This is a genomic window from Hydrogenophaga defluvii, assembly GCF_042665235.1.
In the GTDB taxonomy this organism is placed as follows: Bacteria; Pseudomonadota; Gammaproteobacteria; order Burkholderiales; family Burkholderiaceae_C; genus Hydrogenophaga; species Hydrogenophaga defluvii_A.
Window position 1 is genome coordinate 95079 of record NZ_JBHTBZ010000024.1, and the last position, 55361, is coordinate 150439.

At 64.8% G+C, this 55361-nt stretch carries 52 protein-coding genes, 1 tRNA gene and 4 pseudogenes (1 of these 57 only partly in view); 28 read left to right on the plus strand and 29 right to left on the minus strand.

The window, feature by feature from the left end:
* Positions 1-47 precede the first annotated feature (47 nt).
* A complete protein-coding gene (gene fba / locus ACFQU0_RS10950) occupies positions 48-1085 on the plus strand; it encodes a class II fructose-bisphosphate aldolase (RefSeq protein WP_382200658.1) in 1038 nt (345 codons plus the stop codon).
* A gap of 86 nt (positions 1086-1171) precedes the next feature.
* Here the strand turns inward: fba and ACFQU0_RS10955 are convergent, their stop codons facing one another.
* Entirely contained in the window at positions 1172-1666 is a 495-nt protein-coding gene (locus ACFQU0_RS10955) for a disulfide bond formation protein B (RefSeq protein ID WP_382200781.1), read from the minus strand.
* Between the two features lie 256 nt (positions 1667-1922).
* On the opposite strand from ACFQU0_RS10955, the gene ACFQU0_RS10960 reads away from it, so the two are divergent.
* Entirely contained in the window at positions 1923-2198 is a 276-nt protein-coding gene (locus ACFQU0_RS10960; protein WP_382200660.1) for an oxidative damage protection protein, read from the plus strand.
* A 170-nt stretch (positions 2199-2368) separates the two neighbouring features.
* Complete coding sequence (mnmC1, locus tag ACFQU0_RS10965) at positions 2369-4081, plus strand: FAD-dependent 5-carboxymethylaminomethyl-2-thiouridine(34) oxidoreductase MnmC1 (RefSeq protein WP_382200662.1); 1713 nt, start codon at positions 2369-2371, stop codon at positions 4079-4081.
* A 425-nt stretch (positions 4082-4506) separates the two neighbouring features.
* On the opposite strand, the gene ACFQU0_RS10970 is transcribed toward mnmC1, so the two are convergent.
* Positions 4507-5325 carry a ParB N-terminal domain-containing protein gene (locus tag ACFQU0_RS10970; protein WP_382200664.1) on the minus strand — a complete coding sequence of 273 codons (819 nt, stop codon included), beginning with the start codon at positions 5323-5325 and terminating at the stop codon, positions 4507-4509.
* Positions 5326-5409: 84 nt separating this feature from the next.
* Between ACFQU0_RS10970 and ACFQU0_RS10975 the strand changes: the two genes are divergently transcribed.
* Positions 5410-5709: a hypothetical protein gene (locus ACFQU0_RS10975; RefSeq protein ID WP_382200666.1), complete on the plus strand. Its 300-nt coding sequence runs from the start codon at positions 5410-5412 to the stop codon at positions 5707-5709.
* A gap of 5 nt (positions 5710-5714) precedes the next feature.
* Here ACFQU0_RS10975 and ACFQU0_RS10980 read toward each other — a convergent pair whose 3' ends face one another.
* Positions 5715-6662, minus strand: coding sequence for a LysR family transcriptional regulator (locus ACFQU0_RS10980; RefSeq protein WP_382200667.1), 948 nt, complete (start codon positions 6660-6662; stop codon positions 5715-5717).
* Between the two features lie 72 nt (positions 6663-6734).
* On the opposite strand from ACFQU0_RS10980, the gene ACFQU0_RS10985 reads away from it, so the two are divergent.
* Both ACFQU0_RS10985 and ACFQU0_RS10990 read left to right on the plus strand, forming a co-directional pair.
* Entirely contained in the window at positions 6735-7142 is a 408-nt protein-coding gene (locus ACFQU0_RS10985; RefSeq protein ID WP_382200669.1) for a DoxX family protein, read from the plus strand.
* A gap of 107 nt (positions 7143-7249) precedes the next feature.
* Positions 7250-8125 carry a pirin family protein gene (locus tag ACFQU0_RS10990; protein ID WP_382200671.1) on the plus strand — a complete coding sequence of 292 codons (876 nt, stop codon included), beginning with the start codon at positions 7250-7252 and terminating at the stop codon, positions 8123-8125.
* A gap of 7 nt (positions 8126-8132) precedes the next feature.
* Here the strand turns inward: ACFQU0_RS10990 and ACFQU0_RS10995 are convergent, their stop codons facing one another.
* The 3 genes from ACFQU0_RS10995 to ACFQU0_RS11005 are packed head-to-tail and all read right to left on the minus strand — an operon-like array spanning position 8133 to position 12238.
* The gene (locus tag ACFQU0_RS10995; RefSeq protein WP_382200673.1) at positions 8133-9212 is read right to left on the minus strand and encodes an enolase C-terminal domain-like protein; all 1080 of its coding nucleotides are present in this window, start codon (positions 9210-9212) and stop codon (positions 8133-8135) included.
* Positions 9209-11839 (minus strand): HD domain-containing phosphohydrolase, encoded by a 2631-nt coding sequence (locus ACFQU0_RS11000; protein ID WP_382200675.1) that lies wholly within the window; start codon positions 11837-11839, stop codon positions 9209-9211. The genes ACFQU0_RS10995 and ACFQU0_RS11000 overlap by 4 nt, the downstream gene beginning before the upstream one ends.
* A gap of 3 nt (positions 11840-11842) precedes the next feature.
* Positions 11843-12238, minus strand: a complete 396-nt coding sequence (locus ACFQU0_RS11005) for a hypothetical protein (protein WP_382200676.1) — start codon at positions 12236-12238, stop codon at positions 11843-11845.
* A 122-nt stretch (positions 12239-12360) separates the two neighbouring features.
* On the opposite strand from ACFQU0_RS11005, the gene ACFQU0_RS11010 reads away from it, so the two are divergent.
* The 5 genes from ACFQU0_RS11010 (at position 12361) to ACFQU0_RS11030 (ending at position 16657) form a co-directional block, all read left to right on the plus strand.
* Positions 12361-12942: a LexA family protein gene (locus ACFQU0_RS11010; protein ID WP_382200678.1), complete on the plus strand. Its 582-nt coding sequence runs from the start codon at positions 12361-12363 to the stop codon at positions 12940-12942.
* Positions 12943-12976: 34 nt separating this feature from the next.
* Positions 12977-13111, plus strand: a complete 135-nt coding sequence (locus tag ACFQU0_RS11015) for a hypothetical protein (protein ID WP_382200680.1) — start codon at positions 12977-12979, stop codon at positions 13109-13111.
* A gap of 204 nt (positions 13112-13315) precedes the next feature.
* Entirely contained in the window at positions 13316-14104 is a 789-nt protein-coding gene (locus tag ACFQU0_RS11020) for an HpcH/HpaI aldolase family protein (protein ID WP_382200682.1), read from the plus strand.
* Between the two features lie 46 nt (positions 14105-14150).
* Positions 14151-15023 (plus strand): 2-hydroxy-3-oxopropionate reductase, encoded by an 873-nt coding sequence (locus tag ACFQU0_RS11025; protein WP_382200684.1) that lies wholly within the window; start codon positions 14151-14153, stop codon positions 15021-15023.
* 161 nt (positions 15024-15184) lie between these two features.
* Positions 15185-16657 (plus strand): aldehyde dehydrogenase (NADP(+)), encoded by a 1473-nt coding sequence (locus ACFQU0_RS11030; protein WP_382200686.1) that lies wholly within the window; start codon positions 15185-15187, stop codon positions 16655-16657.
* A gap of 39 nt (positions 16658-16696) precedes the next feature.
* Here ACFQU0_RS11030 and ACFQU0_RS11035 read toward each other — a convergent pair whose 3' ends face one another.
* On the minus strand, positions 16697-17209 hold the full coding sequence (locus tag ACFQU0_RS11035) for a cupin domain-containing protein (protein WP_382200688.1): 513 nt from the start codon (positions 17207-17209) through the stop codon (positions 16697-16699).
* 96 nt (positions 17210-17305) lie between these two features.
* On the opposite strand from ACFQU0_RS11035, the gene ACFQU0_RS11040 reads away from it, so the two are divergent.
* Positions 17306-17947, plus strand: coding sequence for a DUF2889 domain-containing protein (locus ACFQU0_RS11040; RefSeq protein WP_382200690.1), 642 nt, complete (start codon positions 17306-17308; stop codon positions 17945-17947).
* Here ACFQU0_RS11040 and ACFQU0_RS11045 read toward each other — a convergent pair.
* From ACFQU0_RS11045 to ACFQU0_RS11060, 4 genes and pseudogenes are all read right to left on the minus strand, one after another.
* Positions 17943-18161 (minus strand): annotated as a pseudogene (locus ACFQU0_RS11045) (Wadjet anti-phage system protein JetD domain-containing protein); the annotation flags it as partial. The gene ACFQU0_RS11040 and the pseudogene ACFQU0_RS11045 overlap by 5 nt on opposite strands.
* Before the next feature lie 98 nt (positions 18162-18259).
* Positions 18260-18493 carry a hypothetical protein gene (locus ACFQU0_RS11050; protein WP_382200692.1) on the minus strand — a complete coding sequence of 78 codons (234 nt, stop codon included), beginning with the start codon at positions 18491-18493 and terminating at the stop codon, positions 18260-18262.
* A gap of 158 nt (positions 18494-18651) precedes the next feature.
* Positions 18652-19113, minus strand: a complete 462-nt coding sequence (locus ACFQU0_RS11055; protein ID WP_382200694.1) for a helix-turn-helix domain-containing protein — start codon at positions 19111-19113, stop codon at positions 18652-18654.
* A gap of 264 nt (positions 19114-19377) precedes the next feature.
* Positions 19378-19453: transfer RNA gene (locus tag ACFQU0_RS11060), tRNA-Arg, on the minus strand.
* Positions 19454-19663: 210 nt separating this feature from the next.
* On the opposite strand from ACFQU0_RS11060, the gene ACFQU0_RS11065 reads away from it, so the two are divergent.
* Positions 19664-20509 (plus strand): c-type cytochrome, encoded by an 846-nt coding sequence (locus tag ACFQU0_RS11065; RefSeq protein ID WP_382200696.1) that lies wholly within the window; start codon positions 19664-19666, stop codon positions 20507-20509.
* A gap of 54 nt (positions 20510-20563) precedes the next feature.
* On the opposite strand, the gene ACFQU0_RS11070 is transcribed toward ACFQU0_RS11065, so the two are convergent.
* Genes ACFQU0_RS11070 through ACFQU0_RS11080 form a run of 3 tightly spaced genes read right to left on the minus strand, consistent with a single transcriptional unit; the run spans position 20564 to position 22617 of the window.
* Positions 20564-21115, minus strand: a complete 552-nt coding sequence (locus ACFQU0_RS11070) for a DUF2946 family protein (RefSeq protein ID WP_382200698.1) — start codon at positions 21113-21115, stop codon at positions 20564-20566.
* Positions 21108-22175, minus strand: coding sequence for a YheT family hydrolase (locus tag ACFQU0_RS11075; RefSeq protein WP_382200700.1), 1068 nt, complete (start codon positions 22173-22175; stop codon positions 21108-21110). Before ACFQU0_RS11075 ends, ACFQU0_RS11070 begins: the two co-directional genes overlap by 8 nt.
* 4 nt (positions 22176-22179) lie before the next feature.
* Positions 22180-22617 carry a YybH family protein gene (locus tag ACFQU0_RS11080; RefSeq protein ID WP_382200702.1) on the minus strand — a complete coding sequence of 146 codons (438 nt, stop codon included), beginning with the start codon at positions 22615-22617 and terminating at the stop codon, positions 22180-22182.
* A 74-nt stretch (positions 22618-22691) separates the two neighbouring features.
* On the opposite strand from ACFQU0_RS11080, the gene ACFQU0_RS11085 reads away from it, so the two are divergent.
* From ACFQU0_RS11085 to ACFQU0_RS11095, 3 genes are read left to right on the plus strand one after another with little or no spacing between them, the layout of a single operon-like run.
* Positions 22692-23300: a LemA family protein gene (locus tag ACFQU0_RS11085; protein WP_382200704.1), complete on the plus strand. Its 609-nt coding sequence runs from the start codon at positions 22692-22694 to the stop codon at positions 23298-23300.
* Positions 23297-24208, plus strand: coding sequence for a TPM domain-containing protein (locus ACFQU0_RS11090; protein WP_382200706.1), 912 nt, complete (start codon positions 23297-23299; stop codon positions 24206-24208). The genes ACFQU0_RS11085 and ACFQU0_RS11090 overlap by 4 nt, the downstream gene beginning before the upstream one ends.
* A gap of 22 nt (positions 24209-24230) precedes the next feature.
* Entirely contained in the window at positions 24231-24770 is a 540-nt protein-coding gene (locus ACFQU0_RS11095; RefSeq protein ID WP_382200708.1) for a TPM domain-containing protein, read from the plus strand.
* A 61-nt stretch (positions 24771-24831) separates the two neighbouring features.
* On the opposite strand, the gene ACFQU0_RS11100 is transcribed toward ACFQU0_RS11095, so the two are convergent.
* From ACFQU0_RS11100 to ACFQU0_RS11140, 9 genes are all read right to left on the minus strand, one after another.
* The gene (locus tag ACFQU0_RS11100; protein WP_382200710.1) at positions 24832-25248 is read right to left on the minus strand and encodes a F0F1 ATP synthase subunit epsilon; all 417 of its coding nucleotides are present in this window, start codon (positions 25246-25248) and stop codon (positions 24832-24834) included.
* A gap of 122 nt (positions 25249-25370) precedes the next feature.
* Entirely contained in the window at positions 25371-26777 is a 1407-nt protein-coding gene (atpD, locus tag ACFQU0_RS11105; protein WP_382200712.1) for a F0F1 ATP synthase subunit beta, read from the minus strand.
* Between the two features lie 16 nt (positions 26778-26793).
* Positions 26794-27663 (minus strand): F0F1 ATP synthase subunit gamma, encoded by an 870-nt coding sequence (gene atpG, locus ACFQU0_RS11110; protein WP_382200714.1) that lies wholly within the window; start codon positions 27661-27663, stop codon positions 26794-26796.
* A 30-nt stretch (positions 27664-27693) separates the two neighbouring features.
* Positions 27694-29256, minus strand: coding sequence for a F0F1 ATP synthase subunit alpha (gene atpA / locus ACFQU0_RS11115; protein WP_382200716.1), 1563 nt, complete (start codon positions 29254-29256; stop codon positions 27694-27696).
* A gap of 65 nt (positions 29257-29321) precedes the next feature.
* Positions 29322-29852 (minus strand): F0F1 ATP synthase subunit delta, encoded by a 531-nt coding sequence (locus ACFQU0_RS11120; RefSeq protein ID WP_382200718.1) that lies wholly within the window; start codon positions 29850-29852, stop codon positions 29322-29324.
* A 26-nt stretch (positions 29853-29878) separates the two neighbouring features.
* Complete coding sequence (locus ACFQU0_RS11125; protein WP_382200719.1) at positions 29879-30349, minus strand: F0F1 ATP synthase subunit B; 471 nt, start codon at positions 30347-30349, stop codon at positions 29879-29881.
* A 108-nt stretch (positions 30350-30457) separates the two neighbouring features.
* A complete protein-coding gene (gene atpE, locus ACFQU0_RS11130) occupies positions 30458-30706 on the minus strand; it encodes a F0F1 ATP synthase subunit C (RefSeq protein WP_066261906.1) in 249 nt (82 codons plus the stop codon).
* Between the two features lie 82 nt (positions 30707-30788).
* Entirely contained in the window at positions 30789-31661 is an 873-nt protein-coding gene (gene atpB, locus ACFQU0_RS11135; RefSeq protein ID WP_382200722.1) for a F0F1 ATP synthase subunit A, read from the minus strand.
* A gap of 5 nt (positions 31662-31666) precedes the next feature.
* Positions 31667-32218, minus strand: coding sequence for an ATP synthase subunit I (locus ACFQU0_RS11140; protein WP_382200724.1), 552 nt, complete (start codon positions 32216-32218; stop codon positions 31667-31669).
* Between the two features lie 144 nt (positions 32219-32362).
* On the opposite strand from ACFQU0_RS11140, the gene ACFQU0_RS11145 reads away from it, so the two are divergent.
* Genes ACFQU0_RS11145 through lipA form a run of 4 tightly spaced genes read left to right on the plus strand, consistent with a single transcriptional unit; the run spans position 32363 to position 35181 of the window.
* The gene (locus tag ACFQU0_RS11145; protein ID WP_382200726.1) at positions 32363-33253 is read left to right on the plus strand and encodes a D-amino acid aminotransferase; all 891 of its coding nucleotides are present in this window, start codon (positions 32363-32365) and stop codon (positions 33251-33253) included.
* A gap of 16 nt (positions 33254-33269) precedes the next feature.
* Positions 33270-33545, plus strand: coding sequence for a DUF493 family protein (locus ACFQU0_RS11150; RefSeq protein WP_382200728.1), 276 nt, complete (start codon positions 33270-33272; stop codon positions 33543-33545).
* 1 nt (position 33546) lies between these two features.
* Complete coding sequence (gene lipB, locus ACFQU0_RS11155; RefSeq protein ID WP_382200730.1) at positions 33547-34215, plus strand: lipoyl(octanoyl) transferase LipB; 669 nt, start codon at positions 33547-33549, stop codon at positions 34213-34215.
* 6 nt (positions 34216-34221) lie between these two features.
* Positions 34222-35181, plus strand: coding sequence for a lipoyl synthase (gene lipA / locus ACFQU0_RS11160; protein WP_382200732.1), 960 nt, complete (start codon positions 34222-34224; stop codon positions 35179-35181).
* 62 nt (positions 35182-35243) lie between these two features.
* Here the strand turns inward: lipA and ACFQU0_RS11165 are convergent.
* Positions 35244-35732: pseudogene (locus ACFQU0_RS11165) on the minus strand (OmpA family protein); the annotation flags it as partial.
* 78 nt (positions 35733-35810) lie between these two features.
* A pseudogene (locus tag ACFQU0_RS11170) lies at positions 35811-37085 on the minus strand (TolC family outer membrane protein); the annotation flags it as partial.
* A 226-nt stretch (positions 37086-37311) separates the two neighbouring features.
* On the opposite strand from ACFQU0_RS11170, the gene ACFQU0_RS11175 reads away from it, so the two are divergent.
* A complete protein-coding gene (locus ACFQU0_RS11175; protein WP_382200734.1) occupies positions 37312-38004 on the plus strand; it encodes a transglutaminase-like cysteine peptidase in 693 nt (230 codons plus the stop codon).
* A 55-nt stretch (positions 38005-38059) separates the two neighbouring features.
* The gene (locus ACFQU0_RS11180) at positions 38060-39973 is read left to right on the plus strand and encodes a bifunctional diguanylate cyclase/phosphodiesterase (RefSeq protein WP_382200735.1); all 1914 of its coding nucleotides are present in this window, start codon (positions 38060-38062) and stop codon (positions 39971-39973) included.
* Positions 39974-40057: 84 nt separating this feature from the next.
* Here ACFQU0_RS11180 and ACFQU0_RS11185 read toward each other — a convergent pair whose 3' ends face one another.
* Both ACFQU0_RS11185 and ACFQU0_RS11190 read right to left on the minus strand, forming a co-directional pair.
* Positions 40058-43036: an Ig-like domain-containing protein gene (locus tag ACFQU0_RS11185; protein WP_382200783.1), complete on the minus strand. Its 2979-nt coding sequence runs from the start codon at positions 43034-43036 to the stop codon at positions 40058-40060.
* Between the two features lie 282 nt (positions 43037-43318).
* Positions 43319-43735, minus strand: a pseudogene (locus tag ACFQU0_RS11190) (retention module-containing protein); the annotation flags it as partial.
* A gap of 253 nt (positions 43736-43988) precedes the next feature.
* Between ACFQU0_RS11190 and ACFQU0_RS11195 the strand changes: the two are divergent.
* Genes ACFQU0_RS11195 through ACFQU0_RS11220 form a run of 6 tightly spaced genes read left to right on the plus strand, consistent with a single transcriptional unit; the run spans position 43989 to position 50956 of the window.
* Positions 43989-44558, plus strand: coding sequence for a GspH/FimT family pseudopilin (locus ACFQU0_RS11195; protein ID WP_382200737.1), 570 nt, complete (start codon positions 43989-43991; stop codon positions 44556-44558).
* Entirely contained in the window at positions 44555-45040 is a 486-nt protein-coding gene (gene pilV, locus ACFQU0_RS11200; RefSeq protein WP_382200739.1) for a type IV pilus modification protein PilV, read from the plus strand. The genes ACFQU0_RS11195 and pilV overlap by 4 nt, the downstream gene beginning before the upstream one ends.
* Before the next feature lie 2 nt (positions 45041-45042).
* Positions 45043-46170 (plus strand): PilW family protein, encoded by a 1128-nt coding sequence (locus ACFQU0_RS11205; protein ID WP_382200741.1) that lies wholly within the window; start codon positions 45043-45045, stop codon positions 46168-46170.
* Complete coding sequence (locus ACFQU0_RS11210; RefSeq protein ID WP_382200742.1) at positions 46167-46682, plus strand: pilus assembly PilX family protein; 516 nt, start codon at positions 46167-46169, stop codon at positions 46680-46682. The genes ACFQU0_RS11205 and ACFQU0_RS11210 overlap by 4 nt, the downstream gene beginning before the upstream one ends.
* 9 nt (positions 46683-46691) lie before the next feature.
* On the plus strand, positions 46692-50510 hold the full coding sequence (locus ACFQU0_RS11215; RefSeq protein ID WP_382200744.1) for a pilus assembly protein: 3819 nt from the start codon (positions 46692-46694) through the stop codon (positions 50508-50510).
* On the plus strand, positions 50507-50956 hold the full coding sequence (locus ACFQU0_RS11220) for a type IV pilin protein (protein ID WP_382200746.1): 450 nt from the start codon (positions 50507-50509) through the stop codon (positions 50954-50956). The genes ACFQU0_RS11215 and ACFQU0_RS11220 overlap by 4 nt, the downstream gene beginning before the upstream one ends.
* A gap of 30 nt (positions 50957-50986) precedes the next feature.
* Here the strand turns inward: ACFQU0_RS11220 and ACFQU0_RS11225 are convergent, their stop codons facing one another.
* Together ACFQU0_RS11225 and ACFQU0_RS11230 are read right to left on the minus strand one after the other, a co-directional pair.
* Positions 50987-52537 carry a class I SAM-dependent methyltransferase gene (locus ACFQU0_RS11225; RefSeq protein WP_382200748.1) on the minus strand — a complete coding sequence of 517 codons (1551 nt, stop codon included), beginning with the start codon at positions 52535-52537 and terminating at the stop codon, positions 50987-50989.
* 85 nt (positions 52538-52622) lie between these two features.
* A protein-coding gene (locus ACFQU0_RS11230; protein ID WP_382200750.1) for a retention module-containing protein crosses the window boundary here: on the minus strand, positions 52623-55361 show its final stretch. The gene runs 5508 nt beyond the window's last position; 2739 of the gene's 8247 nt are visible here — the last part of the coding sequence; its start codon lies beyond the right edge, outside the window — the gene reads right to left on this strand; its stop codon occupies positions 52623-52625.

Here is a 55361-nt window from a genome sequence, read left to right on the forward strand (position 1 = left end):
ATATTGGCCAGACGCGCCGGCAACTGAATTTTCACAGGAGACTTTTCATGGCACTCATTTCCCTGCGGCAACTGCTGGACCACGCTGCCGAACACAGCTACGGCGTACCGGCTTTCAACATCAACAACCTGGAGCAAATCCTGTCCATCATGCAGGCGGCCGAGAGGTGCGACGCACCCGTCATCCTGCAAGCCAGCGCGGGCGCCCGCAAGTATGCAGGCGAGCCGTTTCTGCGCAAGATGGTGGAGGCGGCGGTGGAGATGTACCCACACATCCCCATCGTCATGCACCAGGACCACGGCGCTTCGCCGGCCGTGTGCCAGCAGTCCATCCGCAGCGGTTTTTCGAGTGTGATGATGGATGGTTCGCTGCTGGAAGACGCCAAAACACCCGCAAGCTACGACTACAACGTGGCGGTCACGCGCGAAGTGGTGAAGTTTGCCCACGCGGTGGGCGTGTCGGTGGAGGGCGAGCTGGGTTGCCTGGGATCGCTGGAAACCGGCGAGGCGGGTGAAGAAGACGGCGTGGGCGCCGAGGGCAAACTCAGCCACGACCAGATGCTGACCGACCCCGAGCAAGCACGCGACTTTGTGGCACAAACCGGCGTGGATGCGCTGGCCATCGCCATCGGCACCAGCCACGGCGCCTACAAGTTCACCCGCCCGCCCACGGGCGACATCCTCGCCATCGACCGCATCGCCGCCATCCACCAGGCCATTCCCAACACCCATTTGGTGATGCACGGATCGAGCAGCGTGCCGCAGGAGTGGCTGGCCGTGATTCGCGAGTTCGGTGGCAACATCAAGGAAACCTACGGCGTGCCGGTGGAAGAGATCGTGCGCGGCATACGGAACGGTGTGCGCAAGGTGAACATCGACACCGACATCCGCCTGGCCATGACCGGGGCCATGCGCCGCACCATGGCACAAACACCGGGCGAGTTCGACCCGCGCAAGTTCTTCAAGGACGCCACCCTGGCCGCGCGCGACATCTGCGTGGCGCGCTTTGAGGCCTTTGGGTGTGCCGGCCAGGCCAGCCGCATTCAGCCGGTGGCCATGGAAAAAATGGTGGCGATGTACGCATGAGCCCCCACGCTCCGCCGCTGCGCGGGTCGCTTCCCCCGAGGGGGCTGACCTGACTTGGGGCGGCCAGGCGCCAGGTTGCCCGGAGGTCAGCCGCGGGCGCGCCAAGCGCCCGCCAGCACGCCCAGGCACAAGGCCATGATCAGCATGAAGTTGAGGAAAGACCAGTTGGCGATCGTCAGGCCCAGGAAGGTCCAGTCAATGGCCGCGCAGTCGCCGCCGCCTTTGAAGATCATGGGGATGGCGCGCTTGAGCGGGAAGGTTTCGATCATCCCGTAGAAGTCGCGCCCGCAGGTGACGATCTCGGGCGGGTTCCACTGCAAAAAGCTCTGGCGGGCGGCCACAAAGGCACCGAACCCGGCGATGAGCACCACCAGGCCGCTGGCGCCCAACGCGGCCTTGCGGCCGGGTATGAACGCCGCCAAGCCGGCCACCAAAGCCACCAGCACCAGCGCATAACGCTGCACGATGCACATCGGGCAAGGCTCCAACCCCTCCACGTGCTGCAGGTACAGGCCAAAGGCCAACAAGGCAATGGCCCCCAGAGCGATGACAGCCAATACGGTTCGGGGGTGCAGGCCCATGCGCTCAAGCAGGCTGGGGTGGTAGGTGGGCAAAGCGGTGGACAAAACGCATTCCTCAGGACAAAACACACATAAGACGGGGCAGGCGCCTGGGCCCACATTGTCGTGCAAGGCGTGGCAGCACTTGAACGCCTGCCCTCCAGAGCCACCGCAGCGCACAAAAGTTCCAGCGCCCGGCGACCGTGCCACCCTCAGCAGCCAAGGGCCGTCCAAAGCTTGCTACAGTCTCGCCACTTCGCATTCCCAAGGATCCCCCATGGCACGCACCGTCAACTGCATCAAGCTCGGCAAAGAAGCCGAAGGCCTCGACTTCCCGCCCTACCCCGGCGAACTCGGCAAACGCATTTATGAAAGCGTCAGCAAAGAGGCATGGCAAGGCTGGCTCAAGCACCAGACCATGCTGCTCAACGAAAACCGCCTGAACCTGGCCGATGCGCGTGCCCGCCAGTACCTGGCACGCCAGATGGAAAAACACTTCTTCGGCGAAGGCGCCGACGCTGCGGCCGGCTACGTGCCGCCTGCCGAACAGTGAAAGTGAACGGGGGCGTCGTCTGCGGGACTGAGGGCGGCAAGCCTGACCTCCCCCGCGTTGACGGCGTCTCCCGTGCTCACACTGGCGCCGAAGGCCTGCAAGAGGCCCGACAGGTTTTCCTCCAGGGTGGCGGTCTGCCGCCCCATTGGCGTGGCCGAGACGCTTTCATCGTGCTTGAAACCCGTTTTGGTCTGGGCCTGAACTTTTTGGCCACCTGGGCCGCCTGGCGCGACGACCCACATCGTCCCCGTTTGCTCCACTACGTGGCAACCGAGGCCCATCCGGCAAGCGCCCAAGACCTCCTCCAGGCGGCCGAAAACTGGCCTGAACTCGCCCCCATGGCGCAAGCCCTTGCCCACCGCTGGTGGGGCCTGCTGCCCGGCACACATCGGATCAGCCTGGACAGTGGCCAGGTGCTGCTGACCCTGGGCATAGCCGACGGCCACGAATGGCTGGCCCATCAGCACTTCTTGGCCGACACGCTGTACCTCAGCAGCATCGATGCCGACCATTCCTCCGGGATGTGGGCGCCAGAACTGATGAGCGCCCTGGCCCGCCGTTGCCGGCCCGGCGCACCGTTCGCCACCTCAACAGGGGCAGAACCGGTGCGTGCGAGCCTGACTGCCCACGGTTTTGTCGTCGAAACTGAGTCAAGGCGGCCAATCGAGCAAGACAGCCTGCACGGTCGCTTTGCACCGCCTTGGTCTGCACACAAGCCGCTGCCCCAACGCCCCCAGTTGACCTCGGCTGTTGTCATTGGCGGCGGCCTGGCAGGTGCCGCGATGGCAGCCAGCTTGGCACGCCGCGGGCACACGGTCACCGTGCTGGACCAAGCGGCACACCCCGCAGCCGGTGCCTCGGGATTGCCTGCAGGTCTGTTTGGGCCCCACCTGTCCACCGACGACGCTTGGCTCTCGCAAATCACCCGCGCCGGCATGCGCTGTACGTGGCAAACCCTGCATGACTACGCCGATCTGGACGGCTCCTGGGGTGCCACGGGCGTACTGGAGCACCGCGTTGGACGTGGTCGCCACTGGCCTCATGCCAACGTTGAAGCCGGCCGCGACTGGACCCGGCCTGCCGACCCCGACACACTGCGCGCAGTCGGCCTACCACCCGACGCGCCTGCCTGGTGGCACGAGCGGGCTGGCTGGATACAACCGGCCGCCCTCGTTCGCGCACTGCTGGCCCAGCCTGGCATCCAATGGCAGGGGCGCTGTCATGTCAGCACCATCACGCGCACGGCCAGCGGCTGGCACGTGTGCGACCCCACGGGCAACACGCTGGCCGAAACCGACTGGCTCATCGTGGCCGCCGGCCCCGCTACCCGCACGCTGCTGGCGGGGCCATTGGCTGCGCTGCGTCCGCAGGGCTTGCCCCTGAACGAGGTGCGTGGTCAGATGACCGGCCAGCTACACGCTGCCCAGACACCGCGCCTGCCCCGCTTCGCCATCAACGGCCACGGCGCGCTGATTCCGCATGTGCCCAGCGCCGAGGGGCCCGCCTGGTACTGCGGGGCCACCTTCGACCGCAGCCGCCAGACCGCACTGCTCGATGCGGCCGACGACGCCGCCAATCTCGCCAAATTGGGCGAGCTGCTCCCGGAACTGGGAGGCGCCTGCGCAAACAGTGCGCGTGCCGAGATGAGCCGCCCCTGGTCGGGCGTGCGCTGCACTGTGGCCGATCGCGTTCCCCTGGTCGGCCCCATCGCACCCCATGCACTGCCCGGCCTGTGGGTGAGCACAGCCATGGGCGCACGCGGCCTGTGCCTGGCACTGCTGTGCGGCGACATTGCAGCGGCGTGGCACGGCCACGAACCCCTTCCGTTGGATGACCGGCTGGCGCGGCACCTCGCCGCTCAGCGTTTCATGCATCAGTTGTGAAGCATCAGGAGGTGCTTACTGACCTCTTGATGCGCAACATCGGAGGCTGGCAGCCAACAGTGACGATGACTACGCGCTCGCTCAAGACGGCACCCGTTCCCAGACGCGCTTGATCCACGTGCAGCTCGCGCGAGTGAATGGTGCCAGGCAGATCTAGGGCCTGTTCACACTATTTTTCCGAGATGCGTTGCGAGTCAAAAAGGCCATGCGCAAGGCGCGAAACGCCGCCGGGGTATGCCCCCGGCAAGGCTTCGCAACGCCGCGCATGGCCTTTTTGGCCGCAACCCGGAGGGAACGGGGTGACAACAGCGCCACTCGTCGTTGCACTCCTAGGCCAGACGCCCAGTCTGGCCGTCGTCGCGCGTCTAGATTGGCGCTGTTGTCACCCCGTTCGCACTCGGAAAAATAGTGTGAACAGGCCCTAATCAGGCCGTCGCAGCCAAACGCGCCAGCAAGGCGTCGCGCTCGGCGCGCAGCGCCTGGTTCTCGGCGGTGAGCTGCTGCACTTGCTGCATCAGCGCCGCCATATCCGGCGGCGCGCCCGCAGGTGCCTCAGCGGTCTCGGCGGCTTCAGCGAGCGCGGTGTCGCGTGGCTTGCGTTTGGCCTCGCGCACGGTTTTGGCGGCCCGCTTCAAGGCCTCGGGGCCGCCTTCTGCGGCGGCCTTTTGCTCCGGCTCGGGCAGGCTGGCCACGGCGGCTGCGGCGCTCAAAGACAGGGTGCCGGACTTCACCGCCTCCACCACCTCGGGCGCGGCCTGCTTCTGGATTTTTTCGATCTGCACCACCTGGCTGCTGCTCAGGCGCGCGGCGCGTGCGATGTCTTCGCGGCTTTTCAAGGGTGCGGGCTCGGGTTGCGGCGTGCGCTCTGCCGCCGCTTCCAGCGCGGCCTCGGTCGGTGGCTCGGCCAGAAACTGGCGCCGCCGCTCGGCCACGATTTCGCGCTTGCGCAGCGCCAGCACACCGCGCTGAAAATCCGACACGCTGCGCCGGCCCAGGTGCTGGTCGATCATCCACAGGTGCACGTCCTCCATCGACTGGAAGCGCGGGTTCTGCACGGTGTTGAAGGGCAGGCCGTGTTTCTGGCAGATGCCATAACGGTTGTGCCCATCCACCAGCAGGTCGCCCCACAACACCAGCGCGTCGCGGCAGCCCTCGGCCAGCAGGCTGCGCTCCAGCGCTTCGTGTTCTTCGGGGGTCAGGGGGTCGATGTAGGCCTTGAGTTCTTCGCTGACGACGATGTTCATGGCAAATGGGGACGGCAAAAGGGGCTGGATTGTAGAGGCCACCCGGCCCGGTAAAATCGCCGCCCCAACGCTTCTTGAACCCCCATGCACTACTCCGTCTCGCACCACAAGCTCAACCAGCTCCTCGCCGCCCAAGGCCTCAAAAGTGGCGACGCCGCCGGCATCGACCAGCTGTTTGGTGGCACCGACGGATACTACTGGTTTGGCACGCTGCGCGACATGTGCCCACCGGGCAAGACCATCATCTGGGACGACCTGTACCAGATGGTCAACGCCATCCAGGCGCACGAGAACGCCACCGCCGAAGAAGACGAGATGAAGCCGATGAAGCCCACGGCGGCGCACATCGCGGCCATCTCCAAGGCGTTGGCCAACCCGCTGTAAGCGCCTCAGGCAGCGCTGGGCATGCCGCCCAGTGCCGCCTGCAACATCTCGATGAAAGCCCGCGTTTTGGCGGGCATGAGTTTGCGCCCCGGGAACACCGCCGACACCGTCACCGTGGGCAGGCACCAATCGGGCAACACGCGCCGCAACAGGCCCTGATGCACGTCGGGCTGGGCGATGTGGTCGGGCACGGCCGCGATGCCGGCACCGGCCCGCGCCAGCCGCATCAGCAGCTCGGGTGCATTCGCGTTGATGCGCCCCGGCGGCAGGCCTTGCCACTGTTGTTCGCCACAGCTCAAGGTCCACGGCAAGGGCTCACCATGGCCCGCCAGCAAGCGCACGGCGCTGTGCCGGGCCAGGTCTTCGGGCGTGGCCGGCGGGCCGAACTCGGCCAGGTACTGGGGTGAGGCGTAGAGGCCGGACGACAACACCGTCAAGCGGCGAGCGGCCAGCAGGCCATCGTCCGACAAGGCGCCGATGCGCAAGGCCAGATCAAAGCCCTCGCCCAACAAATCCACACGGCGCGCCGACAGGTCCAGCTCCAGCTGGATGCCCGGGTGCATGGCCACGAAGGCGGCCATGGGCTCGGCGAGGACGAGGTTGGCGAAGTCGCTGGGCATGGACACACGCAGCCTGCCGCTGGGCGCAGCTTGGCGGCGTTCGCTCAGGGCGGCCACGGCCTCCACCTCCAGCGCCACCTGGCGCGCGTGGTCCAGCAGTTCGCGGCCGAACTCGGTCAGGGTTTGACGCCGCGTGGTACGCAGCAACAGGCGCTCGCCCAGGCGCTGCTCCAGTGCCGCCAAGCGCCTCGAAACGGTGGACTTGGGCAGGCCCATCTTCTCGGCTGCGCGGCTGAAGCTGCCCAGATCGGCCACGCTTGCAAAGATGAGCAAGTCGTTGGGGTCAAGTGCGCCAGGCCCTGATTGCTCCATCATGACAACAATCATATCCATTTTGAGGCATTCCAATGCAGATTGATCCAACCTAAAGTACACCCATCCCAACCACTTTTGAAGGAACGCACCATGAACAAGACCACTCTCAATGCCCTGGACCTCGCCGGCCGCCTGCTGCTGGTGGCGCTGTTCCTGCCCGCCGGCATAGCCAAACTCACCGGCTTTGCCGGCACCGTGGGCTACATCAGTTCGGTCGGACTGCCCCTGCCCAGCGTGGCGGCCGCGCTGGCGGCGGTGGTGGAAATCGGCGGTGCCCTGGCGCTGCTGTTCGGCTTCGGCACCCGCATCGCGGCGCTGGCGCTGGCCGGCTTCACCCTGGTGGCCAGCTTCTTCTTCCACGCCTACTGGGCCGTTCCTGCCGACCAGGCCTTCGTGCAGCAGCTGATGTTCTTCAAGAACGTGGCCGTGACCGGTGGCTTGCTGGTGTTGGCCGCCCATGGCGCCGGGGCCTGGAGCGTGGACGCACGGCGGGCTTAAGTACCCCCCGCGCCGCTTCGCGTCACCCCCGGGGGGCGCACCCGGTGGGCCGGCAAAGCCGGACCCACGGGCGCCCTGGGTTTTGCAGCCTTTTTCAGGAGACTCACATGAGCACACACACCGAACTCGACCACGTCACCCAGTCCCGCACGGTGGAGCGCCTGGTGGCCGGGCAGGCCACCTCGGACGGCGCGGGCGTCAAGCTCAACCGCGTGTTGACGCAGAACCTGCAGCGCCGGCTCGACCCTTTCCTGATGCTGGACGCCTTTGGCAGCGACCAGCCGGACGACTACATCGCCGGCTTCCCCGACCACCCGCACCGCGGCTTCGAAACCATCACCTACATGATCGCGGGCCGCATGCTGCACCGGGACAGCGCCGGCCACGAAGGCCTGCTGCAAAACGGTGGCGTGCAATGGATGACGGCCGGCCGGGGCGTGATCCACTCCGAAATTCCTCAACAGGAATCGGGCGTGATGGAAGGCTTCCAGCTGTGGCTCAACCAACACAGCAGCGAGAAGATGAACCCGCCCTGGTACCGCGACTTCCAGGCCGCCGAGCTGCCCCGGCTGCGCACCGAACAAGGCGTGGACGTGACCGTGATCGCCGGCGACAGCCATGGCGTGGCGGGCGCGGTGACACGCGACATCACCCAGCCGCTGTACCTGGACCTGCACCTGCCAGCCGGCGCGCGCTTTGAGCAAGCACTGCCACCGGGCCACAACGCCTTTGTGTACGTGTACCGGGGCGCGGTGGACATCGCGGGCCAGACCGTGCCCACGCAGCGTTTGGCGATTCTGGCGAACACGCCGGAGGCCGACGGGGTGGTGATCGAAGCGGCTGCAGACGAGGCGCGTGTGTTGCTCATCGCAGGGCGCCCCCTGAACGAACCCATCGTCCAGTACGGCCCTTTTGTGATGAACACGCAGCAGGAGATCTACCAGGCGCTGGGCGATTTCCGCGCCGGCCGGCTGGCGGCCTGATCGGGCTTCAAGCCACCAGGCAACGCGCCACCACGTCCTCGTTCCAGGCCATGCCCAGCCCCGGCCCGCGTGCGGTGACCGCACCGTTCACGGGCACACAGGGTTCTTGCAACACGGGTGCGCCGAAGTCCATGAACTCCAGCCAGTCGCAGGTGGGCGTGACGGCCAGCACGTGGGCACTGGCCTCGATGAAGAGGTGGCTGGACACCGGCATGGACGCGGCACGCGCCAAGCCCATGACGCTGAGCCAGCCGGTGATGCCGCCGATCTTCATGAGGTCGGGCATCATGCGGTCGCAGGCGCCGGCACTCAGGGCCTGTTCGGCGGCGCGCGGAAACCACCAGTTCTCGCCGGTCTGAATGGGCACCGTGGTGGCCGCGCGCACGCGGGCATGGCCCGCCAGGTCTTCGGCCGCCACCGGCTCTTCCACCCACTCCAAGCCGAACGCCTCCAGCGCCCGCACGCGGCGCACGGCCTCCACCGGCTCCAGGCTCTGGTTGTAGTCCACCATCAGTGCCACTCCTTCACCCACGATGGTGCGCACGGCACTCACGGTGGCCAGATCGTGCGCCAGGCTGCCGCCACCGAGCTTGAACTTGATGGCGGTGAAACCCTGGGCCACCGAGGCTTCCAGCGCGGCGGCGTCGCGCGCCGGGTCGATCAAGCCCCAGCTGTCATAGGCGCGCACGGGCCGTGGCTCGCCGCCCAGCAGGCGCACCACGGGCTGGCCGGCGACCTGGCCCAGCGCATCCCAGAAGGCCATGTCCAGCGACGATACCAGCATACCCAGCAGGCCTTGCAAACCGAGCAGACGGAAGGTGCGCTCCAGCCGTTGCTGCAAGGCCAGCGGCACCACCGGCTGGCCTTTGAGCACAGGCGTGACCTGCGCCACCAGGGCCATGAGCGGCTTGAGCATGAGCGGCGTGTAGGCAAACAGGTAGGCGCGGCCGGTGATGCCTTCTTCGGTCAACACATCCAGCAACACCAGAGGCGAGGCCTCGATGGCGCCAGACGCGGTGCGTATGGGCCGTGCCAGCGGCGCGATGACGGCACGCGCGCGGATGTCGCGCAAGGTCAATGGGCTCATGTCACGCTCCCGTTGTCTGCAGAGGCCACCGGCACCGGCCCAAGGTACCGCGCGATGTCCACGTGGTCGATCTGCTCGGGCAGCAGGTACTGCTGGGCGTAGCGCAGGTAGATGCCGGAGGTGAGGAAGAGGTCGAACAACACCGGGTCGATGTGGCGGCGGCGCTTGAAGCCGTAGAGGATGCGCACCGATTCGGACAGGGTTTTGGCCTTTTTGTAGGGCCGGTCGCGCGCGGTGAGGGCCTCGAACACGTCGGCAATGGCCATGATGCGCGAGGGCACCGACAGTTCTTTTTCGGTCAGGCGGCGCGGGTAGCCGGTGCCAATCAAGGTTTCGTGGTGGGTGCCCGCGTACTCGGGCACGCGCTTGAGGTTGTAGGGCAGCGGCATGTTCTCCAGCATCACGATGGTCTGGATGATGTGCTCGTTGATCTTGAAACGTTCTTCTTCGGTCAGCGTGCCGCGTGCGATGGACAGGTTGTAGACCTCGCCGTGGTTGTAGAGGTGTTCGGGCACCTTGAGGGTGAATCCGTAGCGGCTGTCGAGTGCGGCCGTGGGAGGGCGCTCGAACAGGTGATGTGCCTTGTCGGCCAACAAGAATTCTTGTGCGGGCAGGGCTTGCGCCGGTTCACGTTCGTGGCGCGCCAGCTCGTCGTGGGCCAGGCCCAGGCGGTCGTCGAAGTGGCGCATCCAGGTGGCCTGGGCGATGGTGCGCAGCCGCTCCACCTTGTCGGGGGCCATGAATTCGCTGCCCAGGTTGCATTCGGCCACAAAAGCAAAGTCCGACAGCAGTTGTGCCTGCCGCGCCTCGAACCCGCGTTGGGCCGCGTCGGCCTGCGTGGGGTCGGCCAGCGTGGCCTCCAGGCATTCGATGCGGGCGTCGCGCAGCAGCACCTCGAAGCGCGTGCGTATCTCATGGATGCGGTTGCAGATGGTCTCCAGCTTGGTGGCCTTGTCCACCACAAACTCGGGCGTGGTGACCTTGCCGCAGTCGTGCAGCCACGCGCCGATGCGGAACTCGCGCCACTCCTCTTCGGTGTGGAAGGCGAAGTCGGCCAGGGGGCCTTCTTTCATGTCGCTGGCCTCGCGCGCCAGCATGAAGGCCAGCTGGGGCACCCGCTCGCAATGCCCGCCGGTGTAAGGGCTTTTGGTGTCGATGGCGCCGGCCAGGATCTGGATCATGGCGTCGAGCAGGGCTTTCTGGGCGCCAAAAAGATTCTGGTTTTCGAGTGCCACCGCCGCCTGCGCCGCCAGGGCCTCAACGAAGCTGACGATGTCCGGCTCGAAAGGGATGACCTCGCCGGTTTTGGGGTCCATCGCGTTCATGAGCTGGACCAAGCCCAGCACCTGGCCTTCGCGCGCCTTGAGCGGCACGCTGAGGGTGGAGACGACCCGCATGCCGGACGACTCGCTGAAACGTTTGGTGCCGCTGACATCGAAGCGGGTTTCGCTGTAGATGTCGTCGATGACCACCGTCTCGCCGGTGAGCACCACGTGGGTAGCCACGTAGCGGTGGTCTGGGTGGCCGTTGATGTCGTAGAGCGCCAACTCGGTCGCGGGCAACGCGTCGTCGCTGGTGCGCAGCGCAAACCTCAAGGTGTTGCGTTCGGTCTTGAGGAACAGGGTGGCGGCCTGGCAATGCGCAATTTCACGCGCCCCGAACAGCGCCGAGTGCAACAGGGCCGCACGGTCTTGTTGGCGACCCAGCTCAATGCCGGTTTCCACGATGCGCGAGAGTTTGGCCTGCGCCAGCTCCAGCGCCGCCGTGCGCTCCTTGACCGAGCGGTGCATGACGGTCTGTGCCTCGCCCAGCGCGTTGATCTCGTACAAGTAGGAGTGCTCTTCGGTCGGCTCGGCCGAAAAGTCCATGGCGCGCAGTCGTTCGGAGTTCTGCGCCATGCGCCCGAGCGAACGCGCGATGCCACGGGTTCCCACCAGGGCGATGGGCACCAGCACCAGCAGCAGCAGGCTGGTGACCAGCAACACGTCGCGCCGCGCCTGGTCCACCGGCGCGGTGTAGTCGGTCACAGGTGCCCACGACACAACCTGGTAGCGGCTGCTGCCGGCCACCTGCAACCGGCGCAGCACCATCAGGTGGGGCTCGCCCGCGAGGTCCACGAACTGCGCGCGGTCGGGTGGCAGATCGCCCATCAGGCCGGACACGGCCGCCGCTTTGGGGCTGCCGGTTTCGGCCAACGGCGGCAGCCGAAGGTCGTTTTGGGCCAGCCGTGAAGAACCCGTGGCGTGCGCGGCCAGCAGCCGCCCCGCTTCGTCCACCACGCCCAGAAAGGCGTTGTCGCTGATGGCATAGCCCGCCAACACACCCGGCAGGCTGTCGAGGCTGATGTCCACCCCATAGGCGCCCTGGCCACGTGGCAAGGCGGCCGAGATGGTCAGCCCCTCGCGCTCGGTGGAGGCAAACACGTAGGGCGCGGTCACCGAGGCCTGGGAGGCGCGCAAAGCGCCCTGGTACCAGGGACGGTCCAGCGGGGTGTAGCGCGCCGCCACCCGGCGTTCGCCCAGGGTCTGATCCGCTCGGTCGAGAAACCACCACTGCTCGTGGCGTGTACCCGTGGCGTCGGCCTGGATGACCCGCACCGCCAACTCGGTGCCAGCGGGTGCATCCAAAGCCTACAGCGTGGCCGCGTGCCCACGCACGCCGATGGCCTGCAGAAAGTCGCCGTTGGACAGGCCCAGGTATTCGCCGTAGACACCGGGGTTTTCGCGCACCGACTTTTTCAGCACCGCGACCATGGACGCCACCGGCCCAGCTTGGCGGGCCAGCACATCGGACACGTCGGCCGCGGCCAGCGCGCTGGCGCGCCGGGCGTGTGCGTCCAGACTCAGTTGCAGGTGCTCGGCAATGCCTTGGGTGATCAGTTCGAAACGGTCGGTGGCGCCACGCTGCGCGGTTTCGCGGAACTTGCCAAACACCGTGCCCAAGAACACCAAAGCCAGCAGCAACACCAGTGCGCTGGCTGAGAGCACGATCCACTGCTGAAATTTGATGGTGGTTTTACCGAACATCCACGGCCTCTCCCGGGCAAAAACACAGCCTACCACCGGAGAAGCCCCACATTGTTGAGATTATTGACAATCTCAGAATGCTTCGTTTACCATCGTGAACATTCATACACTTGCTTGTTTCGATGTCCGACCACAAACACCTCGACGCCTTGCGCATGTATTGGCGCGAACACAAGGCGTTCCCCTCCATGGCCAAACTTGCCGATGTGCTGGGCCTGGCCTCGGCGGGTGGGGTGTTCAAAGTGGTGGGGCGGCTGGTGGACGCCGGGTTTCTGGAGCGTGTGGAAGGTCGCATCGCCCCCACCCGCGACTTTTTTGCGCTGCCGGTGCTGGGCAAGGTGCGCGCCGGCCTGCCCCAGATGGAGGACCAGAGCGCTGGACAGGAGATGGTGGGTATCGAGGACTACCTGATCCGCCACCCGGAACGCACGGTGTTGTGCCGCGTGCGCGGTGAATCGATGCGCGACGCCGGCCTGCTGGACGGCGACATGGTGGTGGTGGAACGCAACCGCCCCACCAAACCCGGCGACATGGTGGTGGCGCTGGTGGACAACGAAATGACCGTGAAGTACCTGCACCCCTTGCCCGGTCAAGGGGGATGGGTGCTCAAACCCGCCCACCCCGACTACCCCGACATCCTGGCGCGCGAGTCGCTGGAGGTGGTGGGTGTGGTGGTGGGCATGTTCCGGCAAATGGGCCGCTGAGGCGGCCACCCACGTTTTCACGAGTGAGGTTTCCATGACGATCAAAGCCATTTTCCGCAGACTCACCGGCCGGGGCGGCGCCCTCAACCGCGCCAAGACCACCCGCGAGATCTGCCAGCTCAATGTGTTGGCCGCTGGTGCGCGGGTGTCGGTGTACGAGCTGGATTGACGGATGCCCCCCCGCGCCGCCTTCGGCGTCACCCCCCAGGGGGCGATGCCAGCCGACTGGCAGAGCCAGATCGGCGGCATCCCCGGCTGGGCTGCTGCATGCGTGGCGGGTAGGTGAACGCGACAAAAACTTGCACCCACCTCGGGCACAGTGGTACGATGTCTTATAACTAACCACATCACCCATCCCGGGGAGACACCGACCATGAGACCCAATCGCCTGCGTTCGTTGTGGCAATCCGGAGGGGCGGCCGTGAATGGCTGGCTGGCCATTCCGAACAGCTTCTCGGCCGAAACCATGGCCCACCAGGGCTGGGACACGCTGACCATCGACATGCAGCACGGCCTCGTGGATGAAGGCGCGCTGTTGCCCATGTTGCAGGCCATCTCCACCACCACCACCGTGCCGGTGGTGCGGGTGCCCTGGCTGGCGCCGGGCATCCTCATGAAGGCGCTGGACGCCGGTGCCTATGGCGTCATCTGCCCCATGGTCAACACCCGTGACGACGCCGAAAAACTGGTCGCCTGGACCCACTACGCACCGCGCGGGGTGCGCAGCTTTGGCCCGGTGCGCGCCAACCTTTACGGTGGCGCCGACTACGCGCAGCACGCCAACGACACCATCGTCACCTTCGCCATGATCGAAACCGCGCAGGCGCTGGACAACCTGGAAGACATCCTCTCGGTGCCCGGGCTGGACGCGGTCTACATCGGCCCCTCCGACCTGTCGCTGTCCTTGGGTTGCACGCCCACCTTCGACGACGTGGACCCGCCCGCCGCCGAAGCCATTGCCCACATCCTCGCGCGCGCGAAGGCACATGGCCTGGTGGCCGGCATACACAACGGCAGCACCGCTGCGGCACTCAAGCGCATCGCCATGGGCTTCCAGTTCGTCACCGTCGGCTCCGATGCACGCCTGCTGGCCGCCGGCGCCCAACAGGTGGTGCGCGACATGCGCGGCGCCCAGCCCACAGCCCCGGGCAGCGGCTACTGAGCCGACGCCCCCCGTTCCACCCCCATTTCTTGCAAGGAGTTTGTTCATGAAGATCGGATTCATTGGCCTGGGCATCATGGGTGCGCCCATGGCCGGCCACCTGCTCGCCGCCGGCCACACCCTGTTTGTGCGCACCCGCAGCCAAGTGCCCGCCGCCTTGTCGGGCGCCACCGTGTGCGCCACCAGCGCCGACGTGGCGCGTGCCGCCGACATCGTGTTTCTCATGCTGCCCGACACCCCCGATGTGGAGACCGTGTTGTTCGGCGAACAGGGCGTGGCCCACGGCCTGAGCGCTGGCAAGGTGGTGGTGGACATGAGCTCCATCTCGCCCATGGAAACCCAGCGCTTCGCCAAGCGCATCAACGCACTGGGCTGCGAGTACCTCGATGCGCCGGTGTCGGGCGGTGAGGTCGGCGCCAAGGCCGCCAGCCTGACCATCATGGTCGGCGGCAGCGAAGCCACCTTCGAACAGGTGAAACCGCTGCTGGAGCTGATGGGCAAAAACATCACCCTGGTGGGCGGCAACGGCGACGGCCAGACCACCAAGGTGGCCAACCAGATCATCGTGGCGCTCAACATCGCCGCCGTCAGCGAAGCGCTGGTGTTTGCCAGCAAGGCCGGCGCCGACCCGGCCAAGGTGCGCCAGGCGCTGATGGGCGGTTTTGCCGCCAGCCGCATCCTGGAGGTGCACGGCGAACGCATGATCAAGCGCACCTTCAACCCGGGCTTCCGCATCAAACTGCACCAGAAGGACCTGAACCTGGCGTTGCAAGGCGCACGCGAACTGGGCGTGGCCCTGCCCCAAACCGCCAACGCCGCACAAATGATGCAAGCCTGCGCCGCTCAGGGCCTGGCCGACATGGACCACTCCGCCCTCGTACAAGCCTTCGAAAAGCTGGCCGACCACCCTGTGGCATGACCAGCCCCCCCGCGCCGCTTCGCGTCACCCCCCAGGGGGCGACACCAGCCGTCTGGCGAAGCCAGCCCGGCGGTGTCCCCGGTGGGGGAATCCGCTGGCGGCGCACACCGCACGCCGGCCGCCCGTGAGCGGTCCTGATGACCACTGTTGCGCAAATGACCATGAAAACACTGCAATCCTTCCGCGCCCGCACGGGCGAAGCCCTGGGCGCACCGCTGCCCGCCACCACGCCCGAGCAGGTGGACGCCGCCGCCACCGCCGCTGGCGACGCCTTTACCGCATTGGCCGCCAGCAGCGGTGAGCAACGCGCCACCCTGCTGCGCGGCTTGGCCACTGCCCTGGAGTCGGACCGCGAAGGCCTGGTGGCCTTGGCCGACGACGAAACCGCCCTGGGCCCGGTGCGCCTGAACGGCGAACTGGACCGCACCGCCTTCCAGCTGCGCCGCTTTGCAGACATGGCCGAACGCGGCGTGGCCTTTGCCTTCACCGACGACCCGGCCGTGCCTGGCGCGCCGCCCGTGGGCCACCCCGCCATGGTGCGCCAGCGCGTGCCACTGGGGCCCGTGGCCATGTTCTCGGCCAGCAACTTCCCCTTCGCCTTTTCGGTGCTGGGCGGCGACACCGCCTCGGCCCTGGCCGCCGGTTGCCCGGTGGTGGTCAAGGCCCACAGCGGCCACCTGCATTTGTCCAACCGGGTGTTCGGGCTGGTGCAGCAGGTGCTGCGCGCACAAGGCCTGCCCAGCGGCCTGGTGGGCCTCATCCAGGGTGGCGGCGCCGATGTGGGTGTGCGTCTGGTGCGCCACCCAGCCATTGCGGCTGGCGCCTTCACCGGTTCCACGCGCGGTGGTGCGGCCCTGCAGGCTGAAGCCAGCGCCCGCCCCCGGCCCATTCCGTTCTACGGTGAGCTGGGCTCCATCAACCCCGTGGTGGCCCTGCCGGCCTTGCTGGCGAGCAAGGGCGCCGAACTGGCGGCCACATTGGCCGGCTCCATCGCCCTGGGTTGTGGGCAGTTCTGCACCAGCCCCGGCGTGGTGGTGCTGATCAAAGGCGCGGAGAGCGAAGCCTTCGTCGCGCAACTGCGCACCGCGCTGGCCGCACAAAACCCCCACGCCATGTTGACGCCCGGCATGCGCCAGGCATTTGATGCCGGCGTCGAGCACCTGGTGCAAGCCGGCGCACAACCGCTGCTGCGCGAAGCCGGCAACGCAGAAGCGCCGCGCCCCTTCCTGGCGCAGGTCGAGGCGGTCGATTTCATCGCCAAAGACGCCCTGCGCGAGGAAGTGTTCGGCCCGTCCAGCGTGGTCGTGTGGGCCGACTCGGTGGACCAGGTGCTGCAGGTGCTGCAGGCCGTGGGCGGCAGCCTGACCGTCACCCTCTGGGGCGCCGAGACCGACTCGCCCGACACCCGTGCCCTGGTGCGCGGCGCCATGGCCATCGCCGGCCGGGTGCTGTTTGCCGGTGTGCCCACGGGCGTGGCCGTGACCGCCGCCCAACAACACGGCGGCCCCTGGCCCTCCAGCACGCAACCCATGACCACCTCGGTGGGCGACGCCGCCATCGACCGCTTCCTGCGCCCCGTGGCCCTGCAGGACGCACCGGTCTGGCTGCTGGCGCAACAAGGCCGCCCGGTCTGAGACGCCGCGCGTGAGGGGGCGGCGCTCAGCCGCCGCTGCTCACACGCCGCCGGTCGGGTGCGTGGGGTCCACCCACAGCACCTGCTCCGGCCTCTCCACCGGCTCGATGTCGAGGTTGACCGCCACGGCCTGGCCGTCGCTGCGGCACAGCACACATTCAAGCACCTCGGTCGGGCTGGCGTTGATTTCCTGGTGTGGCACATACGGCGGCACGTAAATGAAATCGCCCGGCCCGGCCTCGGCGGTGAACTCCAGCTGCTCCCCCCAGCGCATGCGCGCGCGGCCACGCACCACGTAGATCACACTCTCCAGCGGGCCGTGGTGGTGGGCACCGGTTTTGGCGTCGGGGTGGATGGTGACCGTGCCGGCCCACAGTTTCTGGGCGCCCACACGGGCAAAGTTGATCGCCGCCTTGCGGTCCATGCCCGGCGTGGACGGCACATTGCCATCCAGCTGGTTGCCGGGCACCACACGCACACCATCGTGTTTCCAGGCCGGGTGGTGGGTGTGTGAGGTGTCGTGATCGTGGGAATGGGGATGATCGTGTGTCATGGCATCGCGTGGCAGGCGGGATGTGTCCAGTGTGCCACCCCAGCGCCCGCGATGCCGGAAAATGCGCCATCCCCTTTGACCGATGGAGCTCGCGCCTTGCCTTTGCCCGCCCCCCAACCCCGCACCCTGATGCACACCCGCCGCGTCGAATACCGAGGCTTCCGCCGCGACGATGGTCTGTGGGACATCGAAGGCGAATTGCACGACAGCAAACCCCACGGCTTTGAAATCGAAGGCGAAGGCCGCTGGGAACCCGGCCAGCCCGTGCACCACATGCTGCTGCGCGTCAGCATCGACGAAAGCATGGTCATCCGCGACGTGGCCGTGGCCATGGACGCCTACCCCCACGGTCCCTGCCCACAGGCGATGGCGCCCTTGCAACGCATGGTGGGCGAGGTCATCGGCCGTGGCTGGCGCCAGACCATACAACGCCACCTCGGTGGCATCCAGGGTTGCACCCATTTGCGCGAGCTGTTGTTCAACCTCGCCACCGCCGCCTTCCAGACCCAAACCGCGTCCTTCGCCCCCGCCGTCAACGGCCAGCCCCCCGCCCATCTGGGCCAGTGCCTGGCCTGGGACTTCAACGGGCCGGTGGTGGCGAAGGTGTACCCGGTGTTTTTTGGCTGGCAGGCGCCGGCGAGGGCACCCGCGCCGCACCCAGCCAATCCGCCAGTGCCTGCCGCACCAGGGCTGGCGGCAGAAACTCCTGCTCCAGCCGGCCCCGGGGCGTTGCGCTGAGGAAGCGGTAGAAATCGATCTCGTCTGCGTGCAGGGTGTGGGGCGCAGCGGGCGCGCCCACCGACTCCAGTACCGCCAGGCCCGCGTGGGCGTCAAAGGTGGCGCGGTCCATCAGCAACCGCCGCACCTGCGGCAGATGGCGTCTGGCGCGCCCCAGCATGACCAGGCCCCAGGTGTCCATGTCGCCCCAGTAGGCCACGTCTATTGAACTCATCAGTGACCGCCATGTCGCTGCGTCGCCTGCTCAAAAGCCGCCTCGAATCGACAGCTCCCGCTGCAAGGCCGTCACATGACCCTACTTAGAAGACCATCTCAATCTTGCGAGTCGAGATCGGCCACCGTCAACCCGTATTCGGCCATCAGGGCCTGGATTTCCACGATAGCGGCCGCCTTCTCGGCCACCACATCTCGCTCAGCCTGCGCAAAAAACGCGCTGGCGCCCCGAATCAGTTCCTGAAACCGGTTGTCGCCCAACGGCGTCGTTGGAGCTGCTGCCGGTTTGGGCCGCTCGGTGTGTCTGCGCTGTGTCGTCAATGAATGGCGCATGTGCTCTCTGTTCTTCAGGCCGTGAATCGGTGATCAAGAATCCCCACAAACAGGGGAAGAAGTGTGTGGATAACCCATGGCCATTCGGCCGCAGCCCGGATGCCCTGGGCCTTGTAGGCAGTTTGCCCAAGATTTGGGCAGGTGACGGTCTTTCAGGCTCACGCCTGGGCCAGCCGTGCAGCCGCTTCGCGTTTGCCCAGCTTGCGCAGCGCCAGGATGCGTTCGAGCTGTGCGGCCCGTGGCTGCACCTTGCCCGACTCCCACTTGTAGACCGACAAGGTCGAGGCCTCCAGCAACTGCGCCATTTGGGCCTGTGTGAGGCCCAAATGGGCACGTTGGGCGGCCAAGGCCTCGGCACTGAAGCCGACTTTTCGGCCGGGCTTTTTTCGCTCGATGGTGGCGGCTTTGGGCGCTGGCGTGGGGGCCGTCGGTTTGACGGCCTTGACCGCTTTTTCGTTGGCCTTGAGCAGGGCACGCAAGGCCTTGAATTCCCGCTTGAGTGCTGCGATCTCGGCGCGTTGCGCCGTGGTGGTTTTCCTCAACGCCAGCAGTTCGTCCTTGAGCTCTTTGCGAGCCACGCGGGCGATTTCTGACTTCAGGGCGTTGGTGAGGACGTTCATGGTGGAGGTCCGTTGGGTTCAGCAATGGGCTGCAGACACTGGGTGCCGTGCCAATGCCCCCTAGCGGGGGCCAGTGGGCCTGACGTCGTTTTCAAAGCTGTGGCGCCTGCCCGGTCGAGCCGTGGGCCACGGACTTTGGATATGTTGCCACGGTGACGAAAAGCCCGAAATCACCCGTGGCCCAAAACACACGCCCATTTGACCGGTGGCCCGCTGTCTTCCATGGCCCGTCGGGTAGTGGTCACTATCGCAATTCGTGAGGTGTGGTGCGGCTGGCGGGGATCGAACCCACGACCCTCGGCTTCGGAGGCCGATACTCTATCCACTGAGCTACAGCCGCACGGTGCTGTAAAGCGCCCGTATTCTCTCACAGCCCAGCGGCCGGGTCTGACTCACGTCGCGCCCGCTGGCTCAAGGGGGCAAGGCCCTTGGCTATAATCGCGGCCGGTCCCGACACGCCTCCATCGCGTGACACCCTCACGCTTGGGCCGCGGTGCAACAGGCCTCGGCCACGCGACCCCCATTCCCCTTGAGCCCCACTGAGGACGCCATGAGCGACAACGCGCACGATTCCCACACCGGCCCCATCAAGACGCCCCAGCAACTGCTGTGGACGTCCTTCTTCTCATTTGTGCTGCCGGTGTTCATCATCATCGGCCTTGTGTACTACGTGACCTCGGGCAACAAGCCCGCCGCGGGTGCCAGCGACCAGGCCTTGGCCACCGCACAACGCATCCAGCCCGTGGGCTCGGTGGAGTTGCGTGATGCCAACCGCCCGCTGCGCGCCGGTGAAGAGGTGTACAAGGCGCAGTGCGCGGCTTGCCACGACGCTGGTTTGGCGGGCGCCCCCAAGCTGGGTGACGCAGCCGCGTGGGGTGCGCGCATCAAGACCGGCTACGAAGCCCTGCTGACCTCGGCCCTCAAGGGCAAGGGCGCCATGGGTGCGCAAGGTGGTGGCGACTTCAACGACGTGGAAATTGGCCGCGCCGTGGTGCACATGGCCAACGCGGGCGGTGCCAAGTTCGACGTGCCCCAGCCCGCCGCTGGTGCTGCCCCTGCGGCCGAAGCCCCAGCTGCTGCCCCGGTGGCTGCCGCAAGCCCCGCCGCAGCCGCGCCTGCGCCCGCAGCAGCACCAGCCGCTGCCACCCCCGTGGCCGCCGCCGGTGGCGAAGCGCTCTACAAACAAGCCTGCGCCGTTTGCCACGCAGCCGGTGTGGCGGGCGCCCCCAAACTGGGCGACAAGGCCGGCTGGTCCGCACGCCTGGGTGCCGGTGTGGACGGCCTGACTGCCTCCGTCATCAAAGGCAAAAATGCCATGCCCCCACGCGGTGGCTCCAGCGCCTCCGACGCGGACATCAAAGCCGCAGTCGAATTCATGCTCGCCAGCGTCAAGTGAACGCGCGCCACGCGCACTGAAAACGCCGCTCTCCACGAGCGGCTTTTTTTCGTCTCAAGTGGCCTGCTTGGCCTCAGCTGGACTGAGCACAAAACCGAAGCGGCTGGGCAGTGTGGCCGAGGCCAGTTCGGTCGGCTCGGGCCATTGGCCACGCTCGATCAGCTCGGCCACCCGCCCGACGTCCTGCGTGTGCACCAACCCCAGTCCCAGGTCGGTGTCCAGCAGCACATGCCCCGCTTCATCCACAAACACCGCCTGGATGACGGCCGCGCGCCCGGTGTGCGATTGGACGGTGCCCGCGTCGTCCACGCGCCAGACCCAAGGCGCCTGTTCCAGCTCCACGTAAACGCGCTGCGGGCCGTTCTGGAAAAACCACTGCCCGTGCGTGTCTGCCTCGTAGTTGCGGCCGATGAAGTCGATCAGCTTGTCGTGCCGCAACAGCGAGCCCTTGCTGGCCTCGTTGGCCCCGAGGCCGGCAAAAGGCCCGCAGGCCTGAGCACGGTCGTCGCGCATGAACCACTGGCCCCGGCTGTCCAGGCCCAACCAGCCATAGCAATCGGGCACGTTGGGCCATTTGGCCAGCGCGGCCTTGACCATCTCATCCATGGGAAGCTCCTGACAGCTGCGACAGCAGCCAATGGGTGACCGCCTCGGGCATGGCACGCACGTGGCCCGGAAGACCCCAAGGGGGCAACGAGGCAGGAAAGCCCACATGCCCGCCCTGCGGCGGCTGCCACAGCGTCACAGACGGTCCCACGGCCTGTGCGGCGGGCAGGGAGCTGGCCGGCACAAAGGGGTCGTTTCGGGCGTTGAGCACCAGCGCTGGCACGCGCACCTGCGGCAGCAGCGGTTGCGCGGAGGCGCGTCGCCAGTAGTCTTCGGTGTTGCGAAAACCGTGCAGCGGTGCGGTGAACACATTGTCGAAGGCGTACAGGTCGCGCGCCGCCAGCAGCTTGTCGCGGTCGAACAGGCCCGGGTGCTGGGCCAGCTTGGCCAGCGCCTTGGGCACCATGGAGCGCAGAAACATGCGGGTGTACACCTGCCGGTTGAAGCCGCGCCCGATGGCATGACCGCCGGCCGCCAGATCGATGGGCGAACACACGGCGGCGACCGCATCGGCCACCTCGCCAGCGGCCGCGCCATGCTCGGCCGCCCATCGCATCAGCGCATTGCCGCCCAGAGACACCCCCACCGCGAGCAGAGGGCGGCCGACGTATTGCGCGCGCAAGCGGCGCAACATCCAGTCGATCTCTGCGTGGTCGCCCGAGTGGTAGGCGCGTGGCGCCAGGTTGAGCTCGCCCGAGCAGCCTCTGAAGTGGGGCACCACGTAAGCCAGGCCGTGTTCGTGTGCCACATCGGCAAAGGCTTCAGCATAGTGGCTGCGCGACGAGCCCTCCAGGCCGTGAAACAACACCAGCACGGGCGCTGAGTCGGCCACCACATGGGTGGCATGGTCCACGTCCACGAAGTCGGCATCGGGGGTCGTCCATCGCTCGCGTCGGTATACAGGCGCGCTGCCCACAAACCGGCGCGCGAACAGGGCAGCCCATATGGTCTGGGCGTGCCCGCCGGGCAGCCACCCGGGCGCTGCGCCCGGCGGCTGCGGCAGCGCACGAGGTGCGCGCCAAGGGGCGTGAGCCAGGGTGTGGCTGTGGGGCCCGTTCATGGGGTCAGTGCAACACGGCTGGGCCGCTGCCCACGTCGGCGGGCGCGTCCAACTGGCCGGGGCTGGCGTGGTGGGTGGCCAGACGCCACCCCTGGGCGGTTTTGACGTACACGTTGGTGGCCATCACGTAGGCGCGACGCAGACCGTCGTCGCTGAGCAGTTCGACACGCTCCACCACGTTGTGCACGCTGCAGCCATGGGCCGTGAGACGCAGCACCTGCTCGGGGTAGGCACGGATGCTGCCACCTGAAAACATGGCCTCAAACGCGGCGCGGATGGCAGCGCTGCCCACCAAACGCGGGCCGCCCGGGTGCACACACACAATGTCTTCTTCGTCGGCCCAGCAGGTCATCAGGCGGTCGATGTCGCCGAGTTGCAAGGCCTCGTAAAAGGCCTGCTCGATGTCATCGGGTGTACCGGGTGGGAGTTTGGGTTTGCGCATGGGGCTATTTTGCAGGCTGTGCCGTGCACCTCAGCGGTATAGTCGCGCAACCACACCGGTCTGAGGAGGATTGAATGCGTTCTACAACGGGTGCGCTCTGGCGCTATCTTGCCGCGCTGCTGCTCGCCAGCAGCCTCGTGGGCTGTGGCTACAACGATTTCCAGCGCCTGGATGAAAGCGCCAAATCGGCCTGGGCCGAGGTTCTCAACCAGTACCAGCGGCGCGCCGACCTCATTCCCAACATCGTCGCCACCGTCAAGGGCGAGGCCAGCTTCGAGCAGGAGACGCTGACCAAGGTCATCGAAGCCCGCGCCAAGGCCACCGCCATCCAGATGACACCCGAGATGGTGAACAACCCCGAGGCGATGAAGAACTTCCAGGCCGCGCAGGCCAACATGGGCAGTGCGCTGAGTCGCCTGCTGGTGGTGGCCGAGCAGTACCCGAACCTCAAGGCCAACGCCGCTTTTGCCGATTTGCGGGTGCAGCTTGAAGGGACGGAAAACCGCATCACCGTGGCACGCAACCGCTTCATCGCCGCCACGCAGGAATACAACGTGCTCGCGCGCAGCTTCCCCACCAACCTCACGGCCATGGTGTTCGGCTACAGCGTCAAACCGGGCTTCACGGTGGCCGACGAGGCCGCCATTTCGGCCCCGCCCAAGGTGGACTTCAACAAGCCATGAGGCTGTGGTGGCCTTGGCTGGCCGGCGCACTGCTGTGGCTGGGCAGCCTGGGGCTGGCCGGCGCGCAAGCGGTCTTGCCGCTGCCGCCCTTGAGCGGTCGTGTCATCGACCAGACGGGCACACTGGACGGCGCCACGCAGGCCGCCTTGACCGCCAAACTGGCCCAGCTGGAGCAGACACGCGGCGCACAAGTGGTGGTGGTGCTGGTGCCCACCACCGCGCCCGAAGACATCGCCGATTACACCCAGCGCCTGGGTGATGCCTGGAAACTCGGGCGCCGCGATGTGGGTGACGGCATTTTGTTTGTTGTCGCCAAAAACGACCGACGCCTGCGCATCGCCCCGGCCAAGACACTGGAAGGTGCCTTGCCCGATTTGCTGGCCAAACGCATCATCGACGAAGCGGTGACGCCCGCCTTCCGCCGAGGCGATTACGCCGCTGGGCTGCACGCTGGCATCGACCGCCTGTCTGCCGTCATCGCCGGTGAGGCCTTGCCCACGCCAGAGCCAACAGCTGACAGCGGCGCTGGCCTGGGCTTGGGCCTGGAAGAGTGGCTGTTGCTGTTGTTCTTCGGCGGCCCGGTCGCTGCATCTGTGTTGAGGCGTGTGTTCGGTGCCCCCATGGGCGCGCTGCTGGCCGGTCTGGGGGCCGGCGCCTTGGCCTGGTGGTTGAGCCAGGCCTGGTGGTTGGCAGCGGCTGCTGGCATGGTGGCGGCCGTGGCAACCCTGTTCCTGCAACTGCTGCCTTCGCTGCCGTCGGCAGGCGCGGGCCGCGGACGCAACGGCGGCTGGCACGCAGGCCCGTCAGGTGGCGGCAGTTGGGGTGGTGACGGCGGCAGCGGCGGCGGTGGTTTCAGCTCGGGCGGTGGCGGTGACTTTGGCGGCGGTGGCGCCTCGGGCGACTGGTGATGTGCACAACTCTGAACCCGGCATGAACCGTTTTCTTCTCATGCTCAAACACCGCTGGCGCGACCAGCGCGACACGCTGCGGGTGGTCCCAGACGATATGGCCGCTCGCCTTGAACAACAGGTGGCGCTCAGTGAGGCACGGCATACCGGCGAGGTGCGCGTGGTGGTGGAGGCGGCCTTGCCCCTGAGTTACCTCTGGCGGCTGGGCCCCGACTTGACACTGCAACAGGCCATGCGCCAACGCGCCATGAGCTGGTTTGGCCGGCTGCGGGTGTGGGACACCGAACACAACAACGGCGTGATGATCTACCTGCTGCTGGCGGAACGCCACATCGAGGTGGTGGCCGACCGCGGCCTGGCGCGCCAGGTGCCCGCCTCGCACTGGGACAAGCTGGTGGCGCAACTGACGGGTCAACTCAAAGCCGGTGATTTCGAGCAAGGCCTGGGCACCGCCATGGCCGAAGTGACATCACTGCTGGCCACCCACTTCCCCGAGCCCACCGACGCTGCTGCGCGTGGACGTGGCGCCAACCAACTCAGCAACACCATCGTGCGGGTCTGAGGCGTTCTGACCACAAAAAAACCGGCTCATGGCCGGTTTTTTTCGGTTCTGCGTCAAACGCTCACTTCTTCTGACGGAACTTGCGCAGCGCGGCGATCTGAGCCGCCATGACGGCCAACTCCGACTGTGCTTTGGCCAGATCGATGTCGCTCTTGGCGTTCTTAAGCGCCTCTTCGGCAGATTTACGCGCTTCGTTGGCCTTGGCTTCGTCGAGGTCATGGCCACGGATGGCCGTGTCGCTCAGCACCGTGATGTGGTGCGGTTGCACTTCAAGGATGCCACCGGCGACGAACACGAACTCTTCATCGCCGTCGGCCTTTTCGATGCGCACGGCACCGGGCTTGATGCGGGTGATCAGCGGCACGTGCCCGGGCAGGATGCCCAGCTCGCCTGCTTCACCGGGCAGGGCCACAAACTTGGCCTGGCCGCTGAAGATCGAGGCTTCGGCGCTCACCACATCGACTTGGATGGTGCTCATAGTTACTCCAGTTTAAAAGGTGAGTGGAAAGCAAGCAGCGGGGTGACTGGCTACGCGCCGCGCACAACCGTACTGAGGTACGGCGAGCACGGCAACAACGCCAGACGCCCCGGGGCGCCGCTTTACGCCACCTTTTTGGCCTTTTCGAAGGCTTCGTCGATGGTGCCGACCATGTAGAAGGCCTGCTCGGGCAAGTGATCGCACTCACCGGCGGTGATCATCTTGAAGCCGCGGATGGTTTCCGACAGCGGCACGTACTTGCCAGGCGAGCCGGTGAAAACCTCGGCCACATGGAAGGGCTGCGACAGGAAACGCTGGATCTTGCGGGCACGGGCCACGGCCAGCTTGTCCTCAGGCGCCAGTTCGTCCATGCCCAGAATGGCGATGATGTCGCGCAGTTCTTTGTAGCGCTGCAGCGTGCCTTGCACGGCGCGGGCGGTTTCGTAGTGCTCCTGGCCCACCACCAGCGGATCCAGCTGGCGGCTGGTGGAGTCCAGCGGGTCCACAGCGGGGTAGATACCCAGCGAAGCGATGTCACGCGACAGCACCACGGTGGAATCCAAGTGGGCGAAGGTGGTGGCAGGCGACGGGTCGGTCAAGTCATCCGCTGGCACGTATACGGCCTGGATGGAGGTGATCGAGCCGACCTTGGTGGAGGTGATGCGCTCTTGCAGGCGGCCCATTTCTTCGGCCAGGGTGGGCTGGTAGCCCACGGCGGAAGGCATGCGGCCCAGCAGCGCGGACACTTCGGTACCGGCCAGGGTGTAGCGGTAGATGTTGTCCACGAAGAACAGCACGTCCTTGCCTTCGTCACGGAAGGACTCGGCGATGGTCAGACCGGTCAAGGCCACGCGCAGACGGTTGCCCGGCGGCTCGTTCATCTGGCCGTAGACCATGGCCACTTTGGACTCGCTCAGGTTTTCAAGGTTCACCACGCCGGAGTCGGCCATCTCGTGGTAAAAGTCGTTGCCCTCGCGGGTGCGCTCGCCCACACCAGCAAACACCGACAGACCGCTGTGGGCCTTGGCGATGTTGTTGATGAGTTCCATCATGTTCACGGTCTTGCCCACACCGGCGCCACCGAACAGGCCCACCTTACCGCCCTTGGCGAAGGGACACACCAGGTCGATCACCTTGATGCCGGTTTCCAGCAGTTCCTGCGAAGGCGACAGCTCGTCGTAAGCGGGTGCCTTGCGGTGGATGGGAGCGGTCAGGGTCTGGTCGACCGGGCCACGTTCGTCGATGGGCGAACCCAACACGTCCATGATGCGGCCCAGGGTGGCCTTGCCCACGGGCACGGTGATGTTGGCGTGGGTGTTGGTCACCAGCATGCCGCGGCGCAGGCCGTCAGAGGAGCCCAGCGCAATGGTGCGCACCACGCCGTCGCCCAGCTGTTGCTGGACTTCCAGCGTCAGGGCGGAACCTTCCATCTTCAGCGCGTCGTAAACGCGGGGCATCTGGTCACGCGGGAATTCCACGTCCACCACGGCGCCGATGCACTGAACAATCTTGCCTTGTACTTGAGCCATGTTTTGCTCCAAAAAATTAAACTGCCGCCGCACCGGCCACGATTTCCGAAAGTTCTTTCGTGATCGCTGCCTGACGGGTTTTGTTGTAAACCAGCTTGAGTTCGCTGATGACGCTGCCTGCGTTGTCGGTGGCGGCCTTCATGGCCACCATGCGTGCCGACTGCTCGGACGCCATGTTCTCGGCAACGGCCTGGTAGACCTGTGCTTCGACATAGCGCAGCAGCAGGTCATCAATCACGGCCGGGGCATCGGGTTCGTAGATGTAGTCCCAGTCGTGGCCCTTGTTGCTGTTGTCCTGCAGGCTCTGGGCACTGAGGGGCAGCAACTGCTCGATCACCGACTCCTGCTTCATCGTGTTGATGAACTTGGTGTAGCACACGTGAACCGCGCTGATGCGGCCCTCGGTGTACGCGTCCAAGAGCACCTTGACGGGGCCGATGAGCTTGTCCAGATGCGGCGTGTCGCCCAGGCCGGTCACGTGCGACACCACTTTGGCACCCACACGGTTCATGAAGCCCAGGCCCTTGTTGCCGATGGCCACGACCTCGGCGCTCTGGCCCTGCGACTGCAGGTCCTTGAGCTGGCCGGTCACGGCGCGCAGGATGTTGGTGTTCAAGCCACCACACAAGCCCTTGTCCGTGGTCACCACGATGTAGCCGACGGTCTTGGCGTCGTTCTTCACCATGAAGGGGTGGACGTACTCCGGGTTCGCACGGCTGAGGTTGCCGGCGATCTGGCGCACTTTTTCCGCGTAGGGCCGGGCCGCACGCATGCGGTCCTGCGCCTTGCGCATTTTGGACGCGGCCACCATTTCCATGGCCTTGGTGATCTTCTTGGTGTTTTCCACCGATTTGATCTTGCCGCGTATTTCCTTGCCTGCTGCCATTGCTGCTCCTTAAAGGGTCAATGGGCCGGTTCAGTACGTGCCGGTTTTCTTGAAGTCGGCGATGGCGGCTGCCAGTTGGGCTTCGGCTTCTTTGTCCTTGTCCAGCGCCTTGCCAGCTTCCATCTTTTGCAGCAGGGCAGCGTGCTTGTCCTTCAGGAAAGCGTGCAGACCGGCTTCGAAAGGCAGCACCTTCTTGACGTCGATGTCATCGAGGTAACCCTTGTTCACGGCGAACAGGGTCGCAGCCATCAGCGGAATGGACAGCGGGCTGTACTGGGCCTGCTTGAGCAGTTCGGTCACGCGGGCACCGCGGTCCAGCTGCTTGCGGGTGGCCTCGTCCAGGTCGGAAGCGAACTGCGCAAAAGCGGCCAGTTCACGGTACTGGGCCAAGTCGGTACGGATACCACCGGACTGCTTCTTGATCAGGTCGGTCTGAGCCGCACCACCCACACGCGACACCGAAATACCGGCGTTGATGGCGGGGCGGATACCGGCGTTGAACAGGCTGGTTTCCAAGAAGATCTGGCCGTCGGTGATGGAGATCACGTTGGTCGGCACGAAAGCGGACACGTCGCCAGCTTGCGTTTCGATGATGGGCAGCGCGGTCAGCGAGCCGGTCTTGCCTTTGACGGCGCCTTTGGTGAAGGCTTCGACATAGTCGGCGTTCACGCGGGCGGCACGTTCCAGCAGGCGGCTGTGCAGGTAGAACACGTCGCCAGGGTAGGCTTCGCGGCCTGGCGGACGGCGCAGCAGCAGCGACACTTGGCGGTAAGCCACAGCCTGCTTGGACAGGTCGTCGTACACGATCAGGGCGTCTTCGCCACGGTCGCGGAAGTACTCGCCCATGGTGCAGCCGGAGTAGGCCGACAGGTACTGCATGGCAGCAGATTCGGAGGCAGACGCGGCCACAACGATGGTGTATTCCATCGCGCCGGCTTGCTCCAGGGCACGCACCACGTTCTTGATCGACGAGGCCTTTTGGCCAATCGCGACGTAAACGCAGGTCATGTTCTGACCCTTCTGGTTGATGATGGCGTCGATGGCCACAGCGGTCTTGCCGGTCTGGCGGTCGCCAATGATCAGTTCGCGCTGGCCACGGCCCACGGGCACCATGGAGTCGATGGACTTCAGGCCGGTCTGCACAGGTTGGTCAACCGATTTGCGAGCGATCACGCCGGGCGCAACCTTCTCGATCACGTCGGTCATCTTGGCGTTGACCGGGCCTTTGCCGTCGATGGGCTGGCCCAGGGCGTTCACCACGCGGCCGACCAGCTCGGGACCCACGGGCACTTCCAGGATGCGGCCCGTGCACTTGACGGTATCGCCTTCGGAGATGTGCTCGTATTCGCCCAGAATCACGGCGCCCACGGAGTCACGCTCCAGGTTCAACGCCAGACCAAACGAGGGCACGCCCTCCTTGTTGGCCGGGAATTCAAGCATCTCGCCCTGCATCACGTCCGACAGGCCGTGCACGCGCACGATGCCGTCGGTCACGGACACCACGGTGCCCTGGTTGCGCACGTCGCTCGCAGCGCCCAGACCTTGGATGCGCGACTTGATCAGTTCAGAAATCTCAGCGGGATTGAGTTGCATGGCTCTTTCCTTCTTTCGTAAGGGTTGTGATGCTCAGGCGCGACGCTTCGCGGCGGGAGCCGACATCAGGCCGACAAGGCCACTTTCATTTGTTCAAGACGGGCTTTGACGGAGGTGTCCAGCACCTCGTCACCCACCACCACGCGGATGCCGCCAATCAGATCGGGCTGCAGCTGCACGCTCAGGTTGAGCGGCCGTGCAAAGCGCTTTTCCAGCACCTGGGCCAGATCGGCCAGTGCAGCGCTGTCGATCTCGAAGGCGCTGTAGACGACCGCGTCAGCGGTGCCGGCCTGGGCGTTCTTCAGGGCGTGGAATTGGCTGGCGATTTCGGGCAGCACGGCCACCCGGCCGTTGTCGATGACGGCCTGCAAGAAATTGCGTGCCATGTCGGGCAGCGACTGCTTGGCCACACCCACAAACAGCTCCAGCACCTGCTGGGCCGTCACCTTGGGGTTGTCGGCGTACTGGCGCAGCTGTTCGTTGGCGGCAATGGCGGCCAGCTCGTCGAGCCAGCCCGCAGCGGTGGCGGTGTCTGCCTTGGCGGCTTGAAAAAGCGCTTCGGCGTAAGGGCGAGCAATGGTGGCGAGTTCGGCCATGGTCGTGTTTCCTGGCGTTGCGCGGATCAGAGCTCGGTCTTCAGGCGGCCCAGCAACTCGGCGTGGACGCCGGCGTTGACTTCGCGCTTGAGGATTTGCTCGGCACCCTTGACGGCCAGACCTGCCACCTCTTCGCGCAGCGCTTCACGCGCTTTCACGATTTGCTGGTCGGCTTCCTGGCGGGCAGCGGCCACAATCTTGGCAGCCTCTTCGGTGGCACGGGCCTTGGCTTCTTCAATGACAGCCTGGGCACGGCGCTCGGCATCGGCCAGACGGGTGGCGGATTCGTTGCGCGACTTGCTCAACTCTTCTTCCACACGCTTGTTGGCCACAGCCAGTTCGGACTTGGCCTTCTCGGAAGCGGCCAAGCCTTCGGAAATCTTCTGCGCGCGTTCGTCCAGCGCCTTGGCGATGGGGGGCCACACGAACTTCATCGTGAACCACACCAGGATCGCAAAAACGATGGCTTGCGCAAACAGGGTTGCATTGATATTCATCGCAACGCCTTTCTGTCGATGGACAAGAGTGTTGACGCCATTGCTGCGGCGCGGCGACGTGCCCCGCTCAGGCGGGACGACGGTCGGCCACGCAGCGCAGCAAACCCATTAAGCCAGCTGGAAGGGGTTGGCGAAGGCGAACAACAGGGCGATGGCCACACCGATCAGGAAGGCGGCGTCGATCAGACCGGCCAGAATGAACATCTTGGTTTGCAGGTCGTTCATCAGCTCAGGCTGACGGGCCGAGGACTCGAGGAATTTGCCGCCCATCAGCGCGATGCCGATGGAAGCGCCGATGGCGCCCAGACCAACAATCAGACCGCAAGCCAGAGCGACGAGACCCAGAACGTTTTCCATGATGACTCCTTAGGATGGATAAAAGTTAAGAAACAAAAACAAGAACGGAACGAAACACAGTACGCGAGGTTGAAGCGCGTCTTCAGTGCGCATCATGTGCCTGACCCAGATAAATCAGGGCCAACATCATGAAAATGAACGCTTGCAAGGTGATGACCAGGATGTGGAACAAGGTCCACACCGTGCCAGCGATCAGGTGTCCGACGAAGAGGAGCCCACCTGTGAGCGACAACGTGGCGAAACCGCCCAGCAGCGCAATCAGCATGAACACCAGCTCACCCGCGAACATGTTGCCAAACAACCGCATGCCGTGCGAAACCGTCTTCGCCACGAACTCGATCATTTGCATCAGGAAGTTGGTCACGCCCAGCAGCAGTGCCCAAACAGGATTCTTGGAGGTACCAAACGGAGCGGTCACCAACTCGTGCGTCCAGCCACCAAAGCCCTTGATCTTGATGTTGTAAAACAGGCAGAGCAGCAACACCGAGATCGACAGACCCAGCGTGGTGGACAGGTCAGCGGTGAGCACGACGCGCAGGTAGTCGGGGTAACCCATGGCAGGGCCAGCCACATGCCACAGCGCAGGCAGCGCATCAACCGGCAGCATGTCCATGAAGTTCATGGCAAAAATCCAGCAGAACACGGTCAGCGCCATGGGAGCCACCAGCTTGCGGCTCTCGGCGTTGTGGATCACACCCTTGGCTTGGGAGTCCACCATCTCGACCAGCATTTCAACGGCCGCCTGAAAACGACCCGGCACACCGGCCGTGGCAGCGCGCGCAGCACGCCACAGAACAAAACAGACCAGCGCACCCAGCACCGAGCTGACGATCACCGAATCCAGGTTGATGACCGAAAAGTCAACGATAAAACCTTGCTTCTGGTTGGTCAGGTGGACCAAGTGGTGGCGGATGTACTCGCCTGGGGTGGGCCCCGTCATTCCTTCAGCTGCCATATCAGTTAACCCAATTCACAGTTTTGTTTGAGGCGTCGCGCCCGGAACCAGAGCTCCAGCCAGTACGCCTTGAGAACCACCACAAGGCCCGCCACCAGGGCAAGCCAGTTCAGGTCGGCCACCAGCCTGGGGGCCAACGCCAGCAAGGCGATGGCCAGCAGCAGCTTGGCACCTTCCCACACAAAAAACCCCGCCAGCGAAGCCTGCGCCCCACCAGCCGCGCGCTTTGACAGCGCACCTTTGGTCAAGCCCCAGGCCATCAAGCCCGTGGGCACCACCACGGCAGCCGCCCCGTACAACAACGAGACCACCACCGGCTGGCTGCGGGTCAGCACTGCCGCGACACACGCCGCCAACACAGCCAACACCACCTGCCACCCCAACACAGCCCACACCGAAGCGTGTGGCTGCCGTTGCCGCCACTGCTGCGCCTCTTCGCGCGTCAGCGGCTTGAAATCGTCTTGCTCGGCCTCATCTGCTTCTTCGAATGCCGTTGAAGGCATGGGCTTTTGCAGCTTGCCAGCGCCGCTTGTTGCTGGGTCTTCAATTGTTGCCATCTTGAATTACAGCGAGGTTACGAGCGCGGCCCCGCGGTGAGCCAGGCCAGCAAAGCCGCCGATTATACGTAGAAACCCCATGGATTCGTCAAGCCGCTCGCCACCGCCTCAGCGGCATCGGCCGGCGGCGGGATAATTCGGTTCATGAACAACGCATCCCCCGCCTCCTTGCCCGACACCCTGTGCTACCTCAACGGCGAATTCAGTTCGCTGCAAGACGCCAAGATCAGCGTCCTCGACCGCGGTTTCATTTTTGGCGACGGCGTGTACGAGGTGCTGCCGGCCTATGGCGGTCGCATCTTCCGCCTGGAACAGCACCTGGCCCGCCTGGACCGCTCGCTGGCCGAGTTGCGCATGGGCAACCCACTGTCGCGTGAGCAATGGCTGGCCATCGCCCGCCAACTGCTGACCGACCACGCGGCGCGCACCGGCGCGGTGGACCAGATCATCTACATCCAGATCACACGTGGTGTGGCCGTGCGCGACCACGTGATGGTCGAAGGCGTCGCACCCACCGTTTTTGTGATGTCCAGCACCATGAAGCCACCCACCGAAGCACAACGCACCGAAGGCGTGGCCTGCGTGACGGCCGACGACTTCCGCTGGCAGAAGGCCCACATCAAGAGCACCAGCCTGCTGGGCGCGGTGTTCGCGCGTCAGATCAGCGCCGACCAGGATGCGCTGGAAACCGTGATGTTCCGGGGCGACCACCTGAGCGAGGCAGCCGCCAGCAACGTGTGGGTGGTCAAAAACGGTGTGCTGATGGGCCCACCCAAAAACCAGCTGGTGCTCGAAGGCATCCGCTTTGGCCTGCTGGAAGAAATCTGCGCCGCGCAGGGCATCCCCTTCGAATTGCGCCCCATCACGCGCGCCGAGGTGCTGGCGGCCGACGAGCTGCTCTTGTCCTCGGCCACCAAAGAGGTGCTGCCCATCACCCGCCTGGACGGCCAGGCGGTGGGCAACGGCAAACCGGGCCCGGTGTACGCGCGCCTGCATGCCGGCTACCAGACCGCCAAGGCCGAACAATCGGTTTGACCCAGGATATGAGGCCATGAGAGACATCCCGCCCGAGCAGTCGCTGATCGAGTACCCGAGCGATTTCCCCATCAAGGTGATGGGCGCATACGTGGACGGTTTTGCCGAAGCCATCGCCATCGTGGCGCAAGGCTTCGACCCCGGCTTCGACCCGGCCACCATGGAAAAGCGCCCCAGCAAAGGCGGCAACTACCTGGGCCTGACCATCACCGTGCGCGTGACCAGCCGCGAGCAGCTCGACGAGCTGTACCGCACGTTGTCCTCACACCCCATGGTCAAAGTGGTCCTGTGACGTGATCACGCGCCAGCTCGGCCAGGTGGACTACCTGCCCACCTTCGATGCCATGCAGGCCTTCACGGCCGAGCGCACCGAGGCGACCGAAGACGAGTTGTGGCTGTGCGAGCACCCGCCCGTGTTCACCCAGGGCCTGGCCGGCAAGGCCGACCACCTGCTCATGCCAGGCAACATCCCCGTGGTGCAAACCAACCGGGGCGGCCAGGTCACTTACCACGGGCCCGGGCAGGTGATGGCATACCCATTGATCGACCTGCAACGCGCGGGCTACTTCGTCAAAGAGTACGTCTACCGGCTTGAAGAAGCGGTCATCCGCACCCTGGCGCACTTTGGCGTGACCGGCCACCGCGTGGCGGGCGCCCCCGGCATCTACGTGCGCCTGGCCGACCCGTTCGACCACGCCGCCCTGCGCGATCCACAGCCCGCGCACGACCCCTTCCGGGGCCTGGGCAAGATCAGCGCGCTGGGCATCAAGGTCAGCCGCCACAAGACCTACCACGGCCTGGCCCTGAACGTGGCCATGGACCTGGAACCCTTCGGCCGCATCAACCCCTGCGGCTACGCGGGCTTGAAAACGGTGGACCTTTCTACAATCGGGGTCCCAACCGACTGGCAGACGGCTGCCGGCGTGTTGGGCCAGAACCTGCGGGCGCTGCTGGCGCCCTGAACATCCATGAACGCACCCACCACACCCGCCTACGACCCCACGGCCAAGCAGAAATCGGCCGACAAGGTCTCGCGCATCCCCATCAAGGTCGAGCGCGGCGAGGTGCTGAAAAAGCCCGACTGGATCCGCGTCAAGGCCGGCAGCCCCACCACCCGCTTCTACGAAATCAAGGACATCTTGCGCGCCAACAAGCTGGTGACGGTGTGCGAGGAAGCCAGTTGCCCCAACATCGGCGAGTGCTTCGGCAAGGGCACGGCCACCTTCATGATCATGGGCGACAAGTGCACCCGCCGCTGCCCCTTCTGCGATGTGGGCCACGGCCGGCCCGACCCGCTGGACGTGAACGAACCCGCCAACCTGGCCAAAACCATCGCCTCGCTCAAGCTCAAGTACGTGGTCATCACCAGCGTGGACCGCGACGACCTGCGCGATGGCGGCGCCGGCCACTTCGTGGAGTGCATCCGTCAGACGCGCGAGCTGTCTCCGACCACGCAGATCGAGGTGCTGGTGCCCGACTTCCGTGGCCGCGACGACCGAGCGCTGGAGATACTGAAAGCCGCGCCGCCCGACGTCATGAACCACAACCTGGAAACCGTGCCACGCCTGTACAAGGAAGCGCGCCCAGGCTCCGACTACCAGTTCAGCCTCAACCTGCTCAAGAAGTTCAAGGCCCTGTTCCCCCACGTGCCCACCAAAAGTGGCCTGATGGTGGGCCTGGGCGAAACCGACGAGGAAATCCTGGCCGTGATGCGCGACATGCGAGAGCACAACATTGAAATGCTGACCATCGGCCAGTACCTGGCACCCAGTGGCCACCACCTGCCGGTGCGCCGCTACGTGCACCCGGACACGTTCAAGATGTTCGAGGAAAAGGCGTATGAGATGGGGTTCTCGCACGCGGCCGTGGGCGCCATGGTGCGCTCCAGTTACCACGCCGACCAGCAGGCCCACGCGGCCGGCGTCTGAGGCTTTCGAACGCCCATGAAAAAACCGCGCCGTGGCGCGGTTTTTTCATGGGCTGACGTGCATCACTTCTTGGCAGGCGCCACCACCACGTCGATTTCGACACGGCGGTTCTTGGCACGGCCTTCGGCGGTGGCGTTGTCGGCCACCGGCTGGCTCTCGCCCTTGCCTTCGGTCTTGATGCGCGCGGCCGGGATGCCCTGGCTGACCAGGTACGCCTTCACCGATTCCGCCCGAGCCAGAGACAAGGCTTGGTTGTAGGCATCAGAGCCCACCGAGTCGGTGTGCCCGACCGCGATGGCCACGTCCAGGTTCACGCCTTTGATCTTGGTGATCAGCGCGTCGAGGCCGGTTTTGCCTTCGGGCTTGAGGTCGGACTTCGCAAAGTCGAACAACGCATCGGCGGCAAAGGTCGTGCGGGCCGCAGGCGCCGCAGCAGCGGCCGCAGGCGCCGCCGGAGCAGGGGCCGGACGCGCGCGCTGGGGCGCATCGGCCACGGCCTTGGTCTTGTCGATCATCAACACGTCAGGCGTGTCGAAGGGGCACAGTTCCGACGGGTCCATGCCATCGCGATCCTGCCCGACGTCCTTGGGTGTCGGCATGTCGGGGCGGGCCACGTTGAGGGCAGGCACCAGTTTGCCCATGCTCGACAGCGTGCGCGCCTGAGCCACGAAGTGGTTGTAGTAGGCGTTGGTGTAGGCACGACCCGCTTCGAAGTACTCGTTTTGCGTGTCCAGCAAGTCCAGCAGCGTGCGCTGGCCAATGTCGAACTGCTGGCGGTAGGCCTCACGGGCTTTTTCGGTGGAAAGGCGGTGCTGGTCCAGGTAGCCCAGTTGTTCGGTCAAACGGACCACGTCGTTGTACGCGATGGCCAGGGTCTGACGGGCGTCGCGGCAGGCCTTTTCCTGCAGGTTGCGCGCTTCGTTCTGGTACTCGGCTGCCTGCACCTCGCGGGCTTTGTCGGCGCCGCCCCGGTACAGGTTGTAGTTCAGCAGCAGTTCCACCGCGGCGTCACGCGAGCCGCCCTGGACGCCATCGAGGTTGCGGTCCCAGGACTGGCGCACACGGAAGTCCACGCGCGGCATGTAGGCGGCCTTGCGGGTTTCCACGCCCAGCTTGGCGGCCAGCACGTTTTCGTAGGCAGCGTTCAGGGCCGGGTTGCTGGCCAGGCCGTTTTTCATGGCGTCGCTGGCGCTGGCGGGCAGGCCACCGAGTTTGGCGGAGGCGGCAATCGGCGGCAGCGTCGCAGCCGGCTTTTCACCCACGATGCGCAGGTAACGGGCGCTGACATCGTGCAGGTTGGAAATTTCGGTCAGCAGGTTGGATTCGGCCAGGGCCAGACGGCCATTGGCCTGCTCCAGGTCCACACGGCGGGTCACGCCGGCGTCGGTGCGCTCGGTCAACTGCTGCGCGGTGAGCTTGTGCTCGATGTAGTTCTGCTTGGCCTGCTCCACCAGTTCGCTGTAACGCGCCACGTCGGCGTAAGCGCGCAAGGCTTCCAGCGCGGCGGTTTCCGAGGCGTCGATCAGCTCGTAATAGCGCACCAGCTTGGCATGCCCCAGGCGTGCCACTTCATTGCGGGCGAAAAAGCCGTCAAACAGAATCTGGTTGAGCTGCACACCCGCACGGGTGTGGGTGAAATCGATCTGCGACGAACCGGGACGCTTCTGCCACTCGCGGCCCACACCCGCATCCAGGTCGATTTGAGGCAGGTAGGCCGACTTGGCCACGTTGCGCTCGGCCTCCGAGCCCAGCAGGGCATGCCAACGTGCCTGGACTTCGGGGTTGCTGACAACGGCCTTGCGTGCCGCCTCCACCAGCGGGGCCGGCAGGGTTTGAGCGTGTGCCACCACGCCAGTGGCGGCCAGCACAGCGGCGCACACGGCTGTCAGTGTTGCTCTGTTCATAAAAAAACCTCCAAGGTTGTAAAGGCACACCAACGTGCCAGCGTTCTTTGCAAAGAAAAACGTTATAAGTGATTTCCGAATCTGTGTAAAAATTTTTTTCAGAGACTTTGCATTTGGGAAATGTAGCTCTTTGTAAGCGGTTGTGGCGGCATTTGGCTTGGCATACAGTCGCAAATGTCAACTTCGGTACCCGCTCGCTGCCGTTTTGACCCCAGCACGCCACTTGATGCAGCCCACACGCCTTTGGTCAACCGTTCACCGCCTCCAGCGCCCGCCCAAAGCCGCGCTGGCCGTGGTGTGCGCCATCGGTGCGTTGATAGGCGGCCTGACGCTGGCGCAGCCCCAGCTCGACAAGACGCAGCAGATCGCCATGGAGCGCTACGGTCAGCGGGCGGTGGATCAGGTGGTGGCGTGGCGCAAGATGATGGACGACAGCCGCGCACTGGGTGAGCAAGAAAAGCTCAGCACCGTCAACACGTTTTTCAACCGCCGCGTGTTGTTTGAAAACGACATCGTGGTCTGGCGACAAAACGACTACTGGGCCACGCCCCTGGAGTTCTTTGGCCAAGGCGCCGGTGATTGCGAAGACTTCGCCATCGCCAAGTACATGAGCTTGCTCATGGTCGGTGTCCCGGCCGAAAAAATCCGCATGATTTATGTGCGTGCCAACATCGGCGGGCGCAGCGAAGCCCACATGGTGCTGGGTTATTTTGAGACGCCCACGGCCGAACCCCTGATTCTGGACAACCTGATCGGCAGCATACGGCCCGCCTCTTCGCGCACCGACCTGTCACCCGTTTTCAGTTTCAACGGGCAGGGCCTGTGGGTGGCCGGTCAAGCCGCCTCGTCGGGCGACCCGACGGCACGCCTGTCGCGCTGGCGCGACCTGCTTGAGCGCATGAAACAAGAGGGCCTGTGATGGCCACACCCGCATCCCACCCAGCATCCAACCCGACCCGCACCGAGAGCCCACCATGTCACTGATCAAACAACTCTGGATTGCCATCGCGCTGGTGATGACGGTGGCTTTTGGCGGCAGCCTGGTGGTCAGCGTGCTCTCCGCACGCCACTACCTGGAACAACAGTTGCAGGTGAAAAACATAGACAACGCCACCGCGCTGGCCTTGTCGCTCACGCAGATGGACAAGGACCCGGTGACGATGGAGTTGCAGGTGGCCGCGCAGTTTGACGCCGGCCACTACCGCTTCATCCGCTTGACCGCCCCCAACGGACAAACCCTGGTGGAGAAGGTGTACGAAGGCAAGCTGGAGGGCGCGCCCAGTTGGTTTGCCCGGCTCATTCCCATCCATGCGGAGCCGGGGCAGGCCATGGTGCAAGACGGCTGGAAACAGTTCGCCACCATCAGCCTGGCCAGCCACGACCAGTATGTCTACAAAAGCCTGTGGGAAGGCACCCTGGAGCTGCTCGCCTGGTTTGTGTTTGGCAGCGCCGCCACGGGTTTGTTGGGCACCCTGGCCATCCGTTTCATCACCCGCCCGCTGAACGATGTGGTAGGCCAAGCACAGGCGATTGCCGAGCGCCGCTTCACCACGGTGGAGGAGCCTCGCACACCCGAACTGCGTGCCGTGACGCGCGCCATGAACGACATGGTGGGCCGCCTCAAAGCCATGTTCGCCGAAGAAGCCGCGCGCCTGGAAACCCTGCGCAAAAAGGTCAACCGCGACGCGGTGACCGGCCTGTCCAGCCGGGAGTACTTCTTGTCGCACCTGCGCGAGATCATTGCGGGTGAAACCTTTGGCTCGGTGGGCAGCCTGGTGATGGTGCGGCTGGTCTACCTCAACGAACTCAACGCCAAGCTGGGCCACCGACGCGCCGATGAGTTGCTGAAAGACCTGGGCCAGGTGCTGTACAACGCCGGCAACGGGCGCGGTGGTCAACGCGCCGGCCGCCTCAAGGGTGGTGAGTTTGCGGTGGTCTGCCCCACGTTCGAGTCACCCACCGAAGCGGCCAAGGACATCCACGACCGCCTGATGAAGGAGTGGCTGCCCAAATGGCAGAGTGAGTTCACCGACCTGTTCCACCTCGCCGCCGTGCGTTACCACCGCGACCAGAGCCTGGGCGACTTGCTGACGCGGGCCGATGAAGCGCTGGCCCAGGCACAGGCCAAGGGTTCCAACAGCATGTTTGTGGTGGAGGACGGGAAATCGCGCATGTCGGTACCAGCCGAACAGTGGCGCACCCTGCTGACCGAAGCGGTGCGCGGCGGGCAGCTGAGCCTGGCCTTCTACCCGGTGGTGCGTGGCAGCGAAGGCGCGGCCCTGCACCAGGAAAGTGTGATCCGGCTGCAGACCGATGCCTCGGGCACGCTGCTGTCGGCGGGCGACTTCATGCCCATGGCGGCCAACCTCAACCTCACGGCCCCCATCGACCTCAATGTGGTCAAGCTCGCCATCGAACACCTGAGCACCCGCAGCGGCGACATCGCGGTCAACCTGTCGGCCGAAACCATCGCCGACTTCCAGTTCCGCAACCAGCTCACCACGCTGCTGCAGGGCTACCCGGAGATCTGCAAACGCCTGCTGTTCGAAGTGCCCGAATACGGCGTGTTCCGCCAGTTCGACGCCTTCAAGGAACTGGCCCGCACCCTCAAGGAGCTGGGCTGCCGCGTGGGCATCGAGTACTTTGGCCAGCGTTTTGCCGAAAGCGACAAGCTCTCAACGCTGGGGCTGGACTACATCAAGGTGCACCCCAGCTACGTGCGCGGCATTGCCGACAACACGGGCAATCAGGAGTTCCTGCAAGGCCTGTGCGCCATGGCGCACGCGCTGGGCATCGTGGTCATCGCACTCGGCGTGGAAAACCGCGACGACCTGCCGCTGCTGGCCAAGCTGGGCTTTGATGGGGCCACGGGGCCGGGGGTGAAGTGAGCCAGCACGATGCCGCAAAAAACCCCGGGGACCACTGGCACCCCGGGGTTGATCGCACCCCAACCGATGGGGCGTTTCACATGGTCAGGTGATGCTCGGGTCCGAGTTCATCGTGGTCATGGTCAAGATGTCGGCCTCCAGCGCGATGTCGGCAGGCTGCGATTGATCAAGCGTTGGGCTCTGCTCTTCCACCTGCTGCACAGCACCGGCACCATCGCCACCTTCACCATCCGCCGTCACCACGGTGTCGGAGCCGCTCAAGGCCTCTGCCAGGTCCAGGCCTTCAATGTCGGTCAGAATGTCCTGAATGAGCAGGCTGTCCGACCCGCTGACATCGGTGGTGGACTCGGCATCGGCATCGACACCCTCAGGGTCGGCGAGGTTGATCTCGACCACGTCTGCGCCCAACCCGCTGGAAGATGCGTCACCGTCATCACCTTCGATCGCCACATCATCGCCCGTGGCCAAGCCGTCTGTGACCACTGAGGCATCGGCGGCAACAAAACCCGCAGCGACCGGCGCCGTTGCGTCGTCGCCCTGGAGAGACGCCAGCGCGTCGCCTGCTGGAGCACCGGGCTCCACCTTGATCGTCAGGGCCATCTCGTCTTTGAGACCCCCCAAGTCTTCGGCAATCAATGTGAAGCCGAGGTCAAACGACACATCGTCGTCGATGGGCGCGCCGAGGGTGACCGCCGCCTTGTAGCCTGTGCCCGAGGCGTCGGTAGGCACGATGCTGACCGTCACCACCGCCGTCTCCACACCGGCGTCATCGGCGACCTTGCCATAGACCTCTGTTGCATCGGCATTGGCGCTCCACTGAACCGGCTTGCCGCCAGAGGAAATCCCTCCAGCAGGCATGCCTGTAGGCGTGCTGCCAGCAAAATACACCCTCGGCTTATCGCCGATGTCCGGATCGGCCACGAGAAAGTCTTGGGAGTCTTCAGCAGCCCCAGTCAGCAGATCGCCTTCGCGCACGGTCAAGGTCAAGGTATCGTCATTGGCCATGGAATCCAGGCTGGTTTCACCAACGTCTTGCTTGCCATTAACGTTGAGGTCAACCCACAAGACCGTGGTTTTGTCATTGCCAGTGACGAACTCGGGCGCGTCGTTCACCGCCGTCACCGTGACTGTGATGTTGGCCACGTCGGTGTCGCCATCGGCGTCCTTCATCTGGTAGCTGAAGTAGTCCTTGTGCTCACCCTCGCCCATCGCCTTGGCTTTGGCGGCATTCAATGCGTAGGTGGCCTGACCGTCTTTTCCGATCGTGAGCGTGCCCATCGCGCCTTTGGCCATCACGCTGGTCTCGGTGCCCTCCAGGAAATCGGTCGCGGCGTAGCTCCGATCGCCACCTGTGCGCACCCACACCACCTGGGCCTGCGCGCCGTCGTCCATGCCTTCGTGTCTGTCCGTGCCAACGCCAGCCACGCCATTGAACACATTGAAGATCGTGCTGACGGCCTTGCCATCGGCAACAGCGGTCACCGCAGCGAAGTCGTCTCCAGCTTCGGGGCCGCGGTCCAGGAAGTTCAGTTGATGACCAATGTCATAGCTGGCGCTGTCTGTGACCGTGTCGCCATCACCATCGGTGGCCGTGGCGGTGGCCTTCAGACTGAGCACATCTTTGCCGAGGTTGGTGATGTCATGCGGGTTGCTGCTGCCGTGCAGCACGGCACGCTCTTGGGTGAGCGTGAGCACGCCATCGTCGTCAACCGACAACGTGAACACCGTTTTTTCATCGGCACCCGTGCCGATCACACCCCGCACAACACCATCCCCTTCGGGAGTCAAACGCACCTGTTCTTGAGTGGCCGTGTCCCACAATTCGGCTTTGTCCTTGTTGATCACCAAACTGTAGTTGATGGTCTGCGGATCATTTGCCGCCGCACCATCGGCACCGTAGTGCACCTCAAAACGGCTGCTGAGTTGGGTTTCACCCAAGTCGGCGTCGGTGTCCTTGCTCTCGCCCAATTCGTCTGTGTCTTTGTCAGACACGATCAGCGGCACACCCTCCCATTTCAGCGTGAGGTTGACGTCTTCATAGTCCTTGTCAGACGAGTACGCCCCGATCTTCAGGTCTTCCCAGTTGAGATCACCGTTGTCGCCGGCCCAGATACCAGAAGCATTCGCCTGAACATACGAATGCCCACCTTGGTTCAGCGCGCTGTCCGAGAAGAACACGCGGCTGGTTGTGCCACTGGCATCGCTGTTCAAAACCACATCGCCCATCTTTACGGCCCAGGCATCACCGCTCCTCACAAACTGGACTTCGGTCAAGTCGAACTTCGTATTCGAAGCGCCGCCATTGGGCAATAGAAAGAACCCGATTTGGTCAGGCGTCACTTGGGTGACCGTACCGTCCGCATTCTCGAGTTTGGGCAACTCAACGGTGTAACCACCGCTGATGGGATCCACCTTGAATGTGTACTGCACGCCATCCAACGTTATTTCCTTGGTGCCGCTCAGACCATCCACAAAAGGGATATCTTTCACGCCATCGAACAACACGGCCCCACCAAGAAGGTTGCCATCGCTGCCCTTGACATAAAAGCCCACACTGTTGTTTTGCCCCGCTTCACCGCCGTGGTAGGTCAGCGAGAAGGTGGGAGTGATGCCTACGGTGGGTGGGTTCACCACCAGCTCAGGCACATCGTCCTGCACCCGCGCCTCCAGCGGCACAGAAACGGGATCACCGTCCTTGTCCTCACCCACGAGGTCCACCGTGGTCAGCGGCAGCCAGTCCTCCCCCTGCTTCGAGTGCGTCATCGCGCCCGTGACGGTCAGCGTGTACGTGCCATCTTCGTTGACCACCAGTTTGGCGGCCGAGCCAGCTTCATCGGTCTGGGCCACGCCCAGGGCGTTGAAGTACACCGTGGCCGAGCCGCCGCTGACGCTGACCGACTGTCCATCAAACGTCACACCCGTGACCTTACCGAAACCGTCTGCACCCCAGTTCACCGCACCCGTCATCGTCTGGACGCCAGTGGTGTGGCTCAGGTCCGGGTTTTCAGTTTCGTTGTTGCCGATCACCCCGCCACCCGCTTCGGGCACCGATTCTTCTTCCAAGTCCACTGTCAGCCTGCCAATCAACTCGGGAGCAGATGTCGGCGGAGGTGGCGGTGCAGGCGGCGGCTCAGGTGTCGGTGCCGGCTCAGGCGCTGGACTTGGCGCAGGCCCCGGCCCCGGCGTCGGAGCCGGACCAGGCGCAGGGCCAGGTGCAGGAGCCGGACCTGGCGCAGGCGCTGGTGGCTCGGGCGGGCGCTCGGGTGACTCCGTTGTCGGCGCTTCTTCAATCAGGCTGGGCTGCCCAGGGTAGTCGGGCGGCAAGTCAGAGAGGCTGGTTTCGAAGTCAAACGCCAGCGGGTCCACGGGCTCCACAATGCGCAGCAAGCGCACAAAGGCATTGCCGTCGTCACCCGAACCGGCGCCGGCACCTGCGGCAGGCGCTTCCAGCTCTTCCGTGAGGTCGCCTCCGCCCGCCAAGGTGTCGATGACCCGTTCGATGGTGCCGCTGGCCACCGCTGCGCTATCAGCCGCAGGTGCGGAAGTTGCAAACAAGCTGTCGTCGATTTGGAGGCGTTGCTCGCCACGCAGCTCTATGGGCGCCGCGTCGTCGGCCACCAGTTCCACCCGCCCCCGCGGACCGGAGACGATGGTTTCGCCCTTGAGCACGACATCGCCTTCCTTGAGCGCCCTCGTCTGCCCCGTGGCAGACACCACAAACACCACCCCCGAAAGGGCCTTCACCGTATAGACCTGCGCCATGTTCACCCCCTGCTTGATAAGAAGCCTCAAGGATGGCGTCAGGCCTTTGAAACAGCCATTGGCTGATCGTCGGAAAGAAACTCAAATTTTGTGACGACGAGGCCTCTGCCACACGCTGCAAAGGATCAGTTGCTCACGCTTTTTGCGTCAAAATTCGTGAAATTTGCCTGTTTGTGTTGGTATGTTTTAAATTTCCTAACGTTTGTTGAAAATTTTCTGCTATCTTGCAAGCTCCCTCCATGCCTCGACTCCCATGGTTTTGAACCGACAAAACACCCGCGGCTTCACCCTGGTCGAACTGATGGTGACGACGTCGATTGCTGCGGTGATGTTGGCCATCGCCGCGCCTTCGTTGAGAGACTTCGTCCAGCGTTCGCAACTGAGCAGCGCGGCCAATGACCTGTCGCTGGCGCTCATGTACGCCCGCAGCGAAGCCATCAAACGGGGTTGGCCGGTGACGGTCTGCAAATCCGCCAACCCGTCGGCCAGCAGCCCGGCCTGCAGCAGCGCGGCCAACTGGCAGACCGGCTGGGTGGTGTTTGTCAACCACAGCGGCATGACAGACGCCGCCACCAGTTCGGTGGATGCCGGCACGCCGGCAGACGAGGTGATCCGGGTCGGCTCGGGCCTCTCGGCCAGCGTCAGCGGTGGCACCGGGTTTGGCAACTACATCACCTTTCTGCCGGCGGGGGCGGTCAAGGGCAGCGGCAACAGCGGCAGCGCCGCCAGCGGCGCCTTCACCGTTACCGTGGCCAGCCTCGCCAAACAGGTGTGCATCAACACCACCGGCCGCAGCGAAGTCACTTCGGGAAGCTGCCCATGACCCCCCCCCAACACCGACACCAAGCTCAGCGCCCACGCACCGCCCGGCGCCCATCTTCCGAAGCGGGCTTCACACTGATCGAGGTGCTGGTGACGGTGGTGGTGACCTCGCTGGGCCTGCTCGGGTTTGCCGGCATGTTGGCCAGCTCCGTCGCCTCCAACCGCGAGGCCTACATGCGCAGCCAGGCGACCCTTTTGTCGTACCACATCGTGGAGCGCATGCGCGCCAACCGGCCGGCCGTGCTGCTGGGCGCCTACACGGTGTCGCTCAACGACACGCCGTCCGCCGGCACCGTGGCCGGCGACGACCTGGTGGGCTGGCGCACGCTGCTGAGCAACTACCTGCCCGCTGGCACAGGCTCGGTCAGTGCCGACGGCAACGGGAACGTGACCGTGCTGATCCAGTGGTCGTCGCGCAGCGACAACACCGCCGACGCCGACGGTGTCGAGAACCGGCAATTCACCAGCCAATCGAGGCTATGAGCATGCGCCAGACCAGCCACCCCATTCGCCGCGTCGGCCGATACCGGCAACGCGGCCTCAGCCTCATCGAGCTGATGGTGTCGTTGACGATTGGCCTGGTCATCGTCACCACCATTGGGTATGTGTACGTGGGTGCCGCGGCCACCTTTCGCTCGCTCGATGCGTCGTCGCGCATTCAGGAGAACGTCCGCTTCGCCTTTGAACGCATGAGCCACGACATCCGCATGGCGGGCTTCACCGGCTGCGCTTACCGAACCACCGCCAACGTGCTGAACAACCCGGACGACTGGGGTCATGCCCTGTTCACCATGCCTGTGGTGGGCTATGAGGCCAGCGCCACGCTGCCCACCGGCGTGCCTGCGGCCCTGCGTGGCGATGCCATCAGCGTGATCCGCGCAGACAACGCACGCGAGTACATCGTGGACACCCACAACCCCAATTCCGCGCAGTTCCAGCTCAAGGCCAACCACGACCTCAAACAGGGCGAGTTGCTCGTTGTCACCGATTGCCAGCACGCCGCGCTGTTTCAGATGACCAACGTGAACAACAACAACAACAACATCGCCACGGTCAACCACAACACCGGCAATGCCACCACGCCGGGCAACTGCACCAAAGGGTTTGGCCTGCCCGTGCCCAACCCCTGCAACACGAACGGCACCCCCTACACCTTCAGCGAAGGCTCGCGCATCCTGCGGCTGAGCGCCATCACCTACGTGATCCTCAACAAGGAGACCAACAACAGCCTGCCCGAACGCCCGGCCCTGTTCCGCCGTGCCATGCGGGCCGATGGCAGTGGCAACGAAGTCCAGGTGTCGGAGGAACTGGTGGACGGCATTGCCGACATGCAGCTGCGCTACGGCGTGGACACCACGGTGCCCGCCGATGGCACGGTGGACACCTATGTGAGCGCGAGCGACGTGGCGGCCACCGCCCCCGGCACCACCGACCAGGAGCGCTGGGCGCGGGTGCTGGCGGTGCAGATCGACCTGCTGACCGTCTCGAAACCAGACCAGCAGGTGGCCACCGAGCCCCAGAGCTACTACTACAACGGCGCCACGGTCACGCCCAGCGACCGCCTGATGCGCAAGGCCTTCACCACCACCGTGGCCGTGAGGAACCGGCTATGAACACGCCCCACCGTCTGCCCACCCGGCAAAAAGGCGCCAGCCTCGTGGTGTCGCTGATGTTTCTCGTGGTGCTGGGGCTGCTCGGCGCCTGGGCTGCTTCGTCGAACATGCTGCAGGAGCGCATGGCCGGCGCGACACGCAATCGGGATCTGGCGCTGCAGGCGGGCGAAGCGGCCTTGCGTGAAGGTGAAGGCTTTCTCCAGAGCCAATCCGCCAGCTGGCACACCACCAGCGCCACCCAGTTCACCGGGGCCGATGGCCTGCTCACCTACGCAGCCGCCGATGCGAACGACCTCGCCTACTGGCGCTTGTCCACCAGCTGGCCCAGCAGCAAAACCGCCACCACCACACTGAACCAGGTGGACGCGGCGCCGCAGTACGTCATCCAGCGCCTGGGCAACCTCGACCCCACCAACCCGGCGACCATTTATTACCGCGTCACGGCCCGCGCCGTGGGCGGCGACGCCAACGCGGTGGTGGTTGTTCAAAGTGTTGTTGTCTTCACCCCCTGAGAGGCCACCATGTTGTCACCCCTTGTGTGGAAACAGACCACCGTGCTGCTGGCGGCCGGCGCGTTTGCCCTGGCGTCTCAAGCGGCCATCACGCTGAGCGAAACGCCGCTGTTCCTGACCGCCAGCGTCACGCCCAACGTTGTGCTGACGCTGGACGACTCCGGCAGCATGGCGCGTGGCTACGTCCCCGACACGATTGGCGACTCCAGCACCAAACTCAACAGCCCACGGTTCACGGCGGCGTCCTACAACGCCATGTACTACAACCCACGGGTCACCTACGCAGTGCCCACCCGCACCGACGGTGTGAGCTACAGCACCAGCTTCACGACGGCCTACGTCAACGGTTTTGACACCTCCAAGGGTTCGGTGAACCTGTCCAGCAACGGCTACCGCCCCATCTACAACTGCGAGCCGGCCACCGACTCGGCGGATTGCGACCGGGCCTCGGGCGCGGGTGGCAGCACCACCACCACAACGACGAACTACAGCTACACCTGCCGTGCGATGTTTGACAACCGCGGCAACAACAACGACCGCATCTACGCCTGGAACTGCGCGCCCGCCATGCCTTTCAGCGGCGATGGCTCGGCGGCAGAGGCCACCAACGCCACCATCACGGTGACCGGCGCCGGTGGCTACAGCCGCAACTACTCGGTGGACAGCACCCGCGATGAGGGTGGTGGCGAAGTGCGGATCAACCTGTCCACACGCAACGAAATCACCAGCGACTCCAACAACCTGAACAACGTCACGTTCGCCTGGTCGCAAACCACCACCACCACCACCACATCGGGGCCGGCCTACTACCACCTCTACTACAGCGACAAAACCGGGGCCGCCCGTCCCTCTGGTTGCAACGACAACCGCGAAACCAACGCCTGCTACATCTACATCCAGGTAGGCAGCAGCGACGACATCGCCACCGGCAACACGGCCGCCCAACGCCAGAACTTCGCCAACTGGTACTCCTTCTACCGCTCGCGGGCGCTCGCGGCCATGTCGGCGGCCATGAACGCCGTCACCGCGCTGGGGCCCAACCAGGTGCGGCTGGGCTGGCAAACCCTCAACAATGGCGGTTGCAACAGCTTTGGCACCTCCTGCAAAGGCTACGACAGCACCAACCGCGAGAACCGCATCCGCACGTTGGACGAGCTCAAGACCGGCTCGACCACCGTCACCCACCGCAGCGATTTCTACAACTGGGTGGCCCGCATGCAGGTCGGCAGCACGACCCCGCTGCGCGCTGCCCTCAAACGTGCTGGCGACTACTTTTCCACCAGCGGCGTCAACAGCCCCTATGCCGAGGTACCCTACAAAACCCTCGGCACCGAGCTGTCGTGTCGGCGCAACTTCCATGTGATGTTGACGGACGGGCTGTGGAACGCCAACAGCAACGTGAACTACGGGGGCGACGTGGACACCACGGCCGTTACGCTGCCGGACGGCACTGGCTACAGCCCGCGCGCGCCCTACCGCAGCACCACCAACCCGCCTTCGGGCCTGTCCTACAGCAACAACCTGGCCGACATCGCCTTCAACTACTGGGCCACCGATCTGCGCTCCGGCCTGACCAACAACCTCACGCCCTTCACCGTTGATCGGTCTGGCACGGCAGCGGACCAGTACTGGAACCCGCGCAACAACCCGGCCACCTGGCAACACATGGTCAATTTCAACATCAGCTTCGGCCTGGGCAGCGTGTTGACCGATCCGTTGTGGGGCGGCTCTACCTACGCGGGTGATTTTGCGGCACTCAGCGCGGGCACCAAACACTGGCCCCCCACGGACGAAGCACCAACCACCAACAACGAACCCGACGGCCATGTCTACGATCTGTGGCACGCCGCCATCAACAGCCGTGGACAGTTTTTCAACGCCGACGACCCGGCCGGCATCAACAGCGCCTTCCAGTCGGTGTTCAGCTCCATATTGAGCGCCAACCCGTCGTCGGCCGCGCTGGCCGCCAACTCGACCAGCATCCAGACCGGCACCATGGTCTACCAGGCCAAGTTCGACAGCACCGACTGGCACGGCCAGCTGGTGGCCTACAACGTCAACGCCGATGGCAGCGTGGGCAATGCCCAGTGGGACGCCGCCACCCGCTTGCCCGCGCCCGCCGCACGCAACATCACCAGCTGGAACGGCACCCAGGGCAGCAGCTTCGCCAGCTGCACCAACGACCTCAGCGCGGCCCAGCAGGCCGTGCTCAACCGCAACCCCAGCAACGTGGTGGACAACCTGTGCAGTGCCCGCCTGGCCTGGTTGCGCGGCGATGCCAGCGCCGAGGCACGCAACGGCGGCAACTTCCGCAACCGCCCCGTCTCGGCCCTGGGCGACATGATCAACTCCGACCCGGCGTATGTGAAAAACGAAGACCACGGCTACACCAACGCGGGTGCGGCCATGACGGAAAAAAGCAGCTACGCCGCCTATGTGGCCGGCAAAGCCACACGCGTGCCCATGGTGTACATCGGCGCCAACGACGGCATGCTCCACGGCTTCCGGGCCGATTCGGGCGCCGCCGATTCGGGCCGTGAACTGATGGCGCACGTGCCCTCGGCGTCGTTTGACAAACTCAACCGGCTGATGCAAATCGGCTACACACACACCTACTTTGTGGACGGCTCGCCGGTGGTGGGCGATGCCTACCTGAACAGCAACTGGAAAACCGTGCTGGTGGGCAGCCTGGGCGCCGGTGGCAAAGGGGTGTTTGCCCTGGATGTGAGCGACCCCACCAACCACGGCCCGACCAAGGTCTTGTGGGAGTACGCCGACAGCGCCGACCTGGGCTACACCTTTGGCCAGGCGCAGATTGCGCGCCTGGCATCGGGGCACTGGGTGGCCATCTTTGGCAACGGCTACAACAGCACCAACGACCGGGCCTACCTGTACGTGGTGAACCTGGCCGACGGCAGCCTGCTGCGCAAGATTCCCGCCGGCACCGCCACCAGCAACGGCCTCTCAGCGCCGTCCCTGATCGATGTGGACAACGACAAGATCATCGACTACGCCTACGCCGGCGACCTGCAAGGCAACCTCTGGAAGTTCGATCTGCGTGGGGTGGCATCCACCTCCTGGGGCGTGGGCAACGGTGGCAGCGCCCTGTTCACCGCCCGCAACAGCAGCAACCAGGTGCAGCCCATCACGGTCAAGCCCGCACTCTCCATTCCCACCAGCAACCCCAACGGGGGTGTGATGGTCTTGTTTGGCACCGGTCAGTACCTCACCAGCACCGACCCGGCCAACACGCAGGTGCAGACCTTCTACGGCATCTGGGACAACAACACCACCGGCACGGTGGCGCGCAGCAGCCTGCAGCAACAAACCATCAACGCGCAAACCAACGAGTTTGGCTACGAGTTGCGCGAAACCTCGGCCACCAGCGTGAACTGGGCCGCACAGCGGGGCTGGTACATGGACCTGCCCACCAGCGGCGAGCGGGTGATTGCCAACGCCCTGGTGCGCTACGACCGTGTCATTTTTGTCACCACCATCCCCACCAGCGACCCGTGTGTGCCCGGTGGCGTCAGCTGGCTGATGGAGGTGGAAACCAATTCGGGTGCGCGCACAGCCCTGTCGGTGTTCGACTTCAACAACGACAACACCTTCAACAACGCGGACAACCTGGCCAGCGGCATCCCCGCCAGCGGCGTCCGGTCGCCCGTGGGCATCACCAAAACGCCCGCGTGGCTGGAGCAGTCCGCCACATCGGAAATCGCCATCAAGCAGATGTCGGGCTCCAGCGGGGGTATCTTCTCGCTCAAGAACCGCAAACCCGCCGTGGCCGGCCAGGTTCGCCGTGTCTTCTGGCAACAAATCCAATGACCCACACGCTTCGTTCGACCCATCGCGGCTTCACCCTCATCGAGGTGATGATCACCGTGGCCATCATCGGCATCCTGGCGGCCATCGCGCTGCCGTCTTACCAGGACCACCTGCGCCGAGGCCACCGCGCCGATGCCAAGGCCGCGCTGCTGGAAAACGCCCAGTTCATTGAGCGCTTCTACACCGAACGCAACAGCTACCTGGACAACAACGCCCTGCCCACCTTGCCGGTGACCCAGTCGCCGCGCGAGACCGGCGCCACCCAGCAGTACGCCATCACGCTGTCGCAAGCCAACACCACGGCCACCACCTACCAGCTGCTGGCCAGCCCGGTGGCGGGTCGCATGATGGCCAACGATGCCTGCGGCACCTTGTCCATCGACAACCGTGGTGTCAAGGGCGCCTCGGGCACAGGCATGAGCGCCGCCGATTGCTGGGGCAAGTGAGCGTCCGGTCTGTGGCCTGCCCCGGCCCGATCAGGCCAGCAGGCCCGCTGCCCGCAACACCGGCAGCCGCTGGGTGGCAAACACCTGTGCTTTTTCCAGCAAGACCTTGAGGTTGTCCTGCGGCGTGGTCAGGGGTTTGCCATCGGGCCCCACCAGCCGTTCACCGGCCGCCGACAGCGTTTGCCACACCGCCTCGGCCCACGCCTGCGGGCGCAGCTCGCCGCCCCAGCATTGCGCCAAAAACAGCTGCTCGAACCGGTTCACCTCGACGCCCCCGCCCAGCACCGGGCTGCTGAGGTAACGGACATCGCCGCCGTCTCGGGCCATCTGCGCGATGGCTTCGTTCAGGCGCTGGCTGGATTGCACCACGGACGGCGCGGGCGCGGGCGCGGCCACCAGCTGCACCTGCCCGGTGGCCACCAACAACGTGACGGCCTCGATCAAGTGGGCCGCACTGAACGGCGCTGCCTGGGGCAGTTGTTTCTCCAACTCACCCACCGCGTGGGGGCGCAGCGGTGCCTGCGCCAGCACATCGAGCAACGCCGCGTAGATGGGTGCCGACATGTCGGCCTCGCCCCGCGAGCCGCTGACCTTGAGTTTCACGTCACCGCGCGGCACCACCAACAACACCTGTTGTTGCCGCAGAACGGCCATGCGCTCGGCCGGTCGCATCTTCACCGGCCCCTTGACCCACAGGTCGCGCCTGAACTGCTGGTTGACCAGCAGATCGCGCGTCAGCTCCCGGAGGTTCACGTCATCGATGCCGCGCAACATTGCCACCTGGTCATCGCTCAGGTTCAGGCCATCGGCGTGGTCCGGCAAATGGGCTGAACACGCAAACGACAGCTTGCAGTCGGCCAGGTGCTTGGCCATGTCGCTGAAGTACATGGGTGCCCAGTCGGCGTTGAAGTACTCGTGCGCCAGGTAGGCCCGGCTTTGCGTCTGCACCTTGTTCAGGCGGCCCGCCATCGAAGGCAAGGCTGCCGCCACCTTGGGCTGTGTCTGCATCAGTTTCTGGCCGAAGGCCAGGGCCGCATCGATGCGCGTGCCCACCGCCGTGCCGGGCGCGCTCATGCGCTCATGGTGCGCCAGCAGCAACTCCCGCATGGGCGCGAAAGACGCCCAACCCGGCAAGGTGTTGTAGCTCAGGTAGACCACCCCGCCCACGCGCAGTTTGCGGCGCAGAAAGTCGGCGATCACCCGCCGATTGCGGTCCGAGATCCAGCTCCAGATGCCATGCAGGCCGATGTAATCGAAATCCGGCAGATCGGTGCGCGCGCAGAAGGACTCAAAAGCTTCGTCCGACAACAGGGCGTGTGCCCCGCTGGCCCGCGCCAGACCTTGCGCAAAAGCCACCTGAGAGGGGTTGAAGTCCGTCCCGCACCAGTGCACGTCGCTGGCAGCGGCATGCAGGTTGATGCTCATGCCCTGGCCAAATCCCAGCTCGCACGCCTGGTGCACCTCCGGCCCCCGGAACCCCGCGCGGGCCAACGCCCAGCGCGCACGCAAGGGGTTGAGTTCGCCGTAATAACCGTAGGTGTAAGTGATGTCGGTGACGTAACCTTCGGACCACTGGGACATGTACCGCTCCTGATGTTAAAAAACCCCGGGGGGCTGATCGCTCCCCGGGGTTTATCTCACACAAACCAATCGTTCAGACGCCCTGTCAGGTGACGTTCGGATCGGGATTGGTGGTGGTGATGGTCAGGATGTCGGCCGCCAGACCGATGCCGTAAGGCGAGAGTTCGGCAGGCGTGTTGTCCTGCACCACCACCTCCTGAACCGTACCCTCACCGCTGCCACCGTTGCTGTCCACCGTCAGCACCGTATCGGCGCCGCTGGCGGTTTCAGTCACATCCAGACCACCATCGGTGTCGGGCAGGATGTCCTGGATCAGCAGCGCATCCGACTCGTTGAAATCGGTGATGACATCGCTGTCGCCGGTGTTGGAGTCGGCGAGGTTGATCTCGATGACATCGGCGCCTGCACCCGAGGTGAAGGTGTCGTCGCCGGCGCCGCCCACCATGACGTCGTCTTGGGTGAAGGTGCCGTCGAGCGCATCCAACACCGTGTCACGCGCCGCGTCAGAGCTTGTGGTGGACGTGGCCGGATCACCGCTGGCCTTGTCGGAGCCAGCCACCACTGTGATGGAACCCTGAGGCACCGGCACTGGGTTTGAATCCATATCCTTGTAGACGTTGCCTTCCTTGTAGACGTCCTGCACCACCGTCTGCTGCTCCTGGTACACGCGCTCGGTGACCACGGCCGTGGCACCGGAGGCGCTGGGCGCTTCGTGCACCTTGTCGTTGTTGGCATCCACCGTCACGTGGAACACGGTTTCCACCGCATCGCCATCGCCGTCGGTCGCTTCCACCTTGAACACCAGCGTCACGTCGTAGGCCGACTGGGTGTAGGTCACGTCACGCGTCTGCACCGTCTGCTCTTCGTAGACTTGGTAGTTGTCAACCATGTCGTAGGTGTATTTGACGGTGAGGTCATCGCTCACCACAAAATCCCCCGCAGTGGATTCGATAGTGAAGTCGTGCGCTTGGTCACCATCGTTCTTTGCAGTGAAACTTCCGAGATTTCCGCCTGTTGCTCCCGTCAATGCAGCGGCCTCACCTTCGAAAGCACCCGCACCCCAGGACCACGGATCTGAGTTGTCGTCGGATGTTGCTCCCGTGATGCTCACCAGCTTCAGATCAGCGACCGGTGCCCCAGACACCGAAACCGCCAGCGACAACTTGTCGCCCTTGTCCATATTGCCGTCGGCAGTGGCACCCACATACAGCGAGCTATTGTTAACGTTCACATCCGCAGCAGTACCCCCAGTAGTCGTGCCAGACACCACCACGGTCGCCGTCACACCATCTTTGGTACCCGTGTAGGTCACCGTCCCGCCGTCGGTTCGATCGGTATCGACCACATTGCTGTGCTTCAAGCTGATGGAGCCTTCAACATCTTGTTGCGTTACGACAGCCTTGAATTCACCTTCTTGCTTAACGTACTCCTTCGACCCGCTCTTGTTGACCCAGTCACCGTATGTAGCGTCGGCCTTGTTGCCCACCACATGCGGGTCGATCACGCCCATCATCGTGACGGTGTAGGTCGAGTTGGCCGTGCTCACAGCCACCGACATCACCGCCGACGCACCGGCCTTGACTGTGTTGTTGGCGTTCAGGTCGCTTTCCTTGTAGGCGGTCATTGTCTTGCCGTCGGCGCTGCTCAGGTAGACCAGCTTGTCGCCACCCGAGGTGACAAAAATCGACTCGCCATTCGCCGCCACCCCGGTTGCGTAGTTGCGAACTGCGGCAGTGGTCACCGCAGCGTCGGCCGGCAAACTTGCCATGTCCACATCGCTGAGCTTGACCATGCCCCAGCCGTCGGCCCCGATGTCGATGCCCAGGCTCGCCGTGGCAGACACTTCTTCCACTTCGCCCGTCTTACCAAGAACGTCCGGCAAATCGGCTGGCGCCTTCACCAAGGTAACCGTTCCTACCACGTCTCCGGGATTTGGAGTTATCGCGTTGCCGTTTTCATCCTTCTGCAAGGCAACGATGTCGAGATAGTTGTCGGTCAGGTTGTCGTCAATGCCAATCACAAACAGCTTGTCCACGTTCCCGTTTACGAAGGTTTGCCATTGGGTGAAGTAGGCGCTGTCCAAATACGCCGAGCCGTCACCGTCTTCACGGCCATCAGTGTCATAACCATCCGTAGCACTGTCGCTGTCTCTGTCGCGTTCAACTGTTGGCTCACCATCAGAGATGAAGTATGCGACCGTGTTGCCGTTCGCCAGGGGGGCATTGACGCCTGGCGTAGCGCCAGGTGTCAAGGATGCCGTTTCATCCAGAGCAGCTTCGTAATTGGTATAGCCGTTCGCAGACAACTTGCCAATCTCCGTGAGAGCTTGATCGGCGGTCATCCACTGCTTGCTGCTCGCGTTCGTACTGAACGTGACCAACTGGACCATGACCTCGGTGCCCTTCGCTTCATAGCCTTCCAACAGCTGCGTCAAGGCATTTTTGGCGATAGCGAGCTTGGATAGCTCTGTGGACCCCACCGCAACCTTGTCATCCATGCTGCCCGAAATGTCCAGCGTGAAGATCAGGTTGATGGCTTCGGCAGGAGCGCCCCCGTTGCCGATCACCACGTTCTGCGCGCCCGTGGACACAGCCACATCGTCCTGCACTTCGGCGGCAAGCGCCACCTGCACGGTGTCGCCGTCCTTGTCCTGGCCGGTGAACGTCACTTCGTCCAACTTCAGGAAGTCGGCACCCTGCCCAGTGTGGGTCATGGCGCCAGTGACAGTGACGGTGTAGGTGCCGTCCTGCTTGACCACCATGTTGGCGGCGGCGTTGGCCGCGTTAGACGTCACGTCACCGTTCTTGTCGAAGTAAATCGTCGT

Excerpts from the sequence above, each read along its gene's own strand:
- fba (WP_382200658.1), top strand. The coding sequence starts at position 48 with ATGGCACTCATTTCCCTGCGGCAACTGCTGGACCACGCTGCCGAACAC.
- ACFQU0_RS10955 (WP_382200781.1), bottom strand. The coding sequence starts at position 1,666 with ATGGGCCTGCACCCCCGAACCGTATTGGCTGTCATCGCTCTGGGGGCC.
- ACFQU0_RS10960 (WP_382200660.1), top strand. The coding sequence starts at position 1,923 with ATGGCACGCACCGTCAACTGCATCAAGCTCGGCAAAGAAGCCGAAGGC.
- ACFQU0_RS10970 (WP_382200664.1), bottom strand. The coding sequence starts at position 5,325 with ATGAACATCGTCGTCAGCGAAGAACTCAAGGCCTACATCGACCCCCTG.
- ACFQU0_RS10975 (WP_382200666.1), top strand. The coding sequence starts at position 5,410 with ATGCACTACTCCGTCTCGCACCACAAGCTCAACCAGCTCCTCGCCGCC.
- ACFQU0_RS10980 (WP_382200667.1), bottom strand. The coding sequence starts at position 6,662 with ATGGATATGATTGTTGTCATGATGGAGCAATCAGGGCCTGGCGCACTT.
- ACFQU0_RS10985 (WP_382200669.1), top strand. The coding sequence starts at position 6,735 with ATGAACAAGACCACTCTCAATGCCCTGGACCTCGCCGGCCGCCTGCTG.
- ACFQU0_RS10990 (WP_382200671.1), top strand. The coding sequence starts at position 7,250 with ATGAGCACACACACCGAACTCGACCACGTCACCCAGTCCCGCACGGTG.
- ACFQU0_RS10995 (WP_382200673.1), bottom strand. The coding sequence starts at position 9,212 with ATGAGCCCATTGACCTTGCGCGACATCCGCGCGCGTGCCGTCATCGCG.
- ACFQU0_RS11005 (WP_382200676.1), bottom strand. The coding sequence starts at position 12,238 with ATGTTCGGTAAAACCACCATCAAATTTCAGCAGTGGATCGTGCTCTCA.
- ACFQU0_RS11010 (WP_382200678.1), top strand. The coding sequence starts at position 12,361 with ATGTCCGACCACAAACACCTCGACGCCTTGCGCATGTATTGGCGCGAA.
- ACFQU0_RS11015 (WP_382200680.1), top strand. The coding sequence starts at position 12,977 with ATGACGATCAAAGCCATTTTCCGCAGACTCACCGGCCGGGGCGGCGCC.
- ACFQU0_RS11020 (WP_382200682.1), top strand. The coding sequence starts at position 13,316 with ATGAGACCCAATCGCCTGCGTTCGTTGTGGCAATCCGGAGGGGCGGCC.
- ACFQU0_RS11025 (WP_382200684.1), top strand. The coding sequence starts at position 14,151 with ATGAAGATCGGATTCATTGGCCTGGGCATCATGGGTGCGCCCATGGCC.
- ACFQU0_RS11030 (WP_382200686.1), top strand. The coding sequence starts at position 15,185 with ATGAAAACACTGCAATCCTTCCGCGCCCGCACGGGCGAAGCCCTGGGC.
- ACFQU0_RS11035 (WP_382200688.1), bottom strand. The coding sequence starts at position 17,209 with ATGACACACGATCATCCCCATTCCCACGATCACGACACCTCACACACC.
- ACFQU0_RS11050 (WP_382200692.1), bottom strand. The coding sequence starts at position 18,493 with ATGCGCCATTCATTGACGACACAGCGCAGACACACCGAGCGGCCCAAA.
- ACFQU0_RS11055 (WP_382200694.1), bottom strand. The coding sequence starts at position 19,113 with ATGAACGTCCTCACCAACGCCCTGAAGTCAGAAATCGCCCGCGTGGCT.
- ACFQU0_RS11065 (WP_382200696.1), top strand. The coding sequence starts at position 19,664 with ATGAGCGACAACGCGCACGATTCCCACACCGGCCCCATCAAGACGCCC.
- ACFQU0_RS11070 (WP_382200698.1), bottom strand. The coding sequence starts at position 21,115 with ATGGATGAGATGGTCAAGGCCGCGCTGGCCAAATGGCCCAACGTGCCC.
- ACFQU0_RS11075 (WP_382200700.1), bottom strand. The coding sequence starts at position 22,175 with ATGAACGGGCCCCACAGCCACACCCTGGCTCACGCCCCTTGGCGCGCA.
- ACFQU0_RS11080 (WP_382200702.1), bottom strand. The coding sequence starts at position 22,617 with ATGCGCAAACCCAAACTCCCACCCGGTACACCCGATGACATCGAGCAG.
- ACFQU0_RS11085 (WP_382200704.1), top strand. The coding sequence starts at position 22,692 with ATGCGTTCTACAACGGGTGCGCTCTGGCGCTATCTTGCCGCGCTGCTG.
- ACFQU0_RS11090 (WP_382200706.1), top strand. The coding sequence starts at position 23,297 with ATGAGGCTGTGGTGGCCTTGGCTGGCCGGCGCACTGCTGTGGCTGGGC.
- ACFQU0_RS11095 (WP_382200708.1), top strand. The coding sequence starts at position 24,231 with ATGAACCGTTTTCTTCTCATGCTCAAACACCGCTGGCGCGACCAGCGC.
- ACFQU0_RS11100 (WP_382200710.1), bottom strand. The coding sequence starts at position 25,248 with ATGAGCACCATCCAAGTCGATGTGGTGAGCGCCGAAGCCTCGATCTTC.
- atpD (WP_382200712.1), bottom strand. The coding sequence starts at position 26,777 with ATGGCTCAAGTACAAGGCAAGATTGTTCAGTGCATCGGCGCCGTGGTG.
- atpG (WP_382200714.1), bottom strand. The coding sequence starts at position 27,663 with ATGGCAGCAGGCAAGGAAATACGCGGCAAGATCAAATCGGTGGAAAAC.
- atpA (WP_382200716.1), bottom strand. The coding sequence starts at position 29,256 with ATGCAACTCAATCCCGCTGAGATTTCTGAACTGATCAAGTCGCGCATC.
- ACFQU0_RS11120 (WP_382200718.1), bottom strand. The coding sequence starts at position 29,852 with ATGGCCGAACTCGCCACCATTGCTCGCCCTTACGCCGAAGCGCTTTTT.
- ACFQU0_RS11125 (WP_382200719.1), bottom strand. The coding sequence starts at position 30,349 with ATGAATATCAATGCAACCCTGTTTGCGCAAGCCATCGTTTTTGCGATC.
- atpE (WP_066261906.1), bottom strand. The coding sequence starts at position 30,706 with ATGGAAAACGTTCTGGGTCTCGTCGCTCTGGCTTGCGGTCTGATTGTT.
- atpB (WP_382200722.1), bottom strand. The coding sequence starts at position 31,661 with ATGGCAGCTGAAGGAATGACGGGGCCCACCCCAGGCGAGTACATCCGC.
- ACFQU0_RS11140 (WP_382200724.1), bottom strand. The coding sequence starts at position 32,218 with ATGGCAACAATTGAAGACCCAGCAACAAGCGGCGCTGGCAAGCTGCAA.
- ACFQU0_RS11145 (WP_382200726.1), top strand. The coding sequence starts at position 32,363 with ATGAACAACGCATCCCCCGCCTCCTTGCCCGACACCCTGTGCTACCTC.
- ACFQU0_RS11150 (WP_382200728.1), top strand. The coding sequence starts at position 33,270 with ATGAGAGACATCCCGCCCGAGCAGTCGCTGATCGAGTACCCGAGCGAT.
- lipA (WP_382200732.1), top strand. The coding sequence starts at position 34,222 with ATGAACGCACCCACCACACCCGCCTACGACCCCACGGCCAAGCAGAAA.
- ACFQU0_RS11175 (WP_382200734.1), top strand. The coding sequence starts at position 37,312 with ATGCAGCCCACACGCCTTTGGTCAACCGTTCACCGCCTCCAGCGCCCG.
- ACFQU0_RS11180 (WP_382200735.1), top strand. The coding sequence starts at position 38,060 with ATGTCACTGATCAAACAACTCTGGATTGCCATCGCGCTGGTGATGACG.
- ACFQU0_RS11195 (WP_382200737.1), top strand. The coding sequence starts at position 43,989 with ATGGTTTTGAACCGACAAAACACCCGCGGCTTCACCCTGGTCGAACTG.
- pilV (WP_382200739.1), top strand. The coding sequence starts at position 44,555 with ATGACCCCCCCCCAACACCGACACCAAGCTCAGCGCCCACGCACCGCC.
- ACFQU0_RS11205 (WP_382200741.1), top strand. The coding sequence starts at position 45,043 with ATGCGCCAGACCAGCCACCCCATTCGCCGCGTCGGCCGATACCGGCAA.
- ACFQU0_RS11210 (WP_382200742.1), top strand. The coding sequence starts at position 46,167 with ATGAACACGCCCCACCGTCTGCCCACCCGGCAAAAAGGCGCCAGCCTC.
- ACFQU0_RS11215 (WP_382200744.1), top strand. The coding sequence starts at position 46,692 with ATGTTGTCACCCCTTGTGTGGAAACAGACCACCGTGCTGCTGGCGGCC.
- ACFQU0_RS11220 (WP_382200746.1), top strand. The coding sequence starts at position 50,507 with ATGACCCACACGCTTCGTTCGACCCATCGCGGCTTCACCCTCATCGAG.
- ACFQU0_RS11225 (WP_382200748.1), bottom strand. The coding sequence starts at position 52,537 with ATGTCCCAGTGGTCCGAAGGTTACGTCACCGACATCACTTACACCTAC.